54 protein-coding genes (2 of these 54 only partly in view) are annotated in these 55,679 nt (G+C 71.8%); 34 read left to right on the plus strand and 20 right to left on the minus strand.

Features of this window, described 5'->3' with window-relative positions:
- The 5 genes from ACFYZL_RS12405 to pgi form a co-directional block, all read left to right on the plus strand.
- Positions 1-340, plus strand: the 3' end of a protein-coding gene (locus ACFYZL_RS12405) for a phosphoglycerate kinase (RefSeq protein WP_384757938.1). 884 nt of this gene lie to the left of the window's left edge; only the last 340 of its 1,224 coding nucleotides appear in the window; its start codon lies beyond the left edge, outside the window; the stop codon is at positions 338-340.
- Positions 341-346: 6 nt separating this feature from the next.
- Complete coding sequence (gene tpiA / locus ACFYZL_RS12410) at positions 347-1,123, plus strand: triose-phosphate isomerase (protein WP_384757941.1); 777 nt, start codon at positions 347-349, stop codon at positions 1,121-1,123.
- Between the two features lie 143 nt (positions 1,124-1,266).
- A complete protein-coding gene (gene secG / locus ACFYZL_RS12415) occupies positions 1,267-1,497 on the plus strand; it encodes a preprotein translocase subunit SecG (protein ID WP_037792874.1) in 231 nt (76 codons plus the stop codon).
- A 181-nt stretch (positions 1,498-1,678) separates the two neighbouring features.
- The gene (locus ACFYZL_RS12420; protein ID WP_007263454.1) at positions 1,679-2,014 is read left to right on the plus strand and encodes an RNA polymerase-binding protein RbpA; all 336 of its coding nucleotides are present in this window, start codon (positions 1,679-1,681) and stop codon (positions 2,012-2,014) included.
- Positions 2,015-2,166: 152 nt separating this feature from the next.
- Positions 2,167-3,819, plus strand: coding sequence for a glucose-6-phosphate isomerase (gene pgi, locus ACFYZL_RS12425; RefSeq protein ID WP_388678619.1), 1,653 nt, complete (start codon positions 2,167-2,169; stop codon positions 3,817-3,819).
- Positions 3,820-3,917: 98 nt separating this feature from the next.
- On the opposite strand, the gene pgl is transcribed toward pgi, so the two are convergent.
- From pgl to tkt, 5 genes are all read right to left on the minus strand, one after another.
- The gene (pgl, locus tag ACFYZL_RS12430) at positions 3,918-4,700 is read right to left on the minus strand and encodes a 6-phosphogluconolactonase (protein WP_388678622.1); all 783 of its coding nucleotides are present in this window, start codon (positions 4,698-4,700) and stop codon (positions 3,918-3,920) included.
- A 233-nt stretch (positions 4,701-4,933) separates the two neighbouring features.
- Positions 4,934-5,944 (minus strand): glucose-6-phosphate dehydrogenase assembly protein OpcA, encoded by a 1,011-nt coding sequence (opcA, locus tag ACFYZL_RS12435; protein ID WP_384753301.1) that lies wholly within the window; start codon positions 5,942-5,944, stop codon positions 4,934-4,936.
- Positions 5,941-7,467 carry a glucose-6-phosphate dehydrogenase gene (gene zwf / locus ACFYZL_RS12440; RefSeq protein WP_384753298.1) on the minus strand — a complete coding sequence of 509 codons (1,527 nt, stop codon included), beginning with the start codon at positions 7,465-7,467 and terminating at the stop codon, positions 5,941-5,943. Before zwf ends, opcA begins: the two co-directional genes overlap by 4 nt.
- A gap of 5 nt (positions 7,468-7,472) precedes the next feature.
- On the minus strand, positions 7,473-8,591 hold the full coding sequence (gene tal / locus ACFYZL_RS12445; RefSeq protein ID WP_384753295.1) for a transaldolase: 1,119 nt from the start codon (positions 8,589-8,591) through the stop codon (positions 7,473-7,475).
- Positions 8,592-8,625: 34 nt separating this feature from the next.
- On the minus strand, positions 8,626-10,713 hold the full coding sequence (gene tkt, locus ACFYZL_RS12450) for a transketolase (RefSeq protein ID WP_384753292.1): 2,088 nt from the start codon (positions 10,711-10,713) through the stop codon (positions 8,626-8,628).
- A gap of 246 nt (positions 10,714-10,959) precedes the next feature.
- Between tkt and ACFYZL_RS12455 the strand changes: the two genes are divergently transcribed.
- The 3 genes from ACFYZL_RS12455 to ACFYZL_RS12465 all read left to right on the plus strand — a co-directional run bounded on the left by ACFYZL_RS12455 (position 10,960) and on the right by ACFYZL_RS12465 (position 13,479).
- A complete protein-coding gene (locus ACFYZL_RS12455; protein WP_384753289.1) occupies positions 10,960-11,901 on the plus strand; it encodes a heme o synthase in 942 nt (313 codons plus the stop codon).
- Between the two features lie 24 nt (positions 11,902-11,925).
- Positions 11,926-12,285 carry a hypothetical protein gene (locus tag ACFYZL_RS12460; RefSeq protein WP_384753287.1) on the plus strand — a complete coding sequence of 120 codons (360 nt, stop codon included), beginning with the start codon at positions 11,926-11,928 and terminating at the stop codon, positions 12,283-12,285.
- A gap of 117 nt (positions 12,286-12,402) precedes the next feature.
- Positions 12,403-13,479 (plus strand): amidohydrolase, encoded by a 1,077-nt coding sequence (locus ACFYZL_RS12465; RefSeq protein ID WP_384753285.1) that lies wholly within the window; start codon positions 12,403-12,405, stop codon positions 13,477-13,479.
- Positions 13,480-13,494: 15 nt separating this feature from the next.
- Here ACFYZL_RS12465 and ACFYZL_RS12470 read toward each other — a convergent pair whose 3' ends face one another.
- The 4 genes from ACFYZL_RS12470 to ACFYZL_RS12485 all read right to left on the minus strand — a co-directional run bounded on the left by ACFYZL_RS12470 (position 13,495) and on the right by ACFYZL_RS12485 (position 17,372).
- On the minus strand, positions 13,495-14,484 hold the full coding sequence (locus tag ACFYZL_RS12470) for a heme A synthase (protein ID WP_384753283.1): 990 nt from the start codon (positions 14,482-14,484) through the stop codon (positions 13,495-13,497).
- 4 nt (positions 14,485-14,488) lie between these two features.
- Positions 14,489-15,613: a hypothetical protein gene (locus ACFYZL_RS12475; protein ID WP_388678464.1), complete on the minus strand. Its 1,125-nt coding sequence runs from the start codon at positions 15,611-15,613 to the stop codon at positions 14,489-14,491.
- A gap of 68 nt (positions 15,614-15,681) precedes the next feature.
- Positions 15,682-16,449, minus strand: a complete 768-nt coding sequence (locus ACFYZL_RS12480) for an ABC transporter permease (protein WP_384753277.1) — start codon at positions 16,447-16,449, stop codon at positions 15,682-15,684.
- Positions 16,446-17,372 (minus strand): ABC transporter ATP-binding protein, encoded by a 927-nt coding sequence (locus tag ACFYZL_RS12485; RefSeq protein WP_384753274.1) that lies wholly within the window; start codon positions 17,370-17,372, stop codon positions 16,446-16,448. Before ACFYZL_RS12485 ends, ACFYZL_RS12480 begins: the two co-directional genes overlap by 4 nt.
- A gap of 333 nt (positions 17,373-17,705) precedes the next feature.
- Here ACFYZL_RS12485 and ACFYZL_RS12490 point away from each other — a divergent pair, with 333 nt between their 5' ends.
- The 11 genes from ACFYZL_RS12490 to ACFYZL_RS12540 all read left to right on the plus strand — a co-directional run bounded on the left by ACFYZL_RS12490 (position 17,706) and on the right by ACFYZL_RS12540 (position 26,777).
- The gene (locus ACFYZL_RS12490; RefSeq protein ID WP_384753271.1) at positions 17,706-18,467 is read left to right on the plus strand and encodes a helix-turn-helix transcriptional regulator; all 762 of its coding nucleotides are present in this window, start codon (positions 17,706-17,708) and stop codon (positions 18,465-18,467) included.
- Positions 18,464-19,879, plus strand: coding sequence for a Fe-S cluster assembly protein SufB (gene sufB, locus ACFYZL_RS12495; protein WP_384753268.1), 1,416 nt, complete (start codon positions 18,464-18,466; stop codon positions 19,877-19,879). The genes ACFYZL_RS12490 and sufB overlap by 4 nt, the downstream gene beginning before the upstream one ends.
- A gap of 80 nt (positions 19,880-19,959) precedes the next feature.
- Positions 19,960-21,138: a Fe-S cluster assembly protein SufD gene (gene sufD, locus ACFYZL_RS12500; RefSeq protein ID WP_384753265.1), complete on the plus strand. Its 1,179-nt coding sequence runs from the start codon at positions 19,960-19,962 to the stop codon at positions 21,136-21,138.
- The gene (locus tag ACFYZL_RS12505) at positions 21,138-21,455 is read left to right on the plus strand and encodes a bifunctional 3-phenylpropionate/cinnamic acid dioxygenase ferredoxin subunit (RefSeq protein WP_384592044.1); all 318 of its coding nucleotides are present in this window, start codon (positions 21,138-21,140) and stop codon (positions 21,453-21,455) included. Before sufD ends, ACFYZL_RS12505 begins: the two co-directional genes overlap by 1 nt.
- Positions 21,456-21,462: 7 nt before the next feature.
- Positions 21,463-22,227 carry a Fe-S cluster assembly ATPase SufC gene (sufC, locus tag ACFYZL_RS12510; protein ID WP_327282841.1) on the plus strand — a complete coding sequence of 255 codons (765 nt, stop codon included), beginning with the start codon at positions 21,463-21,465 and terminating at the stop codon, positions 22,225-22,227.
- Positions 22,224-23,480: a cysteine desulfurase gene (locus ACFYZL_RS12515; RefSeq protein WP_384753262.1), complete on the plus strand. Its 1,257-nt coding sequence runs from the start codon at positions 22,224-22,226 to the stop codon at positions 23,478-23,480. Before sufC ends, ACFYZL_RS12515 begins: the two co-directional genes overlap by 4 nt.
- A 15-nt stretch (positions 23,481-23,495) precedes the next feature.
- Positions 23,496-23,957 (plus strand): Fe-S cluster assembly sulfur transfer protein SufU, encoded by a 462-nt coding sequence (sufU, locus tag ACFYZL_RS12520; RefSeq protein ID WP_384753259.1) that lies wholly within the window; start codon positions 23,496-23,498, stop codon positions 23,955-23,957.
- Complete coding sequence (locus ACFYZL_RS12525; RefSeq protein ID WP_030009139.1) at positions 23,954-24,298, plus strand: metal-sulfur cluster assembly factor; 345 nt, start codon at positions 23,954-23,956, stop codon at positions 24,296-24,298. Before sufU ends, ACFYZL_RS12525 begins: the two co-directional genes overlap by 4 nt.
- Before the next feature lie 220 nt (positions 24,299-24,518).
- Complete coding sequence (locus ACFYZL_RS12530; protein WP_388678625.1) at positions 24,519-25,826, plus strand: DUF3616 domain-containing protein; 1,308 nt, start codon at positions 24,519-24,521, stop codon at positions 25,824-25,826.
- Between the two features lie 94 nt (positions 25,827-25,920).
- Entirely contained in the window at positions 25,921-26,241 is a 321-nt protein-coding gene (locus tag ACFYZL_RS12535; RefSeq protein WP_384759269.1) for a DMT family transporter, read from the plus strand.
- Complete coding sequence (locus tag ACFYZL_RS12540) at positions 26,241-26,777, plus strand: TetR/AcrR family transcriptional regulator (RefSeq protein ID WP_388678473.1); 537 nt, start codon at positions 26,241-26,243, stop codon at positions 26,775-26,777. The genes ACFYZL_RS12535 and ACFYZL_RS12540 overlap by 1 nt, the downstream gene beginning before the upstream one ends.
- Positions 26,778-27,252: 475 nt before the next feature.
- Here the strand turns inward: ACFYZL_RS12540 and ACFYZL_RS12545 are convergent, their stop codons facing one another.
- Positions 27,253-28,128 (minus strand): winged helix-turn-helix transcriptional regulator, encoded by an 876-nt coding sequence (locus tag ACFYZL_RS12545; RefSeq protein WP_384750832.1) that lies wholly within the window; start codon positions 28,126-28,128, stop codon positions 27,253-27,255.
- A gap of 91 nt (positions 28,129-28,219) precedes the next feature.
- On the opposite strand from ACFYZL_RS12545, the gene ACFYZL_RS12550 reads away from it, so the two are divergent.
- Complete coding sequence (locus tag ACFYZL_RS12550) at positions 28,220-29,449, plus strand: MFS transporter (protein WP_388678628.1); 1,230 nt, start codon at positions 28,220-28,222, stop codon at positions 29,447-29,449.
- Positions 29,450-29,458: 9 nt separating this feature from the next.
- On the plus strand, positions 29,459-30,439 hold the full coding sequence (dapD, locus tag ACFYZL_RS12555) for a 2,3,4,5-tetrahydropyridine-2,6-dicarboxylate N-succinyltransferase (RefSeq protein ID WP_384750835.1): 981 nt from the start codon (positions 29,459-29,461) through the stop codon (positions 30,437-30,439).
- 57 nt (positions 30,440-30,496) lie between these two features.
- Here dapD and ACFYZL_RS12560 read toward each other — a convergent pair whose 3' ends face one another.
- The 4 genes from ACFYZL_RS12560 to ACFYZL_RS12575 form a co-directional block, all read right to left on the minus strand.
- Entirely contained in the window at positions 30,497-30,823 is a 327-nt protein-coding gene (locus ACFYZL_RS12560; RefSeq protein ID WP_384750838.1) for a hypothetical protein, read from the minus strand.
- A 74-nt stretch (positions 30,824-30,897) separates the two neighbouring features.
- Positions 30,898-31,152 (minus strand): hypothetical protein, encoded by a 255-nt coding sequence (locus ACFYZL_RS12565; RefSeq protein WP_384590477.1) that lies wholly within the window; start codon positions 31,150-31,152, stop codon positions 30,898-30,900.
- A gap of 143 nt (positions 31,153-31,295) precedes the next feature.
- The gene (locus ACFYZL_RS12570; protein ID WP_388678478.1) at positions 31,296-31,790 is read right to left on the minus strand and encodes a GNAT family N-acetyltransferase; all 495 of its coding nucleotides are present in this window, start codon (positions 31,788-31,790) and stop codon (positions 31,296-31,298) included.
- Positions 31,791-31,849: 59 nt separating this feature from the next.
- Complete coding sequence (locus tag ACFYZL_RS12575; protein WP_388678481.1) at positions 31,850-33,691, minus strand: endonuclease/exonuclease/phosphatase family protein; 1,842 nt, start codon at positions 33,689-33,691, stop codon at positions 31,850-31,852.
- Positions 33,692-34,015: 324 nt separating this feature from the next.
- Between ACFYZL_RS12575 and ACFYZL_RS12580 the strand changes: the two genes are divergently transcribed.
- From ACFYZL_RS12580 to ACFYZL_RS12590, 3 genes are all read left to right on the plus strand, one after another.
- Complete coding sequence (locus ACFYZL_RS12580) at positions 34,016-35,521, plus strand: hypothetical protein (RefSeq protein WP_388678484.1); 1,506 nt, start codon at positions 34,016-34,018, stop codon at positions 35,519-35,521.
- Between the two features lie 125 nt (positions 35,522-35,646).
- Entirely contained in the window at positions 35,647-37,092 is a 1,446-nt protein-coding gene (gene argG / locus ACFYZL_RS12585) for an argininosuccinate synthase (RefSeq protein WP_384750851.1), read from the plus strand.
- Between the two features lie 348 nt (positions 37,093-37,440).
- Positions 37,441-38,880 (plus strand): alkaline phosphatase PhoX, encoded by a 1,440-nt coding sequence (locus ACFYZL_RS12590; protein WP_384750854.1) that lies wholly within the window; start codon positions 37,441-37,443, stop codon positions 38,878-38,880.
- 68 nt (positions 38,881-38,948) lie between these two features.
- Here ACFYZL_RS12590 and ACFYZL_RS12595 read toward each other — a convergent pair whose 3' ends face one another.
- From ACFYZL_RS12595 to ACFYZL_RS12610, 4 genes are all read right to left on the minus strand, one after another.
- Positions 38,949-39,125 (minus strand): hypothetical protein, encoded by a 177-nt coding sequence (locus ACFYZL_RS12595; protein WP_376660006.1) that lies wholly within the window; start codon positions 39,123-39,125, stop codon positions 38,949-38,951.
- Between the two features lie 102 nt (positions 39,126-39,227).
- Positions 39,228-40,484 carry a TerD family protein gene (locus ACFYZL_RS12600; protein WP_384750859.1) on the minus strand — a complete coding sequence of 419 codons (1,257 nt, stop codon included), beginning with the start codon at positions 40,482-40,484 and terminating at the stop codon, positions 39,228-39,230.
- Between the two features lie 52 nt (positions 40,485-40,536).
- On the minus strand, positions 40,537-40,758 hold the full coding sequence (locus tag ACFYZL_RS12605) for a hypothetical protein (RefSeq protein WP_384750861.1): 222 nt from the start codon (positions 40,756-40,758) through the stop codon (positions 40,537-40,539).
- Positions 40,759-40,967: 209 nt separating this feature from the next.
- Complete coding sequence (locus ACFYZL_RS12610) at positions 40,968-42,491, minus strand: aldehyde dehydrogenase (NADP(+)) (protein WP_388678490.1); 1,524 nt, start codon at positions 42,489-42,491, stop codon at positions 40,968-40,970.
- Between the two features lie 147 nt (positions 42,492-42,638).
- Here ACFYZL_RS12610 and ACFYZL_RS12615 point away from each other — a divergent pair, with 147 nt between their 5' ends.
- The 8 genes from ACFYZL_RS12615 to ACFYZL_RS12650 all read left to right on the plus strand — a co-directional run bounded on the left by ACFYZL_RS12615 (position 42,639) and on the right by ACFYZL_RS12650 (position 50,467).
- The gene (locus ACFYZL_RS12615) at positions 42,639-43,436 is read left to right on the plus strand and encodes an IclR family transcriptional regulator (protein ID WP_388678493.1); all 798 of its coding nucleotides are present in this window, start codon (positions 42,639-42,641) and stop codon (positions 43,434-43,436) included.
- Positions 43,437-43,529: 93 nt separating this feature from the next.
- Positions 43,530-44,540, plus strand: coding sequence for a hypothetical protein (locus ACFYZL_RS12620; RefSeq protein ID WP_388678496.1), 1,011 nt, complete (start codon positions 43,530-43,532; stop codon positions 44,538-44,540).
- Positions 44,540-45,838, plus strand: coding sequence for a sensor histidine kinase (locus ACFYZL_RS12625; protein WP_384750873.1), 1,299 nt, complete (start codon positions 44,540-44,542; stop codon positions 45,836-45,838). Before ACFYZL_RS12620 ends, ACFYZL_RS12625 begins: the two co-directional genes overlap by 1 nt.
- Positions 45,835-46,509 (plus strand): response regulator, encoded by a 675-nt coding sequence (locus tag ACFYZL_RS12630; protein ID WP_388678499.1) that lies wholly within the window; start codon positions 45,835-45,837, stop codon positions 46,507-46,509. The genes ACFYZL_RS12625 and ACFYZL_RS12630 overlap by 4 nt, the downstream gene beginning before the upstream one ends.
- Positions 46,510-46,571: 62 nt before the next feature.
- Entirely contained in the window at positions 46,572-48,020 is a 1,449-nt protein-coding gene (locus ACFYZL_RS12635; protein ID WP_384750879.1) for a peptidoglycan D,D-transpeptidase FtsI family protein, read from the plus strand.
- A gap of 70 nt (positions 48,021-48,090) precedes the next feature.
- Positions 48,091-48,579: a GNAT family N-acetyltransferase gene (locus ACFYZL_RS12640; RefSeq protein ID WP_388678502.1), complete on the plus strand. Its 489-nt coding sequence runs from the start codon at positions 48,091-48,093 to the stop codon at positions 48,577-48,579.
- A gap of 57 nt (positions 48,580-48,636) precedes the next feature.
- Positions 48,637-49,341 carry a DsbA family oxidoreductase gene (locus tag ACFYZL_RS12645; RefSeq protein ID WP_384750885.1) on the plus strand — a complete coding sequence of 235 codons (705 nt, stop codon included), beginning with the start codon at positions 48,637-48,639 and terminating at the stop codon, positions 49,339-49,341.
- Positions 49,342-49,411: 70 nt separating this feature from the next.
- Entirely contained in the window at positions 49,412-50,467 is a 1,056-nt protein-coding gene (locus tag ACFYZL_RS12650) for an aminotransferase class V-fold PLP-dependent enzyme (protein ID WP_384750888.1), read from the plus strand.
- Between the two features lie 3 nt (positions 50,468-50,470).
- Here the strand turns inward: ACFYZL_RS12650 and ACFYZL_RS12655 are convergent, their stop codons facing one another.
- Positions 50,471-51,556 (minus strand): aminotransferase class V-fold PLP-dependent enzyme, encoded by a 1,086-nt coding sequence (locus ACFYZL_RS12655; RefSeq protein WP_388678506.1) that lies wholly within the window; start codon positions 51,554-51,556, stop codon positions 50,471-50,473.
- Positions 51,557-51,643: 87 nt separating this feature from the next.
- On the opposite strand from ACFYZL_RS12655, the gene ACFYZL_RS12660 reads away from it, so the two are divergent.
- Both ACFYZL_RS12660 and ACFYZL_RS12665 read left to right on the plus strand, forming a co-directional pair.
- A complete protein-coding gene (locus ACFYZL_RS12660) occupies positions 51,644-52,729 on the plus strand; it encodes an amidohydrolase family protein (protein ID WP_388678509.1) in 1,086 nt (361 codons plus the stop codon).
- A gap of 259 nt (positions 52,730-52,988) precedes the next feature.
- Entirely contained in the window at positions 52,989-53,864 is an 876-nt protein-coding gene (locus ACFYZL_RS12665) for an SCO1860 family LAETG-anchored protein (protein ID WP_388678512.1), read from the plus strand.
- 717 nt (positions 53,865-54,581) lie between these two features.
- On the opposite strand, the gene cobC is transcribed toward ACFYZL_RS12665, so the two are convergent.
- Positions 54,582-55,679 carry the 3' portion of an Rv2231c family pyridoxal phosphate-dependent protein CobC gene (cobC, locus tag ACFYZL_RS12670; protein WP_384759090.1) on the minus strand. 324 nt of this gene lie beyond the right edge of the window, so 1,098 of the gene's 1,422 nt are visible here — the last part of the coding sequence; its start codon lies off the right edge, out of view — the gene reads right to left on this strand; its stop codon occupies positions 54,582-54,584.

Below are 55,679 nucleotides of genomic sequence, written 5' to 3' on the forward strand. Positions count from 1 at the left end.
CGACGCGGACAAGATCCCGGCCGACAAGGAGGGTCTGGACATCGGTCCCAAGACCCGTGAGCTGTACGCGTCGAAGATCGCCGACGCGGAGACCGTCTTCTGGAACGGTCCGGTGGGTGTCTTCGAGCACCCCGACTACGCGGGCGGGACCAGCGCCATCGCGCAGGCCCTCCTCGACAGCGACGGCTTCACCGTCGTCGGCGGTGGCGACAGCGCCGCCGCCGTCCGCACCCTGGGCTTCGACGAGAACGCCTTCGGTCACATTTCCACCGGTGGCGGCGCCTCCCTCGAATACCTCGAGGGCAAGACGCTCCCCGGCCTCGCCGCCCTGGAGGGCTGAACCCGTATGACCACTCGCACCCCGCTGATGGCGGGCAACTGGAAGATGAACCTCAACCACCTCGAGGCCATCGCCCACGTCCAGAAGCTCGCCTTCGCGCTCGCAGACAAGGACTACGACGCCGTCGAGGTCGCGGTCCTGCCGCCCTTCGTCGACCTGCGCTCGGTCCAGACCCTGGTCGACGGTGACAAGCTGAAGATCAAGTACGGCGCCCAGGACATCTCGGCGCACGACTCCGGCGCCTACACCGGCGAGATCTCCGGCCCGATGCTCGCCAAGCTGAAGTGCACGTACGTGGCCGTCGGCCACAGCGAGCGCCGCCAGTACCACGGCGAGAACGACGAGGTCTGCAACGCCAAGGTCAAGGCCGCCTACAGGCACGGGATCACCCCGATCCTGTGCGTCGGCGAGGGCCTCGACATCCGCAAGGCCGGCCAGCAGGTCCAGTACACGCTGAACCAGATCGACGGCGGCCTCAAGGACCTCCCGGCCGAGCAGGTCGAGTCCATCGTGATCGCGTACGAGCCGGTGTGGGCCATCGGCACCGGCGAGGTCGCCACCCCCGAGGACGCCCAGGAGGTCTGCGGGGCGATCCGCGGCCGTCTCGCGGAGCTGTACTCGCAGGAGCTGGCCGACAAGGTCCGCATCCAGTACGGCGGCTCGGTGAAGGCCGGCAACATCGCGGCGATCATGGCGCAGCCGGACGTCGACGGCGCCCTGGTGGGCGGCGCGGCGCTGGACGCGGACGAGTTCGTCAAGATCGTCCGCTTCCGCGACCAGTGAGTATGCGGTAGGGCCGATCCGTCGTACCCTTGCGGGGCCGGGGGCTGAACCATCAGCCGCCGGCCCCGCGCACATCCGGCAAAGCCGGAAAGCCCGCACAGCAAGTAGGCCGGTAAGCCAGAAAGTAGGAATCAGCCGTGATTATGGGGTTCTCGATCGCCCTGATCGTCTTCAGCGCCCTGCTGATGCTGCTCGTGCTGATGCACAAGGGCAAGGGTGGCGGCCTTTCCGACATGTTCGGCGGCGGCATGCAGTCGTCGGTCGGCGGATCCTCCGTCGCCGAGCGCAACCTGGACCGCATCACCGTGGTCATCGGCCTGCTGTGGTTCGCGTGCATCGTCGCCCTCGGCCTGCTGATGAAGTCGAGCAGCTGACCCGTTCCGGCCAACCGGCAGTACGGTGGGCGCCGCCCGGCCTATCATGGGGCCTCCGGCGTCCGGCGACGTGGAATCAGTAACTCCGCTCACTGGACGTGCGTTGGGCCTTACGTAGACTTGGGCGCCCGCGGCGGAAATCCCCTCACTCCGCGGCACCATCACGCAGGGAGTTACGACCGTGGCAAGTGGCAACGCGATCCGTGGTAGCCGGGTCGGAGCGGGGCCGATGGGTGAGGCCGAGCGCGGCGAGTCCGCGCCCCGCCTGCGCATCTCCTTCTGGTGCTCGAACGGGCACGAGACGCAGCCGAGCTTCGCCAGTGACGCGCAGGTGCCGGACACCTGGGACTGCCCGCGCTGCGGGTTCCCGGCCGGTCAGGACCGCGACAACCCGCCGGCGCCGCCGCGCACCGAACCGTACAAGACGCACCTCGCCTACGTACGGGAGCGCCGTACGGACGCCGACGGCGAGGCGATCCTCGCGGAGGCGCTCGCCAAGCTCCGCGGCGAGATCTGAAAGCAAGCGGACGGCATGACTCGAGGCCCGGTCGCGCAGGAATCTTCCTCCTGCGCGACCGGGCCTCTTTGTGTCGGTTGAGCCGCTTCGGATCCCTTAGGTTGTAGTCGGGCGGGGCACGACAGGACGGAAGAAACGGGTTGATGTCCGAGATGAATGCGGAGCGTACGAAGCTGAACCGGACGCATGAGTGGATGGCACTCGGCAAACACCGGCTGGAGTTCGGACAGACGCATCTGCGGGAGCTGTTCGAGGAGGATCCGGGCCGCGGCACCGCCTACACGTTGCAGGTCGGAGACCTGTACATCGACTACTCGAAGCACCTCGTGACCGACGAGACGCTCGGGCTGCTGCGCGAACTCGCGGCGGTGACGGGCGTGGCCGAGCTGCGCGAGGCCATGTTCCGCGGCGAGAAGATCAACACGACCGAGGACCGGGCGGTCCTGCACACCGCCCTGCGCGCCCCGCGCGACGCCGTCGTCGAAGTGGACGGCGAGAACGTCGTCCCCGGCGTGCACGCCGTCCTGGACAAGATGGCGGCCTTCTCCGAGGAGATCCGCTCGGGTCGGTGGACCGGCTTCACCGGCAAGCGCATCCGCAACGTCGTCAACGTCGGCATCGGCGGCTCCGACCTCGGTCCGGCGATGGCGTACGAGGCCCTGCGGGCCTTCACCGACCGCGGCCTGACGGTGCGTTTCGTCTCCAACGTGGACGGCGCCGACCTGCACGAGGCCGTGCGCGACCTGGACCCGGCCGAGACGCTGTTCATCATCGCCTCCAAGACCTTCACCACCGTCGAGACCATCACCAACGCCACCTCGGCCCGCGCATGGCTGCTGGCCGGACTCGGCGGCGACCAGGCGGCCGTGGCACGGCACTTCGTGGCGCTGTCGACCAACGCCGAGAAGGTCGAGGAATTCGGCATCGACCCGGCCAACATGTTCGAGTTCTGGGACTGGGTCGGCGGACGCTACTCCTTCGACTCGGCCATCGGGCTCTCGCTCATGATCGCGATCGGCCCGGACGCCTTCCGGGAACTGCTCGGCGGCTTCCACGCCATGGACGAGCACTTCCGCACGGCGCCGCCCGAGGAGAACGCCCCGCTGCTGCTGGGCCTGTTGGGGATCTGGTACGGGGCCTTCTTCGAGGCTCAGTCGCACGCGGTGCTCCCGTACAGCCACTACCTCTCCCGGTTCACCGCGTACCTGCAGCAGCTCGACATGGAGTCCAACGGCAAGTCCGTGGACCGTGACGGCAATCCGGTGGACTGGCAGACCGGACCGGTGGTCTGGGGCACGCCCGGCACCAACGGTCAGCACGCCTACTACCAGTTGATCCACCAGGGCACCCGGCTGATCCCGGCGGACTTCATCGGCTTCGCCCGGCCCGTGGCCGACCTGGAGGCCGGGCCGGCGGCCCAGCACGACCTGCTGATGGCGAACTTCTTCGCGCAGACGCAGGCGTTGGCCTTCGGCAAGACGCCCGAGGAGGTACGGGCGGAGGGCGTCCCGGACGCGCTGGTCCCGCACAAGACCTTCAAGGGCAACCACCCGACGACCACCATCCTGGCGGGCGAGCTCACCCCGGCGGTCCTCGGCCAGCTGATCGCGCTGTACGAGCACAAGGTGTTCGTGCAGGGCGCGGTGTGGAACATCGACTCGTTCGACCAGTGGGGCGTGGAGCTCGGCAAGGTCCTCGCCAAGCGGGTCGAACCCGCGCTGAGCCAGGGCGCGGACGTGCCCGGGCTGGACGCCTCGACGACGGCCCTGGTCGCCGCGTACCGAGGGCTCCGCGGCAGGAGCTGACCCGATCGGTCGGCCGACCGGGTGGTGACGCCGGACGCGGAAGGGCCCGCTCTCCCGGGGGAGAGCGGGCCCTTCCGTATCGCGGTCCGGCTTCGGCGTCAGGACGAGGCCGGGGGGTACATCCCGCTCGGGAGCTTCGCCGCGGCCGCGCGGTCGAGGAGCCACAGGGTGCGGAAGAGGCCGCAGGCGGCCGCCGCCGGGGCCTGGACATCGCCGGCGCCGCCCAGCGCGATGGACACCGCGCCGGCCTTGTCCTCGCCGGCCGCCAGCAGCCAGACCTCGCGGGCCGCCCGGATCGCCGGGAGCGTCAGGGAGATGCGGGTGGGCGGGGGCTTCGGGGCGCCGTGGACGCCGACCACCGTGCGCTCGGTCTCGCGGGCGGCCGGGTGCTCCGGGAAGAGGGAGGCCACGTGCGTGTCCGGGCCGACGCCGAGCATCAGCACGTCGAAGCGGGGGACCGGGCCGTGGTCCTCGGGACCGGCGGCCTTCGCGAGCTCGACGGCGTACGCGGCGGCCGCCGCGTCCACGTCGGGCCCGTACGGACCGTCGGACGCCGGCATGACGTGCACGCGGGCCGGGTCGACGGGGACGGAGTCCAGGAGGGCCTCGCGGGCCTGCGTGTGGTTGCGCTCGGGGTCGTCGGCGGGGACGTACCGCTCGTCGCCCCACCACAGGTCGAGGCGGGACCAGTCGACGGCGTCCCGCGCGGGGGCCGTCGCCAGGGCGGCGAGGAGGCCGTTGCCGTTGCGGCCGCCGGTGAGGACGACGGACGCGGTGCCGCGGGCGGCCTGCGCGTCGACGATCTTGGTGATGAGCCGGGCGGCTGCGGCCTGGGCCATCAGCTCCTTGTCCCGGTGGACGACGACCTGGGGAGTCGTCATACCCATGTGCGGCTTCCTTCGTTGGTAGTGCCGGGTGCGCGTGGGTGCCGCTGCGCGGAGCTGCTCCCCGCCCCGCCCTTTCTCCGTTTCCCGGGGGCTCCGCCCCGGACCCCGGTCCTCAAACGCCGGACGGGCTGAGCATCCAGCCTCGCCGGCGTTTGAGGCGCGGGGGTCCGGGGGCGGAGCCCCCGGTTTCGGGAAGGGGCGGGGTGGGGAAAGCCCCGCAGGGACCGCTACTTGGCCGCGGTCTTCTTCGCCGGCTTGGGCGCCGCCGGCTTCGCGGGCTCGGCCTTGGCCTCGGGTTCGGCCTTGACCTCGGCCGGGTTCAGTCGGTCGACGCCGAACTTCAGCGAGGCCTCGTACGTGTTGTCCGGGTCCAGGCGGCGGAGTTCCTCCGCCAGGAGCTCGGCCGTGTCGCGGCGCTTCAGCGCCACCGCACGGTCCGGCTGCCCCGGCATGCACAGCGTGGCCAGCGCCCCGTCCGCCCGGTCCAGGACGATCGCGCCGTCCTTGGTCTCCAGGCGTACGGCCGTCAGACCCGGGCCCGCGGACGGCGTCCGCTTGACCGGGACCTGGAGCCGGTCCGCCAGCCACATGGCCAGCAGTTCGCAGCTCGGGTTCTCGCCCTCGCCCTCGACGGTCGCGGAGGCGACCTCCAGGGCCTGCTGGTCCAGCGCGGCCGCCAGCATCGAGCGCCACGGGGTGATCCGCGTCCACGACAGGTCCGTGTCCCCGGGGGCGTACGCCTCGGCGCGGACGCCGAGTGCCCCGATCGGGTTCTCGGAGGAGTACGTGTCCGTGATCCGGCGCTGTCCGAGCGCACCCAGCGGGTCGCCCGCAAGGTCCGCCGGGGCACCTTCCGGCCACCAGACGACCACGGGGGCGTCCGGGAGGAGCAACGGGAGAACCACCGACTGGGCGTGGTCGACCAGTTCGCCGTGAAGGCGGAGCACGACCGTTTCGCCGGAGCCGGAGTCCGTCCCGACGCGGATCTCCGCGTCGAGACGGGCACCCTGGCGGCTGCGCGGCGAGCGGCTGACCCGCTTGATGACGACGACGATCCGCGAGGGGTGTTCGTGGGACGCGTCGTTCGCCGACTTGAGAGCGTCGTACGCGTTCTCCTCGTCGGTCACGATCACCAGCGTGAGGACCATGCCGATGGCCGGCGTGCCGATGTCCCGGCGTGCCTGCACCAACGCGGCGTTGATCTTGCTGGAGTTGGTCTCCGTGAGGTCGATCTTCATGGCCGGCGCCAGCTCCGTCCGTCTCGTGCGAGCATCTCGTCCGCCTCGACCGGCCCCCAGGTGCCCGCCGGGTACTGCGCGGGCTTGCCGTGCTTGTCCCAGTACTCCTCGATCGGGTCGAGGATGTTCCAGGACAGTTCGACCTCCTGGTGGCGCGGGAAGAGGTTCGCGTCGCCCAGCAGCACGTCGAGGATGAGCCGCTCGTAGGCCTCGGGGCTCGACTCCGTGAAGGACTCGCCGTAGGCGAAGTCCATCGTCACGTCGCGGACCTCCATGGAGGTGCCCGGGACCTTGGAGCCGAAGCGGACCGTGATGCCCTCGTCCGGCTGGACCCGGATGACCAGGGCGTTCTGCCCCAGCTCCTCGGTCGCGCCCGACTCGAACGGGAGGTACGGGGCCCGCTTGAAGACCACCGCGATCTCCGTCACCCGGCGGCCCAGGCGCTTGCCCGTCCGCAGGTAGAAGGGGACGCCCGCCCAGCGGCGGTTGTTGATCTCCAGGCGGATGGCCGCGTAGGTGTCGGTCTTCGACTTGGGGTCGATGCCGTCCTCTTCGAGGTACCCGACGACCTTCTCGCCGCCCTGCCACCCGGCCGCGTACTGGCCGCGCACGGTGTGCTTGCCCAGGTCCTCCGGCAGCTGCACCGCCGTCAGCACCTTGAGCTTCTCCGCCACCAGCGCCTTGGGGTGGAAGGAGCCGGGCTCCTCCATCGCGGTCAGCGCGAGCAGCTGGAGCAGGTGGTTCTGGATGACGTCACGGGCCGCGCCGATGCCGTCGTAGTAGCCGGCCCGGCCGCCGATGCCGATGTCCTCGGCCATCGTGATCTGGACGTGGTCGACGTACGACCGGTTCCAGATCGGCTCGAACATGGTGTTGGCGAAGCGGAGCGCCAGGATGTTCTGGACGGTCTCCTTGCCGAGGTAGTGGTCGATCCGGAAGACCTCGTCACGCGGGAAGACCTCGTGGACGACCTTGTTGAGTTCCTCGGCGCTCTTCAGGTCGTGACCGAAGGGCTTCTCGATGACGGCGCGCCGCCACGATCCCTCCTTCTGGGCCAGCCCGTGGTTCTTGAGCTGCTGGACCACCTTGGGGAAGAACTTCGGCGGCACGGACAGGTAGAAGGCGAAGTTGCCGCCCGTGCCCTGCGCCTTGTCGAGGTCGTCGATCGTCGCCTTCAGCGTCTCGAAGGCCGCGTCGTCGTCGAAGTCGCCCTGCACGAACCGGCAGCCCTGCACCAGCTGCTGCCAGACCTCCTCCCGGAAGGGGGTGCGCGCGTGCTGCTTGACGGCCTCGTACACCTCCTGTGCGAAGTCCTCGTGCTCCCACTCGCGGCGGGCGAAGCCGATCAGCGAGAAGCCCGGCGGGAGCAGGCCGCGGTTGGCGAGGTCGTAGACGGCAGGCATCAGCTTCTTGCGCGACAGGTCACCCGTAACGCCGAAAATGACCAGGCCGGACGGCCCCGCGATGCGCGGGAGCCGCCGGTCCTGTGCGTCACGAAGCGGGTTCGCTCCGTTTACAGACAAGGTGTTCAGGCCTCCGTGGGGGCGAGGCGCTCGAGCTCCGCCTCGGTCGACTTCAGCAGGTCGTTCCAGGACGCCTCGAACTTCTCGACGCCCTCGTCTTCCAGCAGCTGAACGACATCGTCGTACGAGATGCCCAGCTTCGCGACCGCGTCGAGCTCGGCGCGGGCCTGCTCGTAGGTGCCGCGGACGGTGTCACCGGTGATCTCGCCGTGGTCGGCGGTGGCCTCCAGCGTGGCCTCCGGCATGGTGTTCACCGTGTTCGGGGCGACCAGGTCGGCCACGTACAGGGTGTCCTTGTACGCCGGGTCCTTGACGCCGGTCGAGGCCCACAGCGCCCGCTGCTTGTTGGCGCCGTGCTTCTCCAGGGCGGTCCAACGGTCAGAGGCGAAGACCTCCTCGTAGGCCTGGTAGGCCAGACGGGCGTTGGCGAGGGCCGCCTTGCCCTTGAGGGCCTTGGCCTCGTCGGTGCCGATGGCGTCCAGGCGCTTGTCGATCTCGGTGTCCACGCGGGACACGAAGAAGGAGGCGACCGAGTGGATCAGAGAGAGGTCCAGGCCCGCGGCCTTGGCCTTCTCCAGACCCGCCAGGTACGCGTCCATGACCTCGCGGTAGCGCTCCAGCGAGAAGATCAGCGTGACGTTGACGCTGATGCCCTTGCCGATGACCTCCGTGATCGCCGGCAGGCCGGCCTTGGTCGCCGGGATCTTGATGAGCGTGTTCGGGCGGTCCACCAGCCAGGCGAGCTGCTTGGCCTCGGCGATCGTCGCCGCCGTCCGGTGGGCCAGACGGGGGTCGACCTCGATCGACACGCGGCCGTCCTGGCCGTCGGTGCGGTCGTAGACCGGGCGCAGGATGTCGGCGGCGTCGCGGACGTCCGCCGTGGTGATCATGCGCAGGGCCTCGTCGACGGTGACCTTGCGGGTGGCGAGGTCGGTGAGCTGCTGCTCGTAGCCCTCGCCGCCGCTGATCGCCTTCTGGAAGATCGCCGGGTTGGTGGTGACACCGACCACGTGCGACTGGTCGATGAGCTCCGCCAGGTTGCCGGACGTGATGCGCTTGCGGGACAGGTCGTCCAGCCAGATCGCCACGCCCTCGTCGGAGAGGCGCTTGAGTGCGTCTGTCATGGGAATTGCATCTCCTACTGGTGTTGTACGGGCGTCAGCGCGCGGCGGCGGCGATCGAGTCCTTGGCGGCGGCGGTCACTGCCTCGGCGGTGAAGCCGAACTCGCGGAACAGCACCTTCGCGTCCGCCGAGGCACCGAAGTGCTCCAGCGAGACGATCCGGCCGGCGTCACCGACGTAACGGTGCCAGGTCAGGCCGATGCCCGCCTCGACCGCGACCCGCGCCTTGACGGAGGCCGGCAGGACGCTGTCCTTGTAGTCCTGGTCCTGCTCCTCGAACCACTCGACGGACGGCATGGAGACGACCCGGGTCGGGATGCCCTCGGCCTGGAGCTGCTCGCGGGCCTCGACGGCCAGGTGCACCTCGGAGCCGGTGCCGATGAGGACGACCTGGGCGTCGCCGCCGTCCGCCTCGAAGAGCACGTACCCGCCCTTGGCGGCGTCCTCGTTGCGCTCGTACGTCGGCACGCCCTGGCGGGTCAGCGCCAGGCCGTGCGGGGCGCCCTTGCCGAACACCTTGGTGTGGCGCTTCAGGATCTCGCGCCAGGCGACGGCGGTCTCGTTCGCGTCGGCCGGGCGGACGACGTTCAGGCCCGGGATGGCGCGCAGCGAGGCCAGGTGCTCGACCGGCTGGTGGGTCGGGCCGTCCTCGCCGAGGCCGATGGAGTCGTGCGTCCACACGTAGGTCACCGGCAGGTGCATCAGCGCGGACAGGCGGACGGCGTTGCGCATGTAGTCGGAGAACACCAGGAAGGTGCCGCCGTAGATGCGGGTGTGGCCGTGCAGGGCGATGCCGTTCATGGCCGCGGCCATGGCGTGCTCGCGGATGCCGAAGTGGATGGTGCGGCCGTACGGGTCGGCCTCCGGCAGCGGGTTGCCCACCGGCAGGAACGAGGAGTTCTTGTCGATGGTGGTGTTGTTGGAGCCGGCCAGGTCGGCCGAGCCGCCCCACAGCTCCGGGATGACCGCGCCGAGCGCCTCGAGCACCTTGCCGGAGGCGGCGCGGGTCGCGAGGCCCTTGCCCGCCTCGAAGGCGGGGAGCTTGTCCTCCCAGCCCGCGGGCAGCTCGTTGGCGTTGATGCGGTCGAACTCGGCGGCGCGCTCCGGGTGGGCGGTGCGCCAGGCGGAGAACTCCTTCTCCCACTCGGCGCGGGCCTCGCGGCCACGGTCCCCGAGGGCGCGGGTGTGCGCGATGACCTCGTCGGAGACCTCGAAGGTCTGCTCCGGGTCGAAGCCGAGGACGCGCTTGGTGGCGGCCACCTCGTCGTCGCCGAGGGCCGAGCCGTGCGCGGCCTCGGTGTTCTGGGCGTGCGGGGCGGGCCAGGCGATGATCGAGCGGGCCGCGATGAAGGAGGGGCGGCCGGTCTCGGCCTTGGCGGCCTGGAGGGCGGCGTACAGGGCCTTCGGGTCGAGGTCGCCGTTGGCCTGCTGCTCGACGCGCTGGACGTGCCAGCCGTACGCCTCGTAGCGCTTCATGGTGTCCTCGGAGACGGCGGTCTCCGTGTCACCCTCGATGGAGATGTGGTTGTCGTCCCACAGGAGCACCAGGTTGCCGAGCTTCTGGTGGCCGGCGAGGGCGGACGCCTCGTGGGAGATGCCCTCCTGGAGGCAGCCGTCACCCGCGATCGCGTAGACCATGTGGTCGAACGGGGAGGTGCCCGCGGCGGCCTGCGGGTCGAACAGACCGCGCTCGTAGCGGGAGGCCATGGCCATGCCCACCGCGTTGGCGATGCCCTGGCCGAGGGGGCCGGTGGTGGTCTCGACGCCGGCCGTGTGGCCGTACTCCGGGTGCCCGGGGGTCTTGGAGCCCCAGGTGCGGAACGCCTTGAGGTCGTCCAGTTCGAGCCCGAACCCGCCGAGGTACAGCTGGGTGTAGAGGGTGAGGGACGAGTGCCCCGCGGAGAGCACGAAACGGTCGCGGCCCACCCACTCGGGGTCGGCCGGGTCGTGCCGCATGACCTTCTGGAAGAGGGTGTACGCGGCGGGGGCCAGGCTCATGGCCGTGCCCGGGTGCCCGTTCCCGACCTTCTGGACCGCGTCAGCGGCCAGAACGCGGGCGGTGTCGACGGCCCGCTGGTCCAGTTCGGTCCATTCGAGCTCTGTGGTCGTCGGCTTGGTGCTCACCGTGAGTCAGGGCTCCTCTCCACATGTCTGAATCCCGGTGACGAACGGTGCACCGGCGCGATTCCGAGCCTACCCCCGCAACGGCGTGCAGCTATTCGAGTGCCCACACTCCGTCACCTGTCGTTCACCTCCGTTCGGGCCAACACGACGCGACCCCCGCGCAGGGCGACGTAAGACCAACGTCTAGAGTGGCGTGGTACGTGCAGGCCCTTACGGTGCTTGCTGATTTCTCTCACAGGGGTGCGTGTGACGGCCGTCGAATCCCGTCCAGCGGGGGTGCTCGGGACGAGCCCCGGTCACCGGCCGTTCGGGGCCCGGGCCATGGCGTTCGTGGCTTTGACCAAGCCTCGGATCATCGAACTTCTGCTGATCACCACAGTGCCGGTGATGTTCCTGGCGGAGCAGGGCGTGCCCTCGCTGTGGCTGGTTCTCGCGACCTGCTTCGGCGGCTACCTGTCCGCGGGCGGGGCCAACGCGCTGAACATGTACATCGATCGAGACATCGACGCGCTGATGGACCGGACCTCGCAGCGTCCGCTCGTGACCGGCATGGTCAGCCCGAGGGAGTGCCTGGCCTTCGGCATCACCCTCGGCGTGGTCTCCACCCTGTTCTTCGGCCTGCTGATCAACTGGCTGTCGGCGGCGCTCGCGCTCGGCGCGCTCCTCTTCTACGTGGTCATCTACACGATGCTGCTGAAGCGGCGCACCGCCCAGAACATCGTCTGGGGCGGCATCGCGGGCTGCATGCCCGTGCTGATCGGCTGGTCGGCCGTCAAGAACGAGGTCTCCTGGGCCGCGGTCATCCTCTTCCTCGTCATCTTCTTCTGGACGCCGCCGCACTACTGGCCGCTGTCGATGAAGGTGAAGGACGACTACGCGCGTGTCGGCGTGCCGATGCTGCCGGTGGTGGCCGGGAACAAGGTCGTGGCGCGGCAGATCGTGCTCTACAGCTGGGTGATGGTGGCCGTCTCGCTGCTGCTGACCCCTCTGGGTTACACGGGCTGGTTCTACACCTCGGTCGCGCTGCTCGCGGGCGGCTGGTGGCTGTGGGAGGCGCACGCGCTGCACGCGCGGGCCAAGGCGGGCGTGACGGGCGCGAAGCTCAAGGAGATGCGCCTGTTCCACTGGTCCATCACCTACGTGTCGCTGCTGTTCGTCGCGGTGGCCGTGGATCCCTTCCTCCGCTGATTACTCGCCGGTAGCATGCCCCTCATGGGAGACACCGCAGACATCGCGGACGCCGCAGGCGCCGCGGACAAGAAGCAGGACCGCAAGGCGGCCAGGCTGGCCAAGCAGATCGCCGCCTTCGCCAAGGAGCACGGCGGCGCCGAGGGCCAGCTGGCCCACATCGGCCAGGCCGGCACCCGCATCGTGCTCGTGGGCACCGACGGCGGCTGGGGCGACCTGGTCGCCCCGACCTTCGCCGTGGCCCGGCTGGCCGCGGAGAAGGCCGGTCTGACCCTCCACGAGGAGTTCGACGGCGAGTTCGCCGCGCGCGTGAAGACCGGCCCGTACGAGTGGACGCGGATGGCCGGCATCCAGATCGGCGGAGCGGCCAACCCGGCCGCCTGAGCCGGCTCCCGCCGATCCGGTGCCGTCTCGGTCAACAGCGCGAGGAACACCTCACACCCCGCTCACCCGTTAGGACGTGTGGAAGCCCCTTCCTCACGTCCGCAACGGGATGCCCGGATGATCGAAACGCCGCCCCTGGTGGACCAGTACTGCCACGGAGTACTCCGTACGGAGCTGGGCCTGGGCACCTTCGAGGCCCAACTGCTCCCCGCGGCGGGTCCGCCCGCCGCGGGCACCACCTTCTTCGACACCCAGACCGGCTTCGCCGTGCGCCGCTGGTGCCCGCCGCTGCTCGGCCTGGAACCGCACGCCGCTCCCGCCCGCTACCTGGCCCGGCGCCGCGAACTCGGCGTGGCCGAGTCGGCGCGCCGGCTGCTGAGGGGCTCCGGGGTCACCGCGTACCTGGTCGACACCGGGGAGCCCGGGGACCTCACCGGACCCAAGGAACTGGCGCTCGCCGGGGACGCGGAGGCCTTCGAGGCGGTCCGGCTGGAGTTACTGGCCGAGCAGGCCGCCGACACATCCGGGACGGTGGCCGGGTTCCTCGCCAACCTCGCCGGTGCCGTCCACCACGCGGCCGCCGGGGCCGCCGCCTTCACCTGCGCCGCGGGTCCCGGCCTCACCGCCGACCCGCCCGGTCCCGGCGAGGTGCGCGGGGCGGCCGGGCGCTGGCTGGAGGCACGCGCGAAGGGCGGAGCGGTAAAGGACCCCGTGCTGCTGCGACACCTGCTGTGGAGCGCGGTCTCCTCCGGGCTGCCGCTCCAACTGCGTACGGGAGCGGGGGACGAAGCCGCGCTGACCGGCTTCGCACGGGCCACCGAGGGCCTGGGGGCGCGGCTCGTGCTGCTGGGGGAGTACCCGCACCACCGGCACGCGGCGCGGCTGGCCGCGGCCTTCCCGCACGTCTACGCGGACACCGGCCCGGCCCTCGGGCGGACCGGCGCCGGGGCCGCGACGGTACTGGCGGAGCTGCTGGAGCTCGCGCCGTTCGGGAAGCTGATGTACTCCAGCGGAGCGGGCCGGCTCCCCGAACTGCACGCGGTCGGCGCCCTGGTCTTCCGGGACGCGCTGGGCCGGGTGCTGGGCGGCCGGGTCGCGGACGGGTCCTGGTCCTGGCGGGACGCCGAGCGGGTGGCCGCCATGGTCGCGGCGGGCAATGCCCGCCGCGTGTACCGGCTGGACGAACGGGGCTAGGCCGCCCCTTTCGGATCAGACCGCCGAGAGCTGCGGGTCGCCCTGGGCGGGGATCTCCGCCTGCTCCACGGTCCGCTCGCGCAGGCTCAGCGCGACCCTGAGCACCGCGATCCACACCAGGCAGGAGCCGAGCATGTGGAAAGCGACCAGGACCTCGGGCACATGGGTGGCGTACTGGACGTAGCCGATCCCGCCCTGCGCGAGCAGTACGAGCAGCAGGTCGCGGGCGCGGGCACGGGTGTCGGCGGGGGCGTCCACGACGCGCAGCGCCAGCCACATCGCCACGGCGAGCGCGCACACGAGCCACGCCGAGATGCCGTGCACGTGCGCGGTGGTCTCCCAGTCGAACGGCATCCGCTTGATCTCGCTCTTGTCGCCGGCGTGCGGTCCGGATCCGGTGACGACCGTGCCCGCCGCGATCAGCACGAGGGTGGCGGCGATCAGCGCCCACGACAGCTTGCGCACCGGGCCGGGCACGCGCGGCCGGGGGAGGCCGTCGCCCTCACGGGTGCGCTGCCAGGAGACGGTGGTGACGGCGATCAGGCTGGTGGCGAGCAGGAAGTGTCCGGCGACGCTGTACGGGTTCAGCCCGGTCAGCACGGTGATCCCGCCGAGGACCGCGTTGCCCATCACGAGGGCGAACTGGACCCAGCCGAGCTTGGTCAGCGAGTGCCGCCAGGGCTTGGCCGCCCGGGAGGCGAGGATGAACCAGCCGACGGCCGAGCAGAGCACGTACGTCAGCATCCGGTTGCCGAACTCGATGGCGCCGTGGAAGCCCTGGGCCTGCGTCACGACCAGACTGTCGTCGGTGCACTTGGGCCAGGTGTCGCAGCCGAGACCGGAACCGGTCAGCCGCACCGCGCCGCCGGTGACGACGATGAGCACGCTCATGACGAGCGCGGCGGACGCGGCGCGCCGGACGGTCCGAGGTGACGGCGTCCAGCGGCCTGCGATGTATGCGAATGGGTTCAACACGGCCCCTATCGTATGGGCCGACTTGTGCAAACTTTCACGAGGGGGTGGTGTCGGGGCCCACGAGCAACCGGAACCGGGCCCCCGCGGGGTCCCCCTCCTCGTGCCACCACAGGCGAATGCGCCAGTGGCCGCCGTCGCCCGGGCAGTCCGTCGAGGCCGTGAAGGCGTGCACCACGTCCGACGCCACCTCCTGGGCCGTCCGGTTCCTGACCTCCGTGGAACCGCGCCACGGGTGCCCCAGTACGTTCCACAGCCCATCGGCGCCGCGCACCTCCACGCGCCACACCGCGAGCCAGGGCGTGACCTCCAGCATCGTGGCCACCTGCTCGGCACCCAGCCCCAGCCCGGCCGCGATCTCCTCCTCCGCCACCCCCTGGATCCGGGCGGCCACCACGGCCTGCGGCAGCAGTCGCTCCGGCAGCAGCCCCTCCGTGCGCAGCCGCACCAGCGAGGCGAAGGCCAGGAAGCGCAGGCGCAGCTCCAGCTGGCGGCCGATGTGGTCGAGGGCCTCCTCGGCCTCCTCGGACTCCTCCGGGCCGTTGTCCGCGAGCAGCAGCTGCCGGAAGTCCCCCTCGGCATCCACCGCCCAGGCCACCGCCTCCTCGGCCAGACCCAGCTCCGCGAGGCGGTCGCCGAGGAACACCTTCGCCTGGGCGAGCCCCCGGCGGTTGACCGGATCGCGCTGGTCCAGGCCCGACCACACCTCGACGGCGGTGCGGGTCAGGTCACGGGCCCGCTCGCCGGCGGCCCGTTCCATGGCGCTCGGACCCTCGGAGGCGGCCGGCCCCAGCGGGTGCCTCGGCAGCCGGGCCCCGTCGCTCAGCGGCCAGGCGAGCCACACCCCGTGGTTGATCAGCCCGCGCGCGTACCAGCGGGCGAAGTCGGGGGAGTACGGCGCGGCGCGCTCGGAGCTCCGCAGCCCCTCCTCGATCGTGGCGAGGGCACCCGCGCGGTCCCCCTCGGCGAACCGCAGGGCGGCCCGGTCGGCCAGCCGCAGCCCCAGCAGAGCGGTGCACTGCGGGTCGTCGGTGAGCGGGCGCAGGGCCCCGATCAGCTCGTCGAGCAGCCGCTCGCGATCGTCGGGCTCCGCGTGCGCCGCCCCCGAGCGCACCCGTGCCCACTGCTCGTCCAGCCGAAGTACGGCCTCCCGCTGCACCATGTCCGCCCCCCGGCTTCATGTGTGGAGGCGTCCATCCTCGCGGCTTTTCCGTCGGGAGGGGAGCGGTTTCATTCCCAGCGGAAGAGCCGCGCGGCGGCGCCCAGGCCGAGTACGGCCCAGGCCGCGAGCACGGCCGCGTCGCCCCACGGCAGCGCCGCCCCGTGCTGGAGCACCTCGCGCAGACCGTCGGACAGGGCCGAGATGGGCAGCAGGCCCAGTACGGACCGGACGGCTCCCGGGAACTTCTCCAGCGGCACGATCACTCCGCCGCCGATCAGCAGCAGCAGGAACACCAGATTGGCGGCGGCCAGGGTGATCTCCGCCTTGAGGGTGCCCGCCATCAGCAGCCCCAGCCCCGAGAAGGCGGCGGTGCCGAGCAGGACCAGCGCGGCGACCGACAGCGGGTCGCCCTGCGGGGACCAGCCCAGCACGAAGGCGATCACCGTCAGCAGCGCGATCTGGAGCACCTCGGTGACCAGCACCGACAGGGTCTTGGCCGCCATCAGCGCCCAGCGCGGCAGCGGCGAGGCCCCGAGCCGCTTGAGGACCCCGTAGCGCCGGTCGAAGCCGGTGGCGATGGCCTGGCCGGTGAAGGCGGTCGACATCACGGCGAGGGCCAGGACGCCGGGGGCCAGGAAGTCCACGGACTTCCCCGCACCGGTGTCGATGATGTCGACGGCCGAGAAGAGGGTCAGCAGCAGCGCCGGGATGATCACGGTGAGCAGCAGCTGTTCCCCGTTGCGCAGCAGCATCCGGGTCTCCAGCGCGGTCTGCGCGAGGACCATGCGGGCCACCGGGGCCGCTCCCGGGTTGGGGGTGAACGTACCGGCGCTCATGCGCGCAGCTCCTTACCGGTCAGTTCCAAGAAGACGTCTTCGAGGGTGTGCCGCTCCACGGTGAGGCTGTTCGGCATCACGCCGTGCTGCGCGCACCAGGAGGCGACGGTGGCCAGCAGCTGCGGGTCGACGTCACCGGTGACCCGGTAGGAGCCGGGAAGGAGCTCGGCGGCCTGGGTGCCGTCGGGCAGTGCCTTCAGCAGCGAGGCGAGGTCGAGGGAGGGGCGGCCGGTGAAGCGCAGGGTGTTCTCGGCGCCGCCCCGGCACAGCTGCTCGGGGCTGCCGTGGGCGATGACCCGGCCCGCGTCGACGATGGCGACCTCGTCCGAGAGCTGCTCGGCCTCGTCCATGTGGTGGGTGGTGAGCACGACGGTGACCCCGTCGGCGCGCAGTTCCCGTACGAGCTCCCAGGTCGCGCGGCGGGCCTGCGGGTCCAGGCCGGCGGTGGGCTCGTCCAGGAAGACCAGCTCGGGGCGGCCGACCACGGCCATGGCCAGTGCCAGGCGCTGCTGCTGGCCGCCGGAGAGCCGGCGGTAGGGGGTACGGCCGCAGCCGCCGAGGCCGAGGCGCTCCACCAGGGGGTCCACGTCGAGCGGGTCCGCGTACAGCTTGGCCATGTGGCGCAGCATCTCGACGGCGCGGGCCCCGGAGTAGACGCCCCCGGACTGCAGCATCACGCCGATCCGGGTCCGCAGCGCGCCGGCCTGGGCGACCGGGTCGAGGCCGAGGACGCGGACGGTGCCGGCGTCGGGACGGCGGTAGCCCTCGCAGGTCTCCACCGTGGTCGTCTTGCCCGCGCCGTTGGGACCGAGGACCGCGGTGACGGATCCCCTGCGGACGGTGAGGTCCAGTCCGTCCACCGCTGTTTTGGGGCCGTACCGCTTCACCAGTCCGCGGATTTCCACGGCGGGGTCGTTGCTCATGGGCAATGAGTCTACGGAGCCGGGGAAGGGGCCCTCGGCCCCGGGGGCGCAGCGAACACGGGCCCTTTTCGGTCTCGCCATCCCGGACGGATCGGCGTCTCTCCGTGATCTCCTCCGCAACCTCATGTTCACGGTGTCGGGAAGCATCGTGGGCGGAGGACTGCTGGTCGGGGCCGTCCACCGGTTCACGGGAGGGGCCCGCGAAGAAGGTGGAATCTTTGCCTCCGAATAACTCTGCGTCGATTAATTAGGTAACCCTTAGTGATGGATGACACCAGGAGTGGCGTCCGTCACGGCTTGTCGGGGCTCGGTTAATTACGCAACAATGGCGTTGTGAAATACGGCGAACGGCAGATCGAGACCCCCCAGGGGGAGCTCGCCACCGGGGAGCGGTCAACCCGCAACCGAGTGGCGCGCTCGATCCTGGACCACGGTCCGTCCACCGTCGCCGACCTCGCCCAGCGCCTCGGCCTCACCCAGGCCGCCGTCCGCCGCCACCTGGACACGCTCGTCGCCGACGACGTGGTCGAACCCCGTGAGCAGCGTGTGTACGGCACGCGCACCCGGGGTCGGCCCGCCAAGGTGTTCGCGCTCACCGACTGCGGCCGGGACGCCTTCGACCAGTCCTACGACACGCTCGCCGCGGACGCCCTGCGCTGGATCGCGCAGTCCGTCGGTGGCGGCGAGCAGGGCGAGGCGGCCGTCGCCGCCTTCGCCCGGTCCCGGATGGAGGCGCAGGCGCGGAGCTACCGGGAAGCCGTCGACGCGGCCGCTCCGGCGGGCCGCACGGAGGCCCTGGCCAAGGCGTTGACCGCGGACGGGTACGCTGCTACGGCGAAGAGCGCTCCCGGTCCGCACAGCGGTGAACAGCTCTGCCAGCACCACTGCCCGGTCGCACACGTCGCCGAGCAGTTCCCGCAGCTCTGCGAGGCGGAGACAGAGGTCTTCTCCCGCCTGCTCGGGACCCATGTGCAGCGTCTCGCCACGATCGCCCACGGCGACGGAGTGTGCACGACGTTCATTCCGCGTAGCGCGAGCACCACACAGACCGACACATCAGTATCTGCAAGTACGGCCGGGAGGAACCCCGCATGACCACGGAGACTGCTCACCCTGAGCTCGATGGCCTGGGCACCTACGAATACGGCTGGGCCGACTCCGACGCGGCCGGTGCCGCTGCCAAGCGGGGTCTGTCCGAGGACGTCGTCCGCGACATCTCGGCGAAGAAGTCCGAGCCGGAGTGGATGCTCAACCTCCGCCTCAAGGGCCTGAAGCTGTTCGACAAGAAGCCCATGCCGAACTGGGGCTCGGACCTCTCCGGCATCGACTTCGACAACATCAAGTACTTCGTGCGCTCCACCGAGAAGCAGGCCGCTTCCTGGGAGGACCTGCCCGAGGACATCAAGAACACGTACGACAAGCTCGGCATCCCGGAGGCGGAGAAGCAGCGCCTCGTCGCCGGTGTCGCCGCCCAGTACGAGTCCGAGGTCGTCTACCACCAGATCCGCGAGGACCTGGAGGAGCAGGGCGTCATCTTCCTCGACACGGACACCGCGCTCAAGGAGCACCCGGAGCTCTTCCAGGAGTACTTCGGCACGGTCATCCCCGTCGGTGACAACAAGTTCGCCTCGCTGAACACCGCGGTGTGGTCGGGCGGCTCGTTCATCTACGTCCCCAAGGGTGTCCACGTGGACATCCCGCTCCAGGCCTACTTCCGCATCAACACGGAGAACATGGGCCAGTTCGAGCGGACGCTGATCATCGTCGACGAGGACGCCTACGTCCACTACGTCGAGGGCTGCACCGCCCCGATCTACTCCTCGGACTCGCTGCACAGCGCCGTGGTCGAGATCATCGTGAAGAAGGGCGGCCGCTGCCGCTACACGACGATCCAGAACTGGTCGAACAACGTCTACAACCTGGTCACCAAGCGCGCCGTGGCGTACGAGGGCGCGACCATGGAGTGGATCGACGGCAACATCGGTTCCAAGGTCACCATGAAGTACCCGGCCGTCTACCTGATGGGCGAGCACGCCAAGGGCGAGACCCTCTCCATCGCCTTCGCGGGCGAGGGCCAGCACCAGGACGCCGGCTCCAAGATGGTCCACATGGCGCCGAACACCTCCTCGAACATCGTCTCCAAGTCGGTGGCGCGAGGCGGCGGCCGCACCTCCTACCGCGGTCTCGTCGAGATCGGCGAGGGCGCTCCGGGCTCCAAGTCCAACGTGCTGTGCGACGCGCTCCTGGTCGACACGATCTCCCGCTCGGACACCTACCCGTACGTGGACGTCCGCGAGGACGACGTCACGATGGGTCACGAGGCCACCGTCTCCAAGGTCTCCGACGACCAGCTCTTCTACCTGATGCAGCGCGGACTCACCGAGTTCGAGGCCATGGCCATGATCGTGCGCGGCTTCGTCGAGCCGATCGCGAAGGAGCTGCCCATGGAGTACGCGCTGGAGCTGAACCGGCTGATCGAGCTGCAGATGGAGGGTTCGGTCGGCTAGTCCCGACCGCCCGTCCCACCCGCAGCACATTCTTTTGACGAAGACTGTGTTCATTTAAGAGAGCGAGCAAGACGACAGCCATGGCTGAGGCTCAGAACATTCCGGCGGGCTCCACCACCGCCGGCGCGATCGCGGTGGCCGCCGAGTCCACCGTCGCCACCCGGATGAGCGCGCCCCCGTCCTTCGACGTGGCCGACTTCCCGGTACCGCACGGCCGCGAGGAGGAGTGGCGGTTCACCCCGCTGGCCCGCCTCAAGGGTCTGCACGACGGCACCGCGGTCGCCAACGGCACCATGAAGGCCCAGATCGAGGCGCCCGACGGCGTGACCGTCGAGTCCGTCGAGCGTGACGACGAGCGGATCGGCAAGGCCGGCACCCCCGTCGACCGCGTCTCCGCCCAGGCCTTCTCCTCGTTCGCCAAGGCCACGGTCGTCACCGTGCCCAAGGAGACCGTGCTGGCCGAGCCCATCCGGGTCGCGCTGCACGGCGAGGGCGGCACGACCTTCGGTCACACCGTCTTCGACATCAAGCCGTTCGCCGAGGCGATCATCGTGATCGACCACACCGGTGACGGCGTGCGCGCCGCCAACGTCGACATCCTCGTCGGCGACGGCGCCAAGGTGACCTTCGTGTCCGTCCAGGACTGGGACGACACCGCCGTCCACACCTCGCAGCACAACGCCCTCGTCGGCCGCGACGCGAGCTTCAAGTCCGTGGTCGTCACCTTCGGCGGCGACCTGGTGCGCCTGCACCCGCGCGTCAGCTACGCGGGCCCCGGCGGCGAGGCCGAGATGCTCGGTCTCTACTTCACGGACGCCGGCCAGCACCAGGAGCACCGTCTCCTGGTCACGCACGACGCCCCGCACTGCAAGTCCAACGTGGTCTACAAGGGCGCGCTCCAGGGCCAGGACGCCCACGCCGTCTGGATCGGTGACGTGCTCATCGAGAAGACCGCCGAGGGCACCGACACCTACGAGATGAACCGCAACCTCGTCCTCACGGACGGCGCCCGGGTCGACTCGGTGCCGAACCTGGAGATCGAGACCGGCGAGATCGTCGGCGCCGGCCACGCCTCCGCCACCGGCCGCTTCGACGACGAGCAGCTCTTCTACCTGCAGGCCCGCGGCATCCCGGCCGACGAGGCCCGCCGCCTGGTCGTGCGCGGCTTCTTCGCCGAGCTCGTCCAGCAGATCGGTGTCCCGGACATCGAGGAGCGCCTGATCGCGAAGATCGAGGCCGAGCTGGCGGCGGCCGTCTGATGACCTACCTCAAGGCCTGCACGCTGAGCGAGCTGGAAGAGAACACCCCCAAGCGGGTGGAACTCGACGGCACGCCGGTGTCCATCGTCTCCACCGACGGGGAGGTGTTCGCGATCAACGACATCTGCTCGCACGCGAACGTCTCCCTCTCGGAGGGCGAGGTCGAGGACTGCATGATCGAGTGCTGGCTGCACGGGTCGGCCTTCGACCTGCGCACCGGCAAGCCCTCCGGTCTGCCCGCGACGCGCCCCGTACCCGTATACCCCGTAAAGATCGAAGGGGACGACGTGCTCGTCTCCCTCACCCAGGAGTCCTGAGGTATCCATGGCAACGCTTGAAATCCACGACCTGCACGTCTCCGTCGAGGCCGAGAACGGCGCCCGCGAGATCCTCAAGGGCGTCGACCTCACCGTCAAGCAGGGTGAGACGCACGCCATCATGGGTCCCAACGGCTCCGGCAAGTCCACCCTCGCGTACTCGCTCGCCGGTCACCCGAAGTACACCATCACCGGTGGCACCGTGACCCTCGACGGCGAAGACGTCCTGGAGATGTCCGTCGACGAGCGCGCCCGCGCCGGCGTCTTCCTCGCCATGCAGTACCCGGTCGAGGTCCCCGGCGTCTCGGTCTCCAACTTCCTGCGCACCTCCGCCACCGCCATCCGCGGCGAGGCCCCCAAGCTGCGCACCTGGGTGAAGGAGGTCAAGTCCGCGATGGAGCAGCTCCAGATGGACCCGGCCTTCGCCGAGCGCAACGTCAACGAGGGCTTCTCCGGCGGTGAGAAGAAGCGCCACGAGATCCTCCAGCTCGAGCTCCTCAAGCCGAAGATCGCGATCCTCGACGAGACCGACTCCGGCCTCGACGTCGACGCCCTGCGCATCGTCTCCGAGGGCGTCAACCGCGTCCGCGAGTCCGGTGAGGTCGGCACCCTGCTGATCACCCACTACACGCGCATCCTGCGCTACATCAAGCCCGACTTCGTGCACGTGTTCGCGAACGGTCGCATCGCCGAGTCCGGTGGCGCCGAGCTCGCGGACCAGCTGGAGGCCGAGGGTTACGACAAGTACGTGAAGGGTGGCGCGACCGCGTGACACAGCTGCCCGGCCTCCTCGACATCGAGGCGATCCGCAAGGACTTCCCCCTGCTGGATCGTGTGGTCCACGACGGGAAGAAGATCGTTTACCTGGACAACGCTGCGACCTCGCAGAAGCCGCGCCAGGTACTCGACGCGCTGAACGCCTACTACGAACGGCACAACGCCAACGTCCACCGCGGCGTGCACGTGCTCGCCGAGGAGGCCACGGCACTGTACGAGGGCGCCCGCGACAAGGTCGCCGCCTTCATCAACGCGCCGAGCCGCGACGAGGTGATCTTCACGAAGAACGCCTCGGAGTCGCTCAACCTGGTCGCGAACATGCTCGGCTGGGCCGACGAGCCCTACCGGGTCGACCGCGACACCGAGATCGCCATCACCGAGATGGAGCACCACTCCAACATCGTCCCGTGGCAGCTGCTGGCGCAGCGCACCGGCGCGAAGCTGAAGTGGTTCGGCCTCACGGACGACGGCCGGCTCGACCTGTCCAACATCGAAGAGGTCATCACGGAGAAGACGAAGATCGTCTCCTTCACGCTGGTCTCCAACATCATGGGCACGGTCAACCCGGTCGAGGCGATCGTCCGGCGCGCGCAGGACGTCGGCGCGCTGGTGCTGATCGACGCCTCGCAGGCCGCTCCGCACATGCCGCTGGACGTACAGGCGCTCGGCGCCGACTTCGTGGCCTTCACCGGCCACAAGATGTGCGGCCCGACCGGCATCGGCGTCCTGTGGGGCCGCCAGGAGCTCCTGGAGGACCTGCCCCCGTTCCTCGGTGGCGGCGAGATGATCGAGACCGTGTCGATGCACGCCTCGACGTACGCGCCGGCGCCCCACAAGTTCGAGGCGGGTACGCCCCCGATCGCCCAGGCCGTAGGCCTCGGCGCGGCCGTGGACTACCTGACCGCGATCGGCATGGACAAGATCGCCGCTCACGAGCACGCGATCACCGAGTACGCGATCAAGCGGCTCGCCGAGGTGCCCGACCTGCGGATCATCGGCCCCACCACGGCCGAGGACCGTGGCGCCGCGATCTCCTTCGTGCTGGGCGACATCCACCCGCACGACGTGGGCCAGGTGCTCGACGAGCAGGGCATCGCGGTCCGCGTGGGACACCACTGCGCCCGCCCGGTCTGCCTGCGGTACGGAATTCCGGCGACCACGCGAGCGTCTTTCTACCTGTACTCCTCTCCCGCCGATGTCGACGCGCTGATCGACGGGCTGGAGCACGTACGGAACTTCTTCGGCTGACAGGACGAGGACGCTGTGAAGCTGGATTCGATGTACCAGGAACTGATCCTGGACCACTACAAGCACCCGCACGGGCGTGGCCTGCGCGACGGTGACGCCGAGGTGCACCACGTCAACCCGACGTGCGGCGACGAGATCACGCTTCGCGTGAAGTACGACGGCGAGACGCTGACCGACGTCTCGTACGAGGGCAACGGCTGCTCCATCAGCCAGGCCAGCGCGTCCGTGCTCAACGAGCTGCTGGTCGGCAAGGAACTGGCCGAGGCGCGGAAGATCCAGGCCGTGTTCCTGGAGATGATGCAGTCCAAGGGCAAGATCGAGCCCGACGAGGCCATGGAGGAGGTGCTGGAGGACGCTGTCGCGTTCGTCGGCGTCTCCAAGTACCCGGCGCGCGTGAAGTGTGCTCTGCTGAGTTGGATGGCGTGGAAGGACGCGACGGCCCAGGCTCTGGGCGACGCGGAGAGGAAGACGGCATGACCGAGAACGCGACGCCCGAGGCGTCGATCAAGCCGGCCACCGAGGAAGAGGTCCGCGAGGCCCTCTACGACGTGGTCGACCCCGAGCTGGGCATCGACGTCGTCAACCTGGGCCTGATCTACGGCATCCACATCGACGACGCGAACATCGCCACCCTCGACATGACCCTGACCTCGGCGGCCTGCCCGCTGACGGACGTCATCGAGGACCAGGCGAAGTCGGCGACGGACGGCATCGTCAGCGAACTCCGGATCAACTGGGTCTGGATGCCGCCGTGGGGCCCGGACAAGATCACGGACGACGGTCGTGAGCAGCTCCGCGCGCTCGGCTTCAACGTCTGATCCAGCGCCTGCTCCGAGGGCCCCCGGCACGGTCGTGCCGGGGGCCCTCGCTGTTCTCCGGACCGACAAGTGACGTGCACCGAGCGTTGGCCACGCCGGCTGAATCTTCTCGATGGTCGTCACGGAGTGACGCCGTGAGGGAGAGGACGCCACCTTGAAGAAGCAGCTCGGTATCGCGGGTACCGCGGGAATCGCCGCACTGATCGTCGCCGCCACCGTCATGCCCGCGCACGCGGTCACCTACGGGACCCCGACCATCTCGCTGTCCGCCGGCTACCTGTCGGGATCGGTGGGCGGGGTGGGGGACCAGACCGTCAACGTGACCGTCGGGCAGAGCGGCGCCGACGTCTCCGCCCTGACCGTCAGCGCGTCCGCCTCCACCAAGGCCTCCGTCGCCGGCGCCGGCGACGTCACGGTCACCGGCGCCGGTGCCGTGCGCCGACTGGCCGTCACCGCCCACGGTCGCGGCTACACCACCCTGACGATCAAGGTCACCGGGCTCGGCGGCAAGACCGCCACCAAGACCCTCTCGTACGCGGCCTCCGCCGCCGTCCAGAACCCGGCCGACGCCCGCTACTTCAGCGGTGCCTCGGACTCCTCGGCCGCCGTGGACGTCGGCGGCGGCTACACGATCGTCGCGGACGACGAGTCGAACGTGCTGCGCCTGTACGACCGTTCGAGCTCGGCCGCCCCCGTGCGCACCTGGGACTTCAGCTCCCAGCTCGGTGTCACCAAGGAGGTGGACATCGAGGGCGCCACCCGGATCGGCAACACCATCTACTGGACGGGCTCGCTCGGCAACAACAAGGACGGCGAGTACAAGGCCCCCCGCAACACGGTGTTCACCACCACGGTGAGCGGCTCGGGTTCGGGCACGCAGCTCGCCTACGGGCGCTCGTACAAGAAGCTCCGCGACGACCTGGTGGCCTGGGACGTGGCGAACGGCAACCGGTACGGCTTCGCGGCCGGCACGGCGACCGGTCAGGCGCCGAAGCAGATCGACGGCTTCAACGTGGAGGGCCTGGAGTTCGCCCCCGGCTCGACCACCACGGCCTACGTGGGCTTCCGCGCCCCGCTGGCCCCGGCCGTGCTCGGCGGCAAGGCCCTGATCGTGCCGGTCACCAACTTCGACCAGGTCCTGGCGACCGGGGCCAAGGCGGCCTTCGGATCGCCGATCGAGCTGGACCTGGGCGGACTGTCCGTCCGCGACATCCGCAAGAACGCGGCCGACCAGTACCTGATCCTGGCGGGCTCCTGGGCCGCGGACGACAACTCCGACCCCTACGCCCTCTACCAGTGGGACGGCGTCGCGGGCCACGCCCCCGTCAAGCGGGCCGACCTGCCGACCACCGACCCGGGCGGCTGGGAGGCCATCGTGGACGTGCCCGACCTGTCGGTGGCGGGCGCGCGGGTGCAGCTGATCACGGACAACGGTTCCGCCGACCTGTACGGGGACGGCATCGAGGCCAAGGACCTCACGCACCCGGAGTTCAAGAAGTCCCGCGCGGCCTGGTTCACGCTCAACTGACCCGCGATGTGACGTGCTGTGACGCGCTGTGACGTGATGTGATGCGATGTGTACGGGTGTACGCAACGATGCGTACGCCCGTACACTCGCACGTATGCCCTACGTACTGCTTGCCGCCGCCATAACCGCCGAGGTCGCCGGAACCACCGCGATGAAGTACAGCGACGGCTTCACGAAGCTGTGGCCCTCGCTGGGCACGCTGCTCGGCTACGTGATCGCCTTCACCCTGCTCTCTCAGACCCTGAAGTCGATGTCGGTGGGCACGGCGTACGCGATCTGGGCGGGCGTCGGCACGGCCGCCATCGCGGCCATGGGCATGGTGTTCATGGGCGAGGCGGCCACCGCCGCGAAGATCGCGGGCCTGGTGCTGGTGATCGCCGGGGTGGTCCTGCTGAACCTCGGCGGGGCGCACTGATGCCGCCGGGCGTACGGCGGTACGACCCCGACCGGCGGCAGCGGATCATCGACGCGGCGATCCGGGTGGTGGGCGCCAAGGGCATCACGGGGCTGAGCCACCGCAGCGTGGCCGCGGAGGCCGACGTGCCGCTCGGCTCGACGACGTACCACTTCAAGACCCTGGACGACCTGCTGGTCGCGGCGCTGCGCCAGGCGAACGAGGGCATGGCTCCGGCGCTCGCGGTACGCGGCGGCGAAGACCTCGCGGGCGCGCTGGCGCGCCTGCTGGGGGAGTTCCTGGCGGCGGACCGGGGTCGGGCGGAGCTGGAGTACGAGCTGTACCTGGCGGCCCTGCGGCGTCCGGCGCTGCGGCCGGTGGCGGCGGAGTGGTGCGAGTCGGTCGTGGCGGCGCTGGCCCCGCGGACGGATCCGGTGACGGCCCGCGCGCTGGTGGCGGTGATGGACGGCATCAGCCTCCAGGTCCTCCTGACGGACGCGGACTACGACGAGCGGTACGCCCAGGACATCCTCGGCCGGGTCCTGCGCCGCCCCTAGCCGTGGCCCCGGACCCCGATCCTCGATCGCCGGACGGGCTGGTCGCCTCCGGCGGCGCCTCAAACGCCGGCGGGGCTGGATTCGGCTGCTGCCGTCCGCCAGGTGCGGGTCGAATCCGGCTCCGACGGCCTTCGAGGCGCGGGGTCTGGGGCGGGCCCGGGCAACTCCAGCCCGTCCGGCGTTTGAGGACCGGGGGTCCGGGGGCGGAGCCCCCGCCGGGTCCGGGCGGAGCCCGGGGAACGGTGGAAGGGCGGGTAGGGGACACGCCCCGCGCAGCGGCCCCGGCTCCGGCTCCGGCTCCGGCTCCGGCTCCGGCTCCGGCTCCGGCCCCGGCCCCGGCCCGGCCCCGGCTCCGCGCCGGAGCCGCGGCCGTGCCGTAGCCCTGCCAAAGGCGGCCCCGCCAAAGGCGCCCCCGCCCCACAGGCCGCCCCCGGCGCGCGGCGGCGCGGGCGCGGGGTCGGGCCGTCAGGGTCCGTCAGGGCAGCGTGCGGACCGCGGTCAGGGCGGTGGCGACCGAGGCTTCGATGTCCTGGATCGGGTACAGGACCTCACGGACCACCCGCTCCCGATCCAGCACCAGCGTCAACCGCTTCAGCCGACTCACCCCCGCCGCCCGGAACGTCGGCAGCCTCAGCGCCGCCGTCAGGCCGAGTTCCGCGTCCGAGAGGAGCGGGAACCGCAGCCGCTCATGCTCAGCGAACTCACGCTGCTCGTCCGGCCGTTGCGTGGAGACCCCGTGCACGGTCGCGCCGGCCGCGGTGAACTCCGCGAGCTGGTCGCGGTACGTGCACGACTCGAACGTGCAGCCCTTCGCGCCCGGGATCCCGCCCCACCCGGGCGGGTAGGACTCGGCGCGCGCGTAGGCGCCCGGGAAGCAGTACAGGACCGTGAACGGGGTGTCCGCCACCGGGTCGCGCAGCTCGCCGAAACGGTCCGGCAGCAGCAGCTCCGGCACCCGGGTGCCGCGCAGCGCGTGCACCCGGTCCGCCTCCTTCGAGGCCTCCTGCGTCGTCGCCGTCATCTCTCCCTCTCCCAGGATCCATGCGTCCCCCCAGTCCTGGAGCGCGACCAGGACCGGGAGCAGCCCCCGCCCGCGCGGGGTCAGTCGGTATTCGTGCCGCACCGGGCGCTCCTGGTACGGCTCGCGCGCCAGCACCCCGGCCTCGACGAGCAGCTTCAACCGCTCGGCGAGCACCTTGCGGGACATGCCCAGCTCGCGCTGGAGCTCGTCGAAGCGGTGCAGGCCGCGCGCGGTGTCGCGGACGATCAGCAGCGTCCACCAGTCGCCCACGACGTCGAGGGCCTGGGCGATCGAGCAGTCGGCGTCGTCGAGGTGCGTGCGCTGGGCCATGGGACTCCTTTTCCGTTGACCCGAGGCTGTCATGCTGACATAGTCCATTCCCAAAAGGAACTCACTAGGGAACGCGGGGGACACGGGTGTGCTGCAGGGGATCAAGGACGTACCGAAGGTCGTGTGGCTGCTGGCTGCGGGGATCTTCGTCAATGCCGTCGCAAGCTTCACGTTCGTCTTCGTCTTCCTCTACCTGACCGGCCCGCGCGGCCTCGGCGCAGCCCAGGCGGGCCTGGTCGTGGGCATCGGCGGCGTCGGCCTGGTCGCCGGGAACTTCACCGGCGGCTGGTACGGAGACCGCTTCGGCCACCGCCGTGCGCTGCTCGCCGCCTCCGCGCTCGGCGGCGCCGCCCTCGTCGTCCTGCCGACGGTCCCGACCGGGCTCCTGGCCGTCGTCCTGCCCGTCGCCCAGTACGCCTCGGGGGTGATCCGCGCCGCCAACTCCGCCCTGGTCGCCGTGACCGTGCCGGAGGGCTCCCGGCGCCAGGCCTTCGCCGTCACCCGCTCCATGTCCAACGCCGGCTTCGCGGCGGGCGGACCGATCGGGGCCGCGATCGCGACCGGACTCTCGTACGACTGGCTCTTCGTCGCGGACGGCCTCGGCACCCTCCTCTTCGCCCTCTGGACCGCCTGGGTCGTCCCGGCCCGGGCCCCCAGGACCCCTTCCGCGGCCCCGGACGGGGGTCTGGGTCGCGGAGGGCTCTGGCGGGAGCTGCGCGCGAGGCCGGCCGTCCTCGCGTTGCTCGGCGCGATCGCCGTCATCGACCTCGTCTACCGGCAGCACCTCACGACGTTCCCGGTGTTCCTCGCCGACCACGGCATGGACACCCGCGCGTACGGGTTGCTCGTCGCGATCAACGGCGGAGTCATCATGCTCCTGGAGATCCCCGCCGCCCTCGCCCTGAGCCGGCGCTCCCCGCTGCACGTCATCGGCTGCGGCCTGGTCCTGGTGGGCGGGGGCTACGCGATGCTGATGCTCGGAGTGGGCATCGCGACCGCCGCCGCGATGACGGTGCTGCTCACCTTCGGCGAGATCCTCTACAAGAGCACCGCCACCGCGTACGTCGCCGACGAGTCGCCCGCCCACGCCATCGGACGGTTCCAGAGCCTGTACGCGGGCGTGTCCATCAGCGGTGTCGTCCTCGCCGGGCCCCTCGGCGGAGCCCTGTACTCCCGGGCGCCCGGCCTGCTGTGGCCCCTGTGCGCGGTCCTCGGCACGGCCGCCGGGGCAACCGTGCTGGCCATCGGCGTGCGGGAGGCGCGGCGACGCGCGAGACCGGCACATGAGACCGGTTCGCCCAGGGCGGCCGTCGCCGGTTAGGTTTCGGGCATGACTGCTACGCGTACCACCGGCGCCGTCGCCGCCGGACTTGCCACCATCACCGCCGACGGCACCGTCCTCGACACCTGGTTCCCCGCCCCCGAGCTGGTCGCCGAGCCCGGCCCGGCCGGCACCGAGCGCCTCACCGCCGAGCAGGCCGTGGAGCTCCTCGGCGCCGCCGCGGCCAAGGCCATCCGCTCGGACGCGGTCCGCGGCGTCGAGGTCGTAGCCGTCCGCACCGTGATCGCCTCCCTGGAGGACAAGCCGCTGGACGCGCACGACGCGTACCTGCGCCTGCACCTGCTCAGCCACCGCCTGGTCAAGCCGCACGGCCAGAACCTCGACGGCGTGTTCGGCCTGCTGACCAACGTCGCCTGGACCTCGCTGGGCCCGGTCGCCGTCGACCAGGTCGAGACCGTCCGCCTCAACGCGCGTGCCGAGGGCCTGCACCTCCAGGTCACCTCGATCGACAAGTTCCCGCGGATGACGGACTACGTCGCCCCCAAGGGCGTGCGCATCGCCGACGCCGACCGGGTCCGCCTGGGCGCGCACCTCGCCGAGGGCACCACCGTCATGCACGAGGGCTTCGTCAACTTCAACGCCGGCACCCTCGGCACCTCCATGGTCGAGGGCCGCATCTCCGCGGGCGTCGTGGTCGGCGACGGCTCCGACATCGGCGGCGGCGCCTCCACCATGGGCACCCTGTCGGGCGGCGGCAAGCAGATCATCTCGATCGGCGAGCGCACCCTGATCGGCGCCGAGGCGGGCATCGGCATCGCGCTCGGCAGCGAGTGCGTCGTCGAGGCCGGCCTGTACGTCACCGCGGGCACCCGGGTCACCCTGCCGGACGGCCAGGTCGTCAAGGCCCTGGAGCTCTCCGGCGCCGACAACATCCTCTTCCGCCGCAACTCGGTCACCGGCGCCGTCGAGGCCCGCCCGTACAAGGCGAACTGGGGCGGCCTGAACGAGGTCCTGCACAGCCACAACTGACGCCCACGGGCCGTCACCGAGCGCCCTTCCGCCGCACCGCGGCCGGGGGGCGCTCGGTCATTTCCGGACTTCCGCGTACGCCCGCCCGACCTCGCCCAGGTACTGCTCCAGGCGGAAGCGGACCTCCTCGACCACCCCGCCATCGGGGCCCGGGTACATCAGATCCGACCAGATGACCGTCCCGCCCCGCAGGCGGATCCGGAGGGACAGCCTTTCGGGCCCCGGATCGGGACCGACCCGGGCGGCCACGTCCACCGTGCGCGGCGAATCGGCGGGGTGGAGCGGTCCGCCGGGGCGCAGGAGCAGGGCCGGGTCGAGGCCCGCCATCCGGCTGTCGCTGCGCGTCACGAAGTCGAGGCCGTCCACGAACAGGTGGGTGTGCACCGCGGTGCACACGGGTGGGCCGGGGCACGTGCCGATGAGGAGCGTGCTCGTCGTACCGCTCCGCTCGCGGGGCCTCAGCTGAGGGGGATCCTGCGGACCAGGCCGGCGAAGGCCTCCTTCTCCGCCTCGGTCAGCTCCACCGCCTCCATCGGGTGCGCGGCGACGCCGCGCTGGGCCGGGATCACGGCCAGTCCGTCGAAGGCACCCGGCTCGGGGTGGTGGAAGCGGCTGTCCCACAGCATGTGGCCGAGGCCGAGGACCCAGACGACGGCTGCGACGAGCAGGACGGCGAGGCCGATTTCCTGGGCGAGGGAGATGGAGGGGAACACGCGGTCCTCCAGACGAGGATGCAGGATCGGCGGCAACGGGGGTGCGTGGGATGCGTGTGGATACTCAACACCACCAACCGGTCGATTCGGCCGGGATGTGGTGAGCGTCACGCCAGGGTCGAAAGGCCCTACTTTGGGACGCGTCAGTCCGTCAGCGACAGCTTGAAGCCCTCGTGGCTGCGCGCGAAGCCCAGCCGCTCGTAGAAGCGGTGGGCCGCCGTGCGCCGCTTGTTGCTGGTCAACTGGACCAGACCGCAGCCGCGCTCCCGGGCACGGGCCACGGCCAGCCGCATCAGTTCCGCCCCGAGCCCCTCGCCGCGCCGGTCCGCGCGGACCCGTACCGCCTCCACCAGTGCCCGCTCGCGCCCGTTCTGCCCCAGGCCCGGGATGTAGGTCAGTTGGAGGCAGCCGATGACGACCGCGTCCGTCCCGTCCGGGTCGCCGCCGTCGCCGTCGCCGTCGCCGTTGCCGTCGGTCAGGACCAGCACCTCGTTGCGGGCGTCCGCCGCGATGGACGCGAAGGCCCGTTCGCTCGCCCCGTCGACCACGACCGAGGCCGGGTCCACGACTTCGTCCTCGTCGGCGAGCAGGGCGAGTACGGCGGGCAGGTCCCGGCGTGTGGCCTCACGGAAGTTCATGCCCGGATTGTGGCAGGGGGTCCGGCCGTGGCGGCGGCCGGACCCCCTGCGGTCCGCGGTTACGGGCGGAAGCGCAGGACCTGCGGGTCGTGGTCGCTGTTCTGGACCGAGAACTCCGCGTTGATGTGCACGCTGTCGTAGGTGAAGTTCTTGATCGACGGGCTGGTCAGGATCTGGTCCAGCACCTGCGCGTTGCCCTGGTAGACGTACGAGTACCGCTCCGCCTTCGGCAGCGACTTGATCGCCGGGTACAGCGCCCCGCCGTCGGTCAGCGCCTGCGTGGTCGCCGAGAACTCGAAGTCGTTGATGTCACCGAGTGCGAGGACGCTCGCGTTCTTGTCGGCCGCCAGGATCTCCTTGACGAAGCCGTTCACGGCCTGCGCCTGGAGCAGCCGCTTGGTCTCCGAGGAGCGCACCGGCGGCTGGTGGTGCGAGGTCAGGCCCTCGTCGCCACCCTTGGAGCCGAAGTGGTTGGCGATCACGAAGACGGTCCGGCCGCGGAAGACGAACTCGCCGGCCAGCGGCTTGCGGCTGTCGACCCACGCCGGGTTCGCCGGGTCGATCCGGCCGGGGGAGTGGGTGAGGGCGGCGTGGCCGTTCTCCCGCACGACGCCGTTCGCGGTGGTCGCGTCGCCCGCGGCGCGGTCGGTGAAGGAGACCCGGGCGGGGTTGAAGAGGAACACCTGGCGGATGTTGCCGCCGGGCTCACCGCCGTCCTTCTTGTCCTCCGGGTTGATGCTGCGCCACTGGTACGCCGGGCCGCCCGCCGCGGCGATCGCCGCGGTGAACTTGGTCAGCGTCTGCTCCGCGGAGACGGTGCCGTCGTTCTTGGCGCCGTTGTCGTCCTGGATCTCCTCCAGGGCGAGGATGTCGGGGGAGGCGAGGTTCTCGACGACCGCCTTGGCGAGGTTGTCGAACTTCTCCTGCGGGTCGGTCGGGTCGAGGTTCTCGACGTTGTACGTCGCCACCGCGAGCTCGCCCGGGCTCTGGGCCTTGGTCTTCTCGGGGGCGAGGGTGCCGGCCTTGACCGTGCCGAGGGTGCGGGCCACCAGCGTGTAGCCGCCGAACTGGTTGAAGTCCAGCGGGCCTTCGGTGGTGCCGGTCAGCCGGTCGCCGACGTTGGCCACCGGGAAGGGCTGCTGGGCGAGCGGCGCGAGCTGCTGGATCTGGAGGCGGCCGGTGTTCTGGGACTCGTACGAACCGTAGATCGTGCCGCCGCGCTTGGCGGCGTTCTCCCAGCCCTTGACCGTGACCCACAGCTCCGCGTACGGGTCGGTGGCGCCGACCACGCGCGAGGTGCCGATCGCCACGTTCATGCCCTCGAGGGACTCGTAGTAGTCCAGGGCGTAGCGCGAGGGCTCCAGGGTCAGGCCGTTGATGCTGCCGGCGGCGGCCGGGTCGCCCGCGGGGGCGTATTCGGCGGGCACCGAGTACTCGTTGATCTGGACGGCCTCGGGCAGGGCGTTGCCCGAGGAGACCACGGTGACGGTCGGCTTCGAGATCTGGGTCACCGACTGGTTGCCGGAGTTCAGGCCGCCGGGGACGTACTCGCCGACCGTGCCGGAGACCTTGACCGCGTCGCCCACGGCGACGGTGGGGACCGAGTTGGTGAAGACGAAGATGCCTTCGCTGGTGGCGTCGTTGTCGTCGGCGTTCGGGTCCTGGATCCAGAAACCGCGCGAACCGTAGGTGCGCACGCCCGTCACGATGCCCTCGACACCGGCGACCTGCTTGCCGGCCAGCGGGGAGGTCCGGGTGGTGCCCTGGATGTCGTGGATGCGTATCGGATCGGCGGACACGGCGCCTTCGGCCGCGTCGGCGGAGCCCGCGAGCAGGCCGGTGGCCAGTGCGGTGGCGACGAGGGCCGCGACGGCGGCGGAACGGGGATGCGAGGAGCGCATGGTCGGGAACTCCGGTGTGGGATGAGGGAAAACGCAGAAGGGGGGTGGGCATGGGGCTCCGCGAGGGGTGTCGCCCCCCTTGGACCCCGACATGTCTACGCGCGTCAATTTCCTGTGTGGTCAGCAAAGTTGTCAAGCCCTCCAGGGAATACGCCGGTTGACTGTGGGATGAACCAAAGGTGATGGGGCGCCAGGTGCGCCCGAATTGCGTCTACGCTGGGCTTCCGGCCGGTCGGCCGGCCGGTCCACCGGGCCTCGGAGTGGTCCGCCCCGGCCCGCCCTCCGGTCACCCCACAGCGTTCGCTTCGCGAGGAGAACCGCCCCATGTCCGCAGAGCCGCACCCCACGCTGCCGCCGGTACGGCTGCCCGCCGATGCGGAACTGGCCCGTGACGCCCTCGGTGCCCCCTTGTTCGCCCGGGCCGTACGGCTGGCCCGCTGGGCGGGACCCGACACCCGCGTCGAGGTCGGCGGTGAGCTCGCCACCGATCAACTGCCGTTGGCGGCACAAGAGTTGGGACTCGACACCGCCGACGAGGACTCCGTCGTGTACGCGAGCCAGGCCTGGCGGGTGGCGGTCGACATCGGGCTGGTCGACGTGACCGAGCCGGAGGAGGCGTCGGGGGAAGCGGAGGGCGAGCCCGGCACGGACGTGTCCGGCACGGCCGTGCCCGGCGAGGACCTCGCCCTGGTGACGGGCGGTACGCCCGGCGACGTGCTCGACCTGTGGCTGGCCGCCCTCGACGCGGTGCTCGCCGACGCCGCCGTACCCGACCTGGACGACCTCGTCGACGCGCTGGACGCGGGCGGCGAGATCGACTTCGACCGGCTGGACTGGAACCCGGGCCGCGAGGCCGACTTCCTCGACGGGGTCCTCGCCAACCTCTACCTGCTCACCGTCGCCGAGGGCGGCACCGCGGACGGGCCCGTTCCGCTTCCCGTGCTCGCCGCGTCGATGGTCGCGCCCGACGGCATGGGAGACCCGACCGACGCCGTGTTGGAGCAGGTCTCGGACGCGATGATGCGGCTCGACGACCAGTTCCGGCAGCTGGAGCCGATCGGGCTGGTGGAGTACCGGCCCGTCGACGAGGCGCTGATGGCGGAGGCGGAGGCGGAGGTGGAGGAGCCGGTGGAGGAGCCGGTGGGCGACGCGGGTGACGACGAGGAAGACGTATCCCGCTACGGGATGGTCCGGCTGACCCCGCTCGGTCGCTACGGCATCCGCGCACGGATGCTGGAGGCCGGGGTCGAGGCCCCCGCCGTCGGCGAACTCGCCGACAAGGGCGCCGACGCGCTGCTCGACGGGGTCGCCCGCTACCCGGAGGGCGCCGCCCAGGCCGAGATCGAACAGTGGCTGGCCGGCCGCGAACTGCCCGCCGCCGTCGCCGAACTGCTGGCCGCGGCCCGCGGTGACGACGAGGGCGCCCCGCTGCGCCGGCTGCGCTGCCAGCAGGCCCTCGCGCCGGCCGGGCCGGAGGCGGAGCCCGTGGTCCGTGCGGTGCTCGACGACCCGGAGCTCGGCGGGCTCGCCCGGGTCTGGCTGGCCGAGCGCGGGGCGGCCGACGTACCGGCGCCGGACGGCGCCATGGTGTTCTGGCTGACGGTCGACACGATCGCGGCGCAGCTCGCCGCGGACGGCGAGACGGAGGAGCTGCCGCTGCTGATGCAGACCCTCACCGCCCACCACACGGGCTTCTTCGACCAGGTGTGGCGGGTGGACCACCCGGCGACCGCGGACGTCCTGGAGGCCATGGGGCGCCTGCACCCGGACAAGAAGGCCGCGAAGGAAGCCCGGAAGGCGGCGTTCAAGGCGCGTTCCCGGCAGTCCTGACCCGGTCGCCCCGGGGCGGGTCGCCCCGGGGCGGAATCGGCGGCCCCGGTGGGCGGTCCGAAGCGCCGTGAGGCCTCCCCACGCGCTCTTTTGCATGACTATGCGGTTTGGTGCATACTCTTTCCATGTCCAAGGTCCTCACATCCCTGCCCGCCGGCGAACGCGTCGGCATCGCCTTCTCCGGCGGCCTCGACACCTCCGTCGCAGTCGCCTGGATGCGCGACAAGGGTGCCGTCCCGTGCACCTACACCGCCGACATCGGCCAGTACGACGAGCCCGACATCGCCTCGGTGCCCGGCCGCGCCAAGACGTACGGTGCCGAGATCGCGCGCCTCGTCGACTGCCGCGCTTCGCTGGTCGAAGAGGGCCTGGCCGCGCTCACCTGCGGCGCGTTCCACATCCGCTCCGGCGGGCGCGCCTACTTCAACACGACGCCGCTCGGCCGCGCCGTCACCGGCACCCTGCTCGTCCGGGCGATGCTCGAGGACGACGTGCAGATCTGGGGCGACGGCTCGACCTTCAAGGGCAACGACATCGAGCGGTTCTACCGCTACGGTCTGCTCGCCAACCCGCACCTGCGGATCTACAAGCCCTGGCTCGACGCGGACTTCGTGACCGAGCTCGGCGGCCGCAAGGAGATGTCGGAGTGGCTCCTCGCCCACGACCTCCCCTACCGTGACAGCACCGAGAAGGCGTACTCCACCGACGCCAACATCTGGGGCGCCACCCACGAGGCCAAGACCCTGGAGCACCTCGACACGGGCGTCGAGACCGTCGAGCCGATCATGGGCGTGCGGTTCTGGGACCCCTCGGTCCAGATCGCCACCGAGGACGTGACGATCGGCTTCGACCAGGGCCGCCCCGTGACGATCAACGGCAAGAAGTTCGCCTCCGCCGTCGACCTGGTGATGGAGGCCAACGCCATCGGCGGTCGCCACGGCATGGGCATGTCGGACCAGATCGAGAACCGGATCATCGAGGCCAAGAGCCGCGGCATCTACGAGGCCCCGGGCATGGCCCTGCTGCACGCCGCGTACGAGCGTCTCGTCAACGCGATCCACAACGAGGACACCCTCGCGCAGTACCACAACGAGGGCCGGCGCCTCGGCCGCCTCATGTACGAGGGCCGCTGGCTCGACCCGCAGGCGCTGATGGTGCGCGAGTCGCTCCAGCGCTGGGTCGGCTCGGCCGTCACCGGCGAGGTCACCCTGCGGCTGCGGCGCGGTGAGGACTACTCGATCCTCGACACCAAGGGCCCCGCGTTCAGCTACCACCCGGACAAGCTGTCCATGGAGCGCACCGAGGACTCCGCGTTCGGCCCGGTGGACCGGATCGGCCAGCTCACCATGCGCAACCTCGACATCGCCGACTCGCGGGCCAAGCTGGAGCAGTACGCCGGCCTCGGCCTGATCGGCACCGGCAGCCCCGCCATCGGAGCCGCCCAGGCCGCCGCGACCGGGCTGATCGGCACCCTGCCCGAGGGCGGCGCCGAGGCCATCGCCTCTCGTGGCGAGGTCTCCGGCGAAGAGGAGATGCTGGACCGCGCCGCGATGGAGTTCGGCACGGACTGAAGCACGGAGTTCGGCACGGTCTGAGCACGGAGTTCGGCACGGACTGTGCACGGACCGGGGTCGGATCGACCCTTCCCGGCCGGCTCGGCGCCCCAGGGCGCCGGGCCGGCCGTTTCCGTTTCCCGGGGATTCGACCGGCTTCGGTGTGCGTGGTGTCGGCGGTACGGGCGAGTGTTCGGGCAAGGTGTCGACAACGCGCCGTTCCTGGTCCGGAGTTGGCCATTCCACCCACCGGAAAGGGGTCGGCTCCGCTTCGCGGGTAGTTCAGCCGCCGTTCACGTGCGGGCGGGAGCGTGTGCGCCGACGACCGCACGACAGGCGCACCACCTCCCCACCCCTGGAGACCCGATGCCGCTCAGCCGTAGAGACTTCACCGCCCGCACCGTGATCGCCGGTGCGGGAGTCGCCCTCACCGGGACGGTCGGCGCACTCGCCACCGCCCCGGGAGCGCTGGCGGCCGAGGAGGGCGAGCAGCGCGACGAGCGCGGGCGGCCCTGCGAGCCCGGCTACGGCCCCCTCGTCCCCGACCCGGCCGGCATCCTGGCCCTCCCGGCCGGATTCTCGTACCGCGTGATCACCCACAGCGGGGTCACCAAGCTGGAGTCGGGCGAGATCACCCCGTCCAACCACGACGGCACCGCCGCCTTCGCGGGCCACCGAGGGGTCACCCTCCTCGTCAACAACCACGAGCTCAAGGGCAAGCGCGCGAACTGGGCCCACCCCGTCCCGCTCACCGAAGGCCTCGTCTACGACCCGGCCGCGGCCGGTGGCTGCACGGTCGTCGAGGTGCGCCGCGGCGGCGAGGTCGCCGAATGGGTGGGCATCGCCGGTACGTCGACCAACTGCGCGGGCGGCGCCACCCCGTGGGACACCTGGCTGACCTGCGAGGAGACCGAGGACCTCGCGGGCAAGAACGGCATGACCAAGGACCACGGCTACGTCTTCGAGGTCGACCCGCACGACAACCGCGCCAACCGTGACCCGCAGCCGATCAAGGCCTTCGGCCGGTACGCCCACGAGGCGGTCGTCATCGACCCGCGCCAGGGCCACGCCTACCTGACCGAGGACGCCTCGGGCCCCAACGGCCTGCTCTACCGCTGGACCCCGCCGGCAGGCTTCCGGCACGGGCGCGGCAAGCTCCGTACGCTCGCCGCCGACGCGGGGGTGCTCCAGGCCCCCAAGTGCACCGACAGCTCGGGCCTCTTCGTCGACGACCTCTCGCGCGCCACGAAGATCGGCACCGTCTACGGCGTCGACTGGGTGGACGTGCCGGACCGCGACGCGCGGACCGTGTCGGTGCGCAAGCAGTTCGCGGACGGCACGGTGACGCGCGCCCGCAAGCTGGAGGGCATGTGGTGGGCGGACGGCGGCGCGTACTTCGTCTCCTCCTACGCCCGCGAGGAGAGCCCGGGCGCGGCCCACGACGGCCAGGTGTGGTTCTACGACCCGAAGCGGCGCACCATCCGGCTGACCGTACTGCTCGGGGTGAACGCGGACCCGTCGGTGGAGGGTGGTTACGACGGCCCCGACAACATCACGGTGTCCCCCTACGGCGGCCTCGTCATCGCGGAGGACGGCTCGGGGCTCCAGCACCTGTTCGGCGCGACCGAATCGGGCCGCACCTACCCCCTCGCCCGCAACGAGATGAACATGGGGACGGCCGAGGCGCCGGAGTACTCCGAGTTCACCGGTGTCTGCTTCTCCCCGGACGGGCGCACCCTGTACGCGAACATCCAGGACCCGGGCATCATGCTGGCCATCACCGGGCCGTGGCGGCGCTCGCGCTGACGCGCCGGACCCGGCCTGTCGGGCCTTGCCGTCGCGCTTCGCCGTCGGGCCCGCCAGGGGCCCGGCGGCTACTGGGAGGCGGCGAGTTCGGCGCGGGAGGCCTCGGCCCACTCCGCGAGCAGGAACTCGTACGCCTCCGAGGGCCAGTCGCCGTCCACCCGGGTCTCGACAAGGTGCCGTATCGCCTCGTTCGCCTCGGCGGCGGACGGGCGGGCGGGCCCCGCGGGGGTGAGTGACTGCTTCATGCCTTCAAGGCTACGGGCGGGCACTGACAGCCACCTCCGGATTACGCGTGGCATCCATCACCCGGGATGCGGCTCGGTGGCTCCATGTGCCCGCCCACCTGCTCAGAGTGCTTCTGCGGCGGGCTTGACCATGCCGCGCACTGTGCGCGACTTCACAAACTGGCCCATGGCCGTCATCTCCCACTCGCCGGAGAACTGCTTGATCAGCTTGGCCATCATGACGCCGGTCTGCGGCTCGGCACCGGTGAGGTCGAAGCGCACCAGCTCCTCCCCGCTGGCCGCGTCGACCAGGCGGCAGTAGGCCTTGGCGACATCGGTGAACTTCTGACCGGAGAAGGAGTTGACCGTGAAGACCAGGCCCGTCGTGTCCGCCGGGAGCCGGCCCAGGTCCACGACGATCACCTCGTCGTCGCCCGAACCCTCGCCGGTGAGGTTGTCACCCGAGTGCTTGACGGCGCCGCCCAGGATGGACAGCTTGCCGAACCAGCAGTGGTCGATGTGGTTGCGCTGGGGGCCGTAGGCGATCACGGACGCGTCGAGGTCGATGGCCCGACCGCTGAACGCGGGCTCCCAGCCGAGGCCCATCTTCACCTGGGAGAGCAGCGGGCGGCCGCCCTTGACCAGGGAGACGGTCTGGTTCTTCTGGAGGCTGACCCGGCCCTTGTCCAGGTTGATCTTCCCGGTGCCCGCCGGGGCCGCCGCGGCGACGGGGGCGGGCGGCGCGGGAGGAGCGGCCGGGGCGGGCGTCGTGGCGCCGCCGAGCCAGGGGGACGCCGGGTAGGAGACGGGCGGGGCCGGGGGCGCGACGGGCGCCGGGGGCACGGGCGGGGCGACGGGCGCCGCCGCCGGGGCCGGCTCCTCTTCCACGGAGACCCCGAAGTCGGTGGCGATGCCGGCGAGGCCGTTCGCGTACCCCTGGCCGACCGCGCGCACCTTCCACGCGCCGGCGCGCTGGTAGACCTCGACGACGACGAGCGCCGTCTCCGTGCCCAGCTGCGGCGGGGTGAAGGTGGCGATCACCGAGCCGGTGTCGGCATCGCGCACGGTCGCGGTGGGTTCGATGCCCTGGAAGGTCTGCCCCGCGGCATCGGGGCTGGCCGTGACCACGATCCGCTCGATGCCCGGGGGCAGCGCACCCGTGTCCACGGTGATCGAATCCGGCGCCGCACCCCCGCCCGAGCGGTATCCGACACCGGGCCCGGAAGGCTGGTTGAAGAAGATGAAGTCGGCGTCGGAACGCACCTTGCCGTCTGCCGCGAGGAGCAGGGCCGACACGTCCAGGCGCACCGGCGCTGCCACGTCGACCGTCACGCGGACGGCATGGAGCGGCAGGTTCGAACCAGGGGTCATAGCGGTCATGCCCGGAGAACGACCGGAGGGGCTTTGCCGTTCCCTTACCCGGAGCGAGATTTCAGCGCCGGTTGCGGGGGTGGTTGCGCGCGACGCGCTCGTTGCCGAACTTGTACGAGCCGGTCCAGCGGGCCATCACGAGCTGCGGGTCACCGGCCTCCACCTCGGCCAGGAACTTGTCGGCCCGGCTCCCGCGCAGGGTCGCCGCCTCGCGACCCCGGTGGGTGATGACGACGGAGTCGTCCCTGTGGCGTTCGTACGTGAATCCGTGCGGCTTCGGCATACCCCGGAGCGTGCCCCGCGCGGGGCGGGGCGGGCAACGGAATTAGGGGCGGGCAACGGAATGAGCGGCGCCGGCCGGTGGCGACGGCGAACGGCAGGCGGTGGTGGACGGCCGGCCCCGGCCCCGGCCCTGGCGCGGGTGGGCCGGGGGCCCGCCGCCGGGGGACGGCGCCCGGGCTCGGGGCCTGCCGCCGGGGGACCGGGCCCGGCTCAGCCGCCCGTCACGCGGCGCGGCAGCCCCAGCGGGTTGGCCTCGCGCAGCTCCGCCGGGAGGAGGGCGTCGGGGACCGACTGGTACGCCACCGGGCGGAGCCAGCGCTCGATCGCGGTCGCGCCGACGGACGTCGAGTGGGAGGTCGCCGCCGGGTACGGGCCGCCGTGGTGCTGGGCCGGGGCGACCGCGACACCGGTCGGCCAGCCGTTGACGACGATCCGCCCCGCCAGCCCCGTGACCTGCCCGATCAGCTCGGCGGCCGGACCCGGCGCGCCCTCGGTCTCGGCGGCCGACAACTGGAGGGTGGCGCTCAGGTTCCCGGGGAGCAGCCCGAGCACCGCGCCCGCCTCGTGCTGGTCGGCGTACCGGACGACCACGGTGACCGGGCCGAAGCACTCCTCCAGCAGGACTTCGTACGCCCCGCCTTCCAGCAGGCGCCGAGCCGGCACGGTCAGGTATCCCGCGCCGACGGTGTGCTCCCCGCCCGAGCCCGGGGTGACGGGCGTGCCGACCCCGGACAGCGCGGCCCGCTCGCGCACCCCCTCGATGAAGTTGTCCCGCATCCGGTGGTCGAGCAGAACCCCCGGCTCGGTTTCCCCGAGGGCCTTGGTCAGGGCTCCCGTCAGCCGGTCGCCGTCCGCGCCCTCGGGCACCAGCACCAGGCCGGGCTTCACGCAGAACTGGCCGACCCCGAGGGTGACCGAGCCCGCGAGTCCGCCGCCGATCTCCTCGGCGCGCTCGGCCGCCGCCGCCGGGGTGACCACGACGGGGTTGAGGGAGCCGAGTTCGCCGTGGAAGGGGATGGGCACGGGACGCGCGGCGGCCGCGTCGAACAGGGCCCGACCGCCCCGGACGGAACCGGTGAACCCGGCCGCCGACACCAGCGGGTGGCGGATCAGCGCCAGCCCGGCGTCGAACCCGTGCACCACGGTCACCACATCGGCCGGGAGTCCGGACTCGACCGCCGCCCGCCGCAGCAGCGAGGCGCACAGCTCCGAGGTGGCCGGGTGGTCGGGGTGCGCCTTGACGACCACCGGGCAACCGGCGGCCAGGGCGCTCGCGGTGTCCCCGCCGGGCACGGAGAAGGCCAGGGGGAAGTTGGAGGCCGCGTACACCGCGACCACGCCGAGCGGCACCTTGTAGCGGCGCAGCTCGGGGCGCGGCGGGCTCAGGGAGGGGTCGGCGCGGTCGATGCGGATGTCGAGGTACGCCCCCTCGTCCACGGCGTCGGCGAAGGCGCGCAGCTGGCCGGTGGTGCGGGCGAGTTCGCCGGTGAGCCGGCCGGGGCCGAGCGCGGTCTCCGCGTCGGCGGCCTCGATGACGTGGGCGGCGGACTCGTCGAGCAGCGCGGCGGCGGCGCGCAGGAAGGCGGCGCGCACGGTGGCGTCGGCGAGGGCTCCGCGGGTCGCGTGGGCGGCCCGTACGGCTCCGTCCACCTCCTGGGACGTGGCTTCCACCGCAACCTGTTCGCGCTGCTTCCCGGTGCGGGGGTCCACACTCCAGACTGGTGTCGTTGTCATGACCCGCTGCCTCCTGGATCGTTCAGTATTCTGAACGCCGTTCCGGTGGATGAATGATCACATCTGCTGTGGACTCTATTTCCGCGTCCTCCGCGTGACAAGGGGCGATCGGATGCGGCCGGAGGCGACCAGAGGGGAAGCGCGCCCATGACGACGACGGAGGCGGGACCCGGGGCGGGGCCCGGTGCGGGGCCCGGGGCGGCGGTCAAATCGGCGGTCCGGACCGTGCTGCTGCTGGAGCACTTCGCGGCGCGGCCGGGGCTGCACAGCCTGGCGGACATCCAGCACGACCTCTCGCTGCCCAAGTCCAGCCTGTACATGCTGCTGCGCACCCTGGTGAACCTGGGATGGGTGGAGACGGACGCGACCGGCACCCGGTACGGCATCGGCGTACGGGCCCTGCTCGTGGGCAGTTCGTACATCGACGGGGACGAGGTCGTCGCCGCGGCCCGGCCCACCCTGGACCGGCTGTCCGACGACACGACCGAGACCATCCACCTGGCCCGGATGGACGGGACGAGCGTGGTGTACCTGGCCACCCGCCAGTCGCAGCACTACCTGCGGCCCTTCACCCGGGTGGGGCGGCGGCTGCCCGTGCACTCGACGGCGCTCGGCAAGGCGCTGCTGGCCACGCACACGGACGCGGAGGTGCGGGCGCTGCTGCCGAGGCGGCTGGAGGCGGTCACCGAGCACACCGTCACCGACCGGGAGCAGCTCATCGAGGAGCTGGCGCTGGTCCGGGAGCAGGGGTACGCGGTGGACCGGGAGGAGAACACCCTCGGGCTGCGCTGCTTCGGGACGGCGATCCCGTACCGGACTCCGGCGCGGGACGCGGTGAGCTGCTCGGTGCCGGTGGCCCGCCTGACGCCGGGGCACGAACAGGTCATCAAGGCGGCGCTGTTCGAGGCGCGGGACCGGTTGTCGGTGGTGACGCGGCGCATGTGAGGCGGTGGAGGGGGCGGTTCCTCCCCCGCTCGGGGGAGGCGGTTCCCCTTGGAGGGGGAGGTGGCGGGGCGCCGCGCGCGGGACCGTTGGGTCATGACCACACGAGCAGTTCACCCCACGCGTGAGGGCCGGCCGGAGCCGGAACCCCGGCAGCCGCATCGGACGACCTCTGTTCCGGGGGTCCGGCGGCAGGTCCTGCGGGCGGCCGCCCTGGCCGCCACCGTGCCCTACCTGGCGCTCAAGACCGCCTGGCTGGCGGGGGGCCGGATCGGCATACCGGACGGCAGCGTGCTGCTGGACCCGGAGCCCTTCCTCATGGCGGCGAATGCCGTCACGGTGGCCATGGACGCCTGTGTGATCCTGCTCGTGCTGGTGTTCACCCGGCCCTGGGGCATGCGGGTGCCGGCCTGGCTGTCGGCCGTCCCGATGTTCGTGGCGACCGGACTGCTCACCCCGATCATCATCGGGTTCCCGGGCCAACTCCTCATACGTCTGCTGGGATTCGGGGAGGACGCCGCCGCCAAGGCGGAGCGCGCCCCCTTCCTGGACCCCTGGGTGTTCAACGTCGTGTACACCGGATTCGCGATCCAAGGACTCGCCCTGGCCGGGCTGTTCGTGCCCTATGCGCGGGAGCGCTGGGGCCGGCGCCGGCAGGGCGTGCCGGGGCGGAGGCTGCCGTCGTCCACGGGGGTGGTGGCGGCAGCCTCGGCAGCGGCCGGCCTCGCGGTCGGGGCGGTGCACGCCTACTGGGCCCTCGGGGGTGCGGCGGGACTGGGGGCGGAGCGGGCGGCGGCCTACTCGGCGGAGACGGCCGTGGTGACCGTGGTCCACGGGATGTGCGCACTCGCCGCCGGCGCGGGGGCCCTGCTCCTGGCCCGCGGGGGGACGCTGCGGGCACGGTGGCCGCTCGCCCTCACCTGGGTCGGCGCCGGGGCCACGCTGACCTGGGGGGCCTGGATGCCGGCCGCCTCGCTGGGGCCGCAGTTGGACGGAGGTGAAGGCCCGCCGGCGGCGGCCCTGTTGACCTACGCTGGCCAGATGATCACCGGATCGCTCGCCGCCGCAGTCCTCACCCGGTTCCTCATATCCCGCCGAGAGGGGTGATGCGCGAAGGCCTGGGCGGGCTGCTCGGCGGGCGGGCCCGGCTGCGCTGGGTGCACCAGATCCTCGGCGGGGCCCTGCTGATGCCGTACTTCCTCCTCACGGAGGTGGGGGTCGGCATGGCGGCCGGCGGGGTCAACGCCCTCAACTCCTTCCCGCTGGCCCTCGCCTCCTACGCCGCCGCCCTGCCGCTCGCCGCGGCCACCGCCGTCTTCGGGCTGGTGCGGCCGCTGTCGGTGACCGCGGTCCGGACCATGTGCGGGGTGCCGGGGGACCGGCTGGCGGAAGGGCCGGCCAGGTCCTGGGCGGCCCGGGGGCGAACATCCGCCTGGTGGACCCTGCACCTGGGGGTCGGCGCGGTGGTCAGCGGGCTGACGCTCGCGGTGCCGCCCATGGCCGTCGTGCTGATCGTGCTGCCGTTCGTGAGCGGGCTGCGGGACGTGCGTCTCGGGTTCGGCTGGTTCGCCGCCGACGCCCAGCCGTACGTGGCACCGGCGGTCGGGATCGCCCTGCTGGGCGGGCTCGTCCTGGTCGCCGCCGGGGCGGGGGCGCTGCTGGCGAGGCTGGCACCCGTACTGCTCGGGCCGACGGCGGCGGACCGGCTGGCGGCGGCCGAGGAACGGGCCGCGGACCTGGCCGTGCGCAACCGGCTGGCCCGGGAGCTGCACGACGCGGTCGGGCACGCGCTGAGCGCCGTCACCCTGCAGGCGGTCGCCGCCCGGCGGGTGCTGGACCGCGACCCGGAGTTCGTGCGGGAGGCGCTGGCCGCCATCGAGGACACCACCCGGCGGACCGTGGGCGAGCTGGACGCCGTACTGGGCCTGCTGCGCGACGGGGACCCGACGCGGCCGGACGCCGCGCCGGCCCCCACCCTCGACGCCGACCTCGACGGACTGCTGGCCCGCACCCGGGCGGCCGGCACCACCGTGACCGCCGAGCAGGACCCCGGCCCCGTCCGGGAGTGGGCGCAGTTGCCGGCGATCGCCTCCCGCGAGGCCTACCGGATCGTCCAGGAGGGCCTCAGCAACGCCCTGCGCCACGGCTCCGGCCCGGTGGAGCTGCGGATCCGCGTACACGAGGGGGAGGACCCCCGCCGAGAAGGAGCACACCGTGAACTGGAGATCACCATGACCAATCCGCCCGCCGACCCCGACGGCCGGGAGCCCCGTACGACCGGGGGTCGGGGCCTGCGGGGCGCGGCCGAACGGGCCGCGTTGCTCGGCGGCGCCATCGAGGCCGGGCCGCACGAGGGCCGCTGGCGGCTGAAGGCCGTCCTCCCGCTGGGGGAGGGGGCCCGATGACCGCGCCGGGCAGGCCCCCGCTGCGCATCGTGCTCTGCGACGACGAGCGGATGGTCCGCACCGCGCTGCGGGTCATCCTCGAAGCCGAACCCGATCTGGAGGTGGTCGGCGAGGCGGCCACCGGAGCCGAGGCGGTCCCGCTGGTCCGCTCACTGGCCCCCGACGTGGTGCTGATGGACGTCCGGATGCCCGAGATGGACGGGATCCGGGCCACCGAGCAGATCCTCGCCACCATGCCCGAGCCGCCCCGGATCGTGGTCGTCACCACCTTCGAGAACGACGCCTACGTCTACGACGCGCTGCGGGCCGGTGCCTCCGGCTTCCTCCTCAAGCGGGCCGACCCCGACGAGCTGATCGGCGCGGTCAGGCTGGTGGCGCGCGGCGACTCCCTGCTCTTCCCCGCGGCCGTCCGCTCCCTCGCCGCGGCCCAGGCGCCCCGAAACCGGTCCGGCGTCGCGCCCTGGGTGGCCCGGCTCACCGAGCGGGAGGCCGACGTACTGCGCCTGATGGCCACCGGACTGTCCAACCACGAGATGAGCGAACGCCTCGGGGTCGGCCCGCAGACGGTGAAGACCCATGTGGGGGCGGTCCTCACCAAGACGGGCTCGCGCGATCGCACCCAGGCCGTCATCGCGGCCTACGAGGGGGGCTTCGTCATGAAGAAAAGCTGAGAACCCGGCCACAATCAGGGCAGAGCGGAACGGTCCGGGCGGCTGGGACGTCCTTCAGGGGGATGAACAAGACGATCAGGCGTGCGTCGGTCTTCTGTCTGCTCCTGGTGCTGGCCCTGCTGGTCCGCGTCACCTGGGTGCAGGCATACCAAGGCCAGGCCCTCGCAGACGACGAGCACAACCGACGGAACCTCATCGGGCAGTACGAGAACCCGCTGGGCAACATCATCGTGGGCGGGGAGGCGGTCACCGGCTCGGTGCAGACGGGCGGCAAGGACTTCGGGTACAAGCGGACCTACACCGACGGCCCGCTCTACGCGCCGATCACCGGCTACAGCTCCCAGGCCTACGGCACGAGCATGCTGGAGGGCATCTACAAGAACGTCCTCAACGGTTCCGACAACCGGCTGAAGACCATGATGGACACGCTCACCAACAAGCGTGCCGCCCCGGGCAACGTCCTGACCACCATCGACAAGGACGTGCAGAAGGCCGCCTACGACGCGCTCCAGGGCAAGCAGGGCGCCGCCGTGGCCATCGACCCCACGACCGGCGAGATCCTCGCCGTGGTCAACAACCCCTCCTTCGACCCCGGCCGCATCACCGGAGCCAATGACAAGGAGGCCTGGGCCGAGCTCTCCGCCGACAAGGGCAAGGCCATGGAGAACGTGGCGCTGCGCAAGCCCCAGGCGCCCGGTTCCACCTTCAAGCTGGTCACCCTCGCGGCGGCGATCGAGAACGGCCTCGTCACGAACCTCGACCAGCCGACCGGCACCCCCGACCCGTACACGATCCCCGGCACCCGCACCCTGCTGCCCAGCGAGGCGGGCTCCGCGGCCTGCAACAACGCGTCGCCGCGCACCGCGCTGCGGCTGTCCTGCAACAACGTCTTCGCGGAGCTCGCGCACAAGCTCGGCCAGGACAAGATGCGGGCCATGGCCGAGAAGCTCGGCTTCAACACGCAGATCGACACCCCGGTCCGCACCAACCCGCCGAGCAAGTACCCGTCGAAGAAGATGTCCGTCGACCAGGTCGCGCAGACGGGTATCGGCCAGTTCGACGTGCAGGCCACCCCGCTCCAGATGGCGATGGTGACGGCCGCGATCGAGAACGGCGGCAAGCTCGTCGCCCCGCACATGGTCTCCGAGGTCACCGACGCGAGCGGCAACACGCTGGAGAGCTTCAAGGACCCGAAGTCGCAGCAGGTCATGAGCGAGAAGACCGCCTCGATGGTCCGGGACGCCATGAGGACCGTCGCCACCGAGGGCGGCGGCAAGCCGGCCCAGGTGTCGGGCGCCGAGGTGGGAGGCAAGACCGGAACCGCCCAGCGCGGCGTCAACAACAGCCTCTCCCCGCTGGCCTGGTTCACCTCGTACGGAAAGAAGAGCGGCAAGCAGATCGCCGTGGCCGTCGTGATCGAGAACTCGGACACCGACCGCTCCGAGATCGGCGGCGGCAAGCTGGCCGCCCCCATCGCCCAGAAGATGATGGCGGCGTGGCTGGGCAAGTAGCCGTGGCCGAAGAAACGGGCAGGGCCGACGCGCCGGGAACCGACACGGGTCCCGGCGCGTTCCCCTTCCCATGATCAGGACCGCGCAACCCGCCGACCTCGACGCCATCGCCGCCCTCCACACCAGGGCCCGGGCCACCTACTACCAGGGCCACATCCCGGAGGAGGCCTACGCCGGTGAAGCCGAACTCACCCGGACCAGGGAGGCCTGGTCACGGGCCGTCGCCCGGCCCGCCACCGAGGGCCGGGTGCTCTGCGCCGAGGAGGGCGGCGAGGTCACCGGGGTCGCCGCCTTCCTCACCGCGGAGAGCGAGACCACCCTGACCCAGCTCCACGTCGACCCGGTCCACTGGCGGCGCGGCACCGGGGCGGCCCTGCACGCGGCCTGCCTCGACGCCTGGAGACGCGGCGGAATCGGTCGGGTCCGCCTGGAGGTCTACGAACACAACCTGCGCGCCCAGGCCTTCTACGCCCGCCACGGCTGGCTCCCCGACCCGGCGGTCGGCCGAACGGGCTCCCACCGCACCCTGTGGCTCACGGTGCCGCCGTCCGGGGAATGAGACGCGCAGGCGAGTGGTTGAACCGGAAACCGTCCGCAATCGGAGAGAAGAAGGAACATGCGCGTCGAGATCTGGAGCGACATCGCCTGCCCGTGGTGCTACATCGGCAAGGCCCGCTTCCACCAGGGGCTGGCCGGATTCGCCCACCGCGACCAGGTCGAGGTCGTCTTCCGGTCGTTCGAGCTGGACCCGGGCGGCGCCAAGGGCGCCACCGCCCCCGTCCTGGAGATGCTCGCCAAGAAGTACGGCCGGACCCTGGACGAGGCGCGCGCCATGGAGGAGCACGTCGCGGCCACCGCCCGGGCCGAGGGGCTCGACTACCGCACCGACGGCCGTGACCACGGCAACACCTTCGACATCCACCGCCTGCTGCACCTGGCCGCCGCCCGCGGCCGCCAGGAGGAGCTGCTCGACCTCGCCTTCCGGGCGAACTTCGCGGAGGTCCGCTCCGTCTTCGACCCCGAGGTGCTGGTCGCCCTCGCCGTCGAGGCCGGGCTGGACGAGGCCGAGGCCCGCGCCGTCCTCGCCGACGACTCCGCCTACGCGGACGAGGTCCGCGCCGATGAGCGCGAGGCCGCCGAACTGGGTGCGAACGCCGTGCCGTTCTTCGTCCTCGACCGCCGCTACGGGATCTCCGGAGGGCAGCCGGCCGAGGTGTTCACCCGAGCCTTGGAGCAGGCGTGGGCGGGGCGCGAGGTCGAGGAGCCGGCCGCTGCCGAGGCGTGCGAGCCGGACGGCGCCTGCACGGTCCCGCAGGCATAAGGATTCCTTGGGGTCGGCGAACAAAACCCGCCAGTGGACTTTGAGTTGATCCTGGCGCAGAGTTGACGCCATGGACCTTCCGATCTCCGAAGCGGCCCGGGCCGAGTTCGCCCACTCCACCACCTACCTCAACACCGCCAGTTGCGGGGTGCTCCCGCGTTCCGCCGTCGCGGCCGTACGGGAGCTGGCCGAGGCGGCGGGGGCCGGAATCCCCGCCGGATTCGGCGACTTCGACCGCGTCGGCCGGGTCCGCGCCGCCTTCGCACGGCTGGTCGGCGTGGATGCCGGGCGGGTCGCCCTGGGCTCGGCCGTCTCCACCCACGGCGGCCTCGTCGCGACATCGCTGCCGTCCGGAGCGGAAGTCCTGTGCGCGGAGGGCGACTTCGCCTCCGTCATCAACCCCTTCGTGGTCCGGGATGACCTCAAGGTGCGCTTCGCTCCGCTCGAAGCCCTCGCAGAGGCCGTCGGCCCGGACACCGCCCTCGTCGCGGTCAGCGCCGTACAGTCCGCGGACGGGCGGGCGGTCGACCTGGCCGCCGTGCGCGCGGCCACGACTGCGCACGGGGCCCGGATGCTCGTCGACGCGACCCAGGCGGTCGGCTGGCTCCCCTTCGACGCCTCGCCGTACGACTACACGGTCACCGGCGGCTACAAATGGCTGCTCGGCGGCCGGGGGGCCTCGTACCTCACCGTGTCGGAGGAGGCCCAGCCCACCCTGACCCCGATCAACGCCGGATGGGTGGCGGCCGAGTCCATGTGGGACTCCATCTACGGGCCCATGCCCCAACTGGCCGAAGGGGCCCGCCGCTTCGACGAGACCCCGGCCTTCCTCGCCTACCACGCGGCCGAGCCCTCGCTGGCCCTGCTGGAGCGGATCGGCATCGGGGCCGTTCACGCCCACGACACCGCCCTGGCCGCCCGCTACCGGGCCGGCCTCGCCCGCCTCGGCCACGAACCCGTGCCCGGGGAGGCCGCCATCGTCTCCGTGCCGGGCCTCGCCGACCGCGGGCCCGCGCTGCTGGCGGCCGGCATCGCCACCTCCGCCCGCGCGGGCTCCCTGCGGGCCTCGTTCCACCTGTACAACACCGAGGCGGACGTGGACCGGCTCCTCGACGCCCTGTCCTGACCGCTACCGCGCCGGGGAGGCCGCCCAGGCCGACTCCGCCGCGGCCAGCGCCGGCTCCGGCTCGACCCCCACGGCGGCCGCGAGCGCCGAGAGGGAGGCGCGGACCACCGGCAGCGAAGCCGCCGGACCGTAGTGGTTGACCCGGATCATCTCCCGCGCGAGCGCCCCGCCGCCCGCGGCGAGCGGCGCCGCCGGATCCGCAACCAGGGCCTTGGCCACCACCAGCGAGGCCTCCTCGGCCCGCAGGGTGGTGGCCACCGGCGCGGCCTCCGCCGCCCGACCCACGTACGGGGCGAGCCCCAGCAGGGCCGCACCCGCCCGGGTCGCCGCCGCGGCGGCCGCGTGCCGGGCCATCACCGCGGACGGCCCCTCCTGCGCGATCCGGCCCAGGCACGCCTCCAACGCCAGCATCTCCAGCTGCGCCGGGGCGTGGGGCAGCGCCTTGCGCCCCGTGTCGATCCAGCGCTCCTTCCAGTCGAGGAGCGAGAGGTAGGAGCGGCGCGGAGCCGCGGGGTTCTCGGCGAAGCGGGCCCACGCGCGGTCCGAGACCGACACCGCCGACACCCCGGCCGGGCCGCCCATCGCCTTCTGCGCGCCGATCACGCACAGGTCCACGCCCCAGGCGTCCACCAGCAGCGGTTCCGCGCCGACCGAGGCCACCGCGTCCACCATGAACAGCGCGCCGTGCTCGCGTACGGCCTCGCCGATCTCCGCGACCGGGTTCGTGTTCCCCGTCGCCGCCTCCGCGTGGACCAGCGAAACGAAGTCGATCTCCGGGTGCGCGGCCAGCGCCCGCGCGACCGCCCCGGCCGTCACGGCGGTGTCGAAGGGGACCTCCAGGTCCACCACGGTCGCCCCGCAGTCGCGCAGCCAATTGCCGAACGTGGTCCCGTACGGCCCGGTGACCACGTTCAGCGCGGTCGAGCCGGGCCGGGCGCCCGAGCGGATGCACCCCTCCAACGGCAGCAGTGCCTCGCCCTGGGTGATCACCACGTCGTGCCGGGTGGAGAGCAGCTCGGCGACCCCCCGTTCGATCGACGCGAAACGCTCCGCGGTCAGCGGCGGGAGGTCCAGGAGGGGGTGGGACACGTGGGTGCTTCTCTCTTCGTCCGGGGGTGTCCGGATACGTCCGGCGATACCTCCAGAGCCTACCCAGCACGCCGTTACAGTGCCGACATGAGCGATGTGCTGCACGTGAAGGGGCGGGTCCTCGTCGGTCCCGACGAGGTCCTCGACGAGCTCTGGGTGGTCGACGGGCGGGTCTCGTACGAGCGCCCGCGCACGGCCCGCGAGGTCACCACGGTGACCGGCTGGGTCCTGCCCGGACTGGTCGACGCGCACTGCCACGTGGGGCTCGACGCCCACGGCGCGGTCGACGCCGAGACCGCCGAACGCCAGGCCCTCACCGACCGGGACGCCGGCACCCTCCTCATCCGCGACGCCGGATCCCCCTCGGACACCCGCTGGGTCGACGACCGCGAGGACCTCCCGAAGATCATCCGGGCGGGCCGGCACATCGCGCGCACCCGCCGCTACATCCGCAACTACGCGCACGAGATCGAGCCGGCCGACCTCGTCGAGTACGTCGGCCGCGAGGCGCGGCGCGGCGACGGTTGGGTCAAGCTCGTCGGCGACTGGATCGACCGTGACGCCGGGGACCTCACGGCCTGCTGGCCGCGCGCCGAGGTCGAGGCCGCCATCTCCGAGGCGCACCGGCTGGGAGCCCGGGTCACGGCCCACTGCTTCGCCGAGGACTCGCTGCGCGACCTGGTCGAGGCGGGCATCGACTGCGTCGAACACGCCACCGGCCTCACCGAGGACACCATCCCGCTGTTCGCCGAGCGCGGGGTGGCCATCGTCCCGACGCTCGTGAACATCGCGACCTTCCCGAAGCTGGCCGCCGGCGGCGAGGCGAAGTTCCCGAACTGGTCGGCACACATGCGCCGGCTCCACGAGCGGCGCTACGACACCGTCCGCGCGGCGTACGACGCGGGCATCGAGGTGTACGTGGGCACCGACGCGGGCGGCTCCTTGCCGCACGGTCTCGTCGCGGCCGAGGTCGCGGAGCTCGTCAAGGCCGGAATCCCCGCCCTGGACGCCCTCTCGGCCACGGCCTGGGCGGCGCGCGAATGGCTCGGCAGGCCGGGCCTCACCGAGGGCGCACCGGCCGACCTCGTGGTGTACGGCAGCGATCCGAGGGCCGACGTACGGGTGCTCGCCGAGCCGCTGCGCGTGGTGGTGAACGGCAAGGTCCGCTCCTGATCGCCCCGTTGACGGCAGGCGTGACATCCACACCGGGCGGTCGTTGAACTCGCCCCCGCCCGGTACGGGAGAGAACCCCTGTTCCTCAGGAGGCGCGAAGAATCGAATGCACACCCGAAAACCACCCTTTGGGGTGAAGTGACGGCAGGTGCCCACCCGTTCACCCACAGTGCGTAAAGATTCCGAGGGTAGGCCGTCGACGCGCGATGTCCCCCATTGGCGACGTGACGGCACCCATCTCCTCGGGGGTTCCACCACCTTGAACCGCGATACCTTCCGCATGCCCGCGGCCGTCCTCCTCGCCACGGGAGCGGTCGCCCTGCTCGCCGCCCCACCCGCCTCCGCCACGGGAGGCGGCGGCGAGGGCAAGGCGGGCGCCGTCGTCCTGAGCACCGGACTGGACGTGGGCCTGCTCAACAAGACCGTGCACGTACCGCTGAAAGCGACCCTCAACGAGGTGAACGCCCCCGCGACGGCGGAGAAGACGGCGCTGACCGTCACCCTCGACGGGGTCGAGGGCGGAGCACCGGTCAGCGTCCTGCGCGCCGACGTGGCCACCTCCAAGGCGACCGCCGACAAGAACCGGGCCGAAGCCGAGGCCAACCTCGCGAAGGCCAGGGTGCACGTGCCGGGCCTGCCCGCGCTCTCCCTCATCGAGGTGGAGAAGGTCACCTCCAAGGCCGTCTGCGAGGCCGGGAAGCAGCCGGTGGCCACCTCGAACGTCCTCGGGTCGGTGACCGCGCTCGGCAAGAAGACCACCGTGACCGCGGGCGGGCCCCCGACCAAGGTCGAGGTCCCCGGGGTGGGCCTGGTCACGCTGGAACTGTCCGGTACGCAGACCACCTCCACGACCGCCGCCGCGACCGCGCTGCGGCTGAAGGTGTCCGTGAACCCGCTGAAGCTCAACGTGGCCGAGGTGGAGGGGGAGATCGTGCTGGCCGAGGCGCACTGCGAGTCCCCGGCGGCGCCGAAGCCGGACATCAAGCCGCAGACGACGACCACGAACACGTCCACGACCCACGCGAACCTCGCCGAAACGGGTGGCGGTTCACCGACCCCGTACGTCGCGGGCGGCGCGCTGATCCTGCTCGGCATCGGCGCGGGGGCGCTGGTCGTGAGCCGCCGGCCGTCGTAGCGGGCGCCGCTGAGCACCAGGAGGGGGGTGCTCAGCGACTCCGCGCCGCCGGGGTTCGGGTGTACGGCAAGGCACCGAACGCCGGTGCTCCGCGTACCGGCCCTTGCGCGTACCGCCGTGCCGTCGGGTGTGCGGTGGGGCGCCCCCACTCGCCCTCCCGCGCCGTCGGGGTCGGGTGTGCGGTGGGGCGCCCCCGCAGGGCGTCGAACGCACCCCGCTGCGCTTGCCGGTGCCGCACCCCGTTCGACGCCCGAGGAGGTGCCCCGGCGCGCGCCCGGCCCCGACGGCACCCCGGCCCGCCCCGGCCAAGGGGGTGCCGCTGCGCGGAGCCGTCCCCTACCCGCCCTTCCACCGTTCCCCGGGCTCCGCCCGGACCCGTCCTGGGGCTCCGCCCCAGACCCCGCGCCTCAAACGCCGGCGAGGCTGGAAAGGTCCTCGGACCCCCGGTCCTCAGACGCCGGACGGGCTGGAGTTGCCCGGCGCCCGCCCCAGACCCCGCGCCTCAAACGCCGGCGAGGCTGGATGGTGCCCCGGCGAGGCTTGATTCGGCCCGCACCTGGCGGACGGTGGCAGCCGAATCCAGCCCCGCCGGCGTTTGAGGCGCCGCCGGAGGCACATCAGCCCGAGGACCCGGGGCCAGGGGCGGTGCGTCCAAGCCCGCGCGGGGTGCGGGGCGGAGCCCCGGGAGGGGTGGGAGGGCGGGTCAGGCGGGGCCGGTCAAGGCGCGGCCAGCGCAAGGGCGTGGTCGAGGGCCTGGAGCAGCCGCCCCGTGGTGGCGCGGTCCCGGACCGCCAGCCGGAGCCACGACCGGTCCAGACCGGGAAACGTGTCCCCCCGCCGCACCGCGAAGCCCAGGCCGCGCAGCCGCGTCCGGACCTCCGCCGCGTCCGCCACCCGGATCAGGACGAACGGGCCCTCAGCCACCCCCACCACCGACACCTCGTCGAACTCCGCCAGCCCGGCCAGCAGATGCTCCCGGTCCACCCCGATCCGCCGCGCCGCCGCCTCCGCCTCGGCCAGCGCCGCCGGCGAGACGCACGCCTCGGCCGCCACCAGCGCCGGGGTCGACACCGGCCACAGCGGCTGAGCCGCGGCCAGCTTCGCGATCACCTCCGGCTCGGCCAGTACGTAGCCGATCCGCAGCCCCGCCAGCCCCCAGGTCTTCGTCAGGCTCCGCAGCACCACCAGCCCCGGCACGTCGGTCCGCCCCGCCAGGGCCTCCCGTTCGCCCGGAACGGCGTCCATGAACGCCTCGTCGACCACCAGGATCCGCCCCGGCCGGGCCAGCGCGGCCAGCGTCGCCGCCGGGTGCAGGACCGACGTCGGGTTGGTGGGGTTGCCCACCACCACCAGGTCCGCCTCCTCCGGCACCAACGCCGGGTCCAGCCGGAACCCGTCCTCCGCCGTCAGCAGCACCCGCTCCACCCGGTGCCCCGCATCCCGCAGGGCCGCCTCCGGCTCGGTGAACTGGGGATGCACCACCACCGGCCGTACGGCCCCCAGCGCCCGCGCGATCAATACGAACGCCTCCGCCGCCCCGGCCGTCAGCAGCACCCGCTCGACCGGCAGCCCGTGCCGCGCCGCCACCGCCGCACGCGCCGACCGGCCGTCAGGGTAGGCGGCGAGATCCCCCAGCGAGGCCGCGATCCGCTGCTTGAGCCACTCCGGGGGCGTGTCCGACCGTACGTTGACCGCCAGGTCCACCAGCCCCGAGCCCGCGTCGATGACCTCGGCGTCCCCGTGGTGCCGCAGGTCGTGCGTCTGCGCCGTGGCGACCGCGCAGGTCGCCGCCACCGACCGCCGCTTCGGTACGAG

It is taken from the genome of Streptomyces sp. NPDC001717, from assembly GCF_042892775.1.
In the GTDB taxonomy this organism is placed as follows: Bacteria; Actinomycetota; Actinomycetes; order Streptomycetales; family Streptomycetaceae; genus Streptomyces.

Bases quoted from the DNA above. Each gene is read 5' to 3' on its own strand.
- tpiA (WP_384757941.1), top strand. From the start codon at position 347: ATGACCACTCGCACCCCGCTGATGGCGGGCAACTGGAAGATGAACCTC.
- secG (WP_037792874.1), top strand. From the start codon at position 1,267: ATGGGGTTCTCGATCGCCCTGATCGTCTTCAGCGCCCTGCTGATGCTG.
- pgi (WP_388678619.1), top strand. From the start codon at position 2,167: ATGAATGCGGAGCGTACGAAGCTGAACCGGACGCATGAGTGGATGGCA.
- pgl (WP_388678622.1), bottom strand. From the start codon at position 4,700: ATGACGACTCCCCAGGTCGTCGTCCACCGGGACAAGGAGCTGATGGCC.
- opcA (WP_384753301.1), bottom strand. From the start codon at position 5,944: ATGAAGATCGACCTCACGGAGACCAACTCCAGCAAGATCAACGCCGCG.
- tal (WP_384753295.1), bottom strand. From the start codon at position 8,591: ATGACAGACGCACTCAAGCGCCTCTCCGACGAGGGCGTGGCGATCTGG.
- ACFYZL_RS12460 (WP_384753287.1), top strand. From the start codon at position 11,926: ATGGGAGACACCGCAGACATCGCGGACGCCGCAGGCGCCGCGGACAAG.
- ACFYZL_RS12465 (WP_384753285.1), top strand. From the start codon at position 12,403: ATGATCGAAACGCCGCCCCTGGTGGACCAGTACTGCCACGGAGTACTC.
- ACFYZL_RS12475 (WP_388678464.1), bottom strand. From the start codon at position 15,613: ATGGTGCAGCGGGAGGCCGTACTTCGGCTGGACGAGCAGTGGGCACGG.
- ACFYZL_RS12480 (WP_384753277.1), bottom strand. From the start codon at position 16,449: ATGAGCGCCGGTACGTTCACCCCCAACCCGGGAGCGGCCCCGGTGGCC.
- ACFYZL_RS12485 (WP_384753274.1), bottom strand. From the start codon at position 17,372: ATGAGCAACGACCCCGCCGTGGAAATCCGCGGACTGGTGAAGCGGTAC.
- sufB (WP_384753268.1), top strand. From the start codon at position 18,464: ATGACCACGGAGACTGCTCACCCTGAGCTCGATGGCCTGGGCACCTAC.
- sufD (WP_384753265.1), top strand. From the start codon at position 19,960: ATGGCTGAGGCTCAGAACATTCCGGCGGGCTCCACCACCGCCGGCGCG.
- ACFYZL_RS12505 (WP_384592044.1), top strand. From the start codon at position 21,138: ATGACCTACCTCAAGGCCTGCACGCTGAGCGAGCTGGAAGAGAACACC.
- sufC (WP_327282841.1), top strand. From the start codon at position 21,463: ATGGCAACGCTTGAAATCCACGACCTGCACGTCTCCGTCGAGGCCGAG.
- ACFYZL_RS12525 (WP_030009139.1), top strand. From the start codon at position 23,954: ATGACCGAGAACGCGACGCCCGAGGCGTCGATCAAGCCGGCCACCGAG.
- ACFYZL_RS12530 (WP_388678625.1), top strand. From the start codon at position 24,519: ATGCCCGCGCACGCGGTCACCTACGGGACCCCGACCATCTCGCTGTCC.
- ACFYZL_RS12535 (WP_384759269.1), top strand. From the start codon at position 25,921: ATGCCCTACGTACTGCTTGCCGCCGCCATAACCGCCGAGGTCGCCGGA.
- ACFYZL_RS12540 (WP_388678473.1), top strand. From the start codon at position 26,241: ATGCCGCCGGGCGTACGGCGGTACGACCCCGACCGGCGGCAGCGGATC.
- ACFYZL_RS12545 (WP_384750832.1), bottom strand. From the start codon at position 28,128: ATGGCCCAGCGCACGCACCTCGACGACGCCGACTGCTCGATCGCCCAG.
- dapD (WP_384750835.1), top strand. From the start codon at position 29,459: ATGACTGCTACGCGTACCACCGGCGCCGTCGCCGCCGGACTTGCCACC.
- ACFYZL_RS12570 (WP_388678478.1), bottom strand. From the start codon at position 31,790: ATGAACTTCCGTGAGGCCACACGCCGGGACCTGCCCGCCGTACTCGCC.
- ACFYZL_RS12575 (WP_388678481.1), bottom strand. From the start codon at position 33,691: ATGCGCTCCTCGCATCCCCGTTCCGCCGCCGTCGCGGCCCTCGTCGCC.
- ACFYZL_RS12580 (WP_388678484.1), top strand. From the start codon at position 34,016: ATGTCCGCAGAGCCGCACCCCACGCTGCCGCCGGTACGGCTGCCCGCC.
- argG (WP_384750851.1), top strand. From the start codon at position 35,647: ATGTCCAAGGTCCTCACATCCCTGCCCGCCGGCGAACGCGTCGGCATC.
- ACFYZL_RS12590 (WP_384750854.1), top strand. From the start codon at position 37,441: ATGCCGCTCAGCCGTAGAGACTTCACCGCCCGCACCGTGATCGCCGGT.
- ACFYZL_RS12595 (WP_376660006.1), bottom strand. From the start codon at position 39,125: ATGAAGCAGTCACTCACCCCCGCGGGGCCCGCCCGCCCGTCCGCCGCC.
- ACFYZL_RS12600 (WP_384750859.1), bottom strand. From the start codon at position 40,484: ATGACCGCTATGACCCCTGGTTCGAACCTGCCGCTCCATGCCGTCCGC.
- ACFYZL_RS12605 (WP_384750861.1), bottom strand. From the start codon at position 40,758: ATGCCGAAGCCGCACGGATTCACGTACGAACGCCACAGGGACGACTCC.
- ACFYZL_RS12610 (WP_388678490.1), bottom strand. From the start codon at position 42,491: ATGACAACGACACCAGTCTGGAGTGTGGACCCCCGCACCGGGAAGCAG.
- ACFYZL_RS12615 (WP_388678493.1), top strand. From the start codon at position 42,639: ATGACGACGACGGAGGCGGGACCCGGGGCGGGGCCCGGTGCGGGGCCC.
- ACFYZL_RS12620 (WP_388678496.1), top strand. From the start codon at position 43,530: ATGACCACACGAGCAGTTCACCCCACGCGTGAGGGCCGGCCGGAGCCG.
- ACFYZL_RS12625 (WP_384750873.1), top strand. From the start codon at position 44,540: ATGCGCGAAGGCCTGGGCGGGCTGCTCGGCGGGCGGGCCCGGCTGCGC.
- ACFYZL_RS12630 (WP_388678499.1), top strand. From the start codon at position 45,835: ATGACCGCGCCGGGCAGGCCCCCGCTGCGCATCGTGCTCTGCGACGAC.
- ACFYZL_RS12635 (WP_384750879.1), top strand. From the start codon at position 46,572: ATGAACAAGACGATCAGGCGTGCGTCGGTCTTCTGTCTGCTCCTGGTG.
- ACFYZL_RS12640 (WP_388678502.1), top strand. From the start codon at position 48,091: ATGATCAGGACCGCGCAACCCGCCGACCTCGACGCCATCGCCGCCCTC.
- ACFYZL_RS12645 (WP_384750885.1), top strand. From the start codon at position 48,637: ATGCGCGTCGAGATCTGGAGCGACATCGCCTGCCCGTGGTGCTACATC.
- ACFYZL_RS12650 (WP_384750888.1), top strand. From the start codon at position 49,412: ATGGACCTTCCGATCTCCGAAGCGGCCCGGGCCGAGTTCGCCCACTCC.
- ACFYZL_RS12660 (WP_388678509.1), top strand. From the start codon at position 51,644: ATGAGCGATGTGCTGCACGTGAAGGGGCGGGTCCTCGTCGGTCCCGAC.